This is a genomic window from Pseudomarimonas arenosa (assembly GCF_014841215.1).
GTDB classification, from domain to species: Bacteria; Pseudomonadota; Gammaproteobacteria; order Xanthomonadales; family Xanthomonadaceae; genus Pseudomarimonas; species Pseudomarimonas arenosa.
Genome location: NZ_JACYTR010000011.1, coordinates 57672 through 115342 on the forward strand (window position 1 = coordinate 57672; position 57671 = coordinate 115342).

Here is a 57671-nt window from a genome sequence, read left to right on the forward strand (position 1 = left end):
ACAGCTACGGCGAACCCTCGGTTCGACTGCGCTCGGTCGAAGGCCATGAATACCGCGGCCTGCCTGGACTGATGTCCACCCTGGTCCGGGTCAAGACCTCGCAGGATGCCCTGCCTCCAGGCTTCACCGCCTACTCCTATGGCTTTTCGCTGCCGGTGCAGTACCGGCGTGAGGTCGTCCAGCCGGACAACGATCGCTAAGAGCTGAATCGACCTAAGGGCTGAATCAAGCTAAGGGCTGAATCGAACCTGGGCCGCCGGCAGTCATCCGACTTGCCCGGCGGCCGCGGATCACCGACACTCGCCGACCGTCTCTTGAACCACCCCGGTCGATGTCCGAGACCGACGATCGTCTCTCCGATTTCCTGGCAGCCGGCCTCGGCGCCGATGACATTCCTGCCCTGTTCCCGCTGCTGCGCGGGCGCGACATGCTGCGCGCGTTCACCGCCCTGTTCCACGGCGGCGAAGCGGCTGTGCTGGTGCGGTTGCTGGTGTTGCGCAGTCTGGGGGCGCGTAGCGAGTCGCCGGACTGGAGCGCGCAGGAAATTCGCGAGCAGTTGGCCTTCGTTGATCCGATCAAGCTGGAAACCACGCTTGGCCGGCTGAAGGAGCATGACTTGCTGGCCTGGGATGGCGAGCGCCAGCTGTATCGGATCAGTCCGCTGGGGCGCAAGGCCCTGTCGGCCATTTCGGTGCTGCTGCAGTTCGACGCCGACGATGCCGATGGCCTGGGCTACCTCACGTCTCAGCTGGCCGCCGGCGAAGCGATGGGCAAGATCGGCGCCGAAGAGCTGGGCCATCTGCTGTCGCGCCTGGCCGAGCTGAAAGACGACTTCGATCGCGCCGTGCTGTCCGGCTCGGAGATCCGCATTCGTACCGCGGCCGAGACCCTGGACAAGGTCTGGGTGTGGATTGAGAAAGGCACCGAGCTGGTCAAGCGCATCGCCAACCATGAGGACCTTGACCCTCCGACGCATCGACTGGCGCAGGCGGTGGGGCGGGCGCAAAGTGCCCTGCTCCGGCAGGCGGGCATTTTCCAGCGCGCGCTGAATCAGCTCGATCGTGACCGGGTACACCTGGGCACTTCCGGACTGTCGTCGTCGGATCTGGTCGGTTGGCTGCGCGATCTGTCACAGGAACGGCTGGTGCAGTTCAGCGACGACTGCCTGCCGCTGCCGCTGCGCGGTCAGTTCGTGCAGGACGGCATCGCCCTCGACGTGGCCGAATTCGAGCTACTGGAGCGCGAACGGCAGGTGCACGAACACACCGCGATGCCGGGCGCCAGCGATGCACCGGCCACCGATGCGCTGCCGGTGGCGGAGGACGATTTCAGTCTGCTGGATACATGGCACGGTGAGCTCAGCCGGGTCGGCGAAGACACCGAACTTGAACATATCGTTCCCACTGAGAGCTATGCCGCCAGCGCCTATCGGCTGTCGCTGCTAGGCCTGATCGGCGACCCCGAGTCGGCCGCGCTGGACGGCCCGGCCGCCGACATCGCCCGGCTGACCTTGAGCCTCAGCATTGGCCTGCAGTTGCAGCCTCTCAATCACCCCGAAATCGCCGCAATCAGCAGCGGCCGGTTGCAGCGAAAGCGCCCGACGCGCACCGCCCGCAAGCCCCTAGCTGCTGAGCCCGCCCCAGTTCTGGAAGCCATTCCCAATGATCGATGACCCGATCGCCGACCTGATTGCTCGCCTGCTGGCGCAGCGCTGGCTGCCGCGCGAAGACGACGGTGTTCGCCGCGCCCTGCTCGACGAAGCGTTTCGCGAAGAGCTGGACCGCCGGCTGGCGGCTTGCGGCATGAGCCTGCGCGAGCACCCCTACGCCGCGCACGTCACGCTGGGCCTGGGCCGTGGCAGCGAGCGGGCGGTATTTGCCCAGGACCAGGGCTGGCTTTCCAACAACCTGCAGCTTGATCGCGATGCGATAGCCCTGCTGGTGATCCTGTGGGCGCTGATCATCCTGCCCAAGCGGCAGCGTCAACGCGAACGACAGGACGCCGACGCCGCGGCGGCCCAGCAGTCGCAGATGTTCGGCGAGGCCAAGCCGATTCCGCTGCAGGTCGGCGTGGCGCCGAGCATTGCCGAGCGCACCTTGCTGGCCGATTTCAGTGAGCGCCTGGGCGGCCGCATGCGAATCAATGTCAATCTCGGCGTGCTGGCCCGACATGGCTTTATCCAGCGCCGCGGCGGCGAAATCAGCGAGGGCCCCCTGCTCGATCTGGCCTTCGACTACGAGCGCACCTCGCGCCGCATCATGGACGGCGCACTGTCGGAACTGCTGGCTCAGCAGCCGACGAGCGATGCTGATTCTGAAACTCAGAGCAAGACCGTGGAGCCGACCGATGTTTGAGTTTCGCTCGCTGGAAGTCGTGCATTGGGACTACTGGGAACGTTTCGCCCTGCCGCTGGACGCCAATATCGTAACCGTGGTCGGGCCGAACGGCTCGGGCAAGACCACCTTGCTCGATGCGCTGCGCACGCTCTTAACCATCGACTGCGCTGGCAACCGTGATTTCAAGAGCTACCTGCGCCACAACGGCAAACCCTTCGCCTGGCTGCGCGCGGTGGTGGGCAACCCGCCCGGTCCAACCGGAGCGCGCCCGTTCTTTCCGATCATGGACAGCCAGGCCACCCTGGTCTGCCGCATCCAGAAGAAGGGTGGCGAGTGGCAGCGCCAGTACGCCGTGCTGGCCGGCGATATCGGCATCGAAGAGGTGGAACGTCGCGCCGAGTTCATCGGCCTACGCGAATACCGCGTGCGGCTGGAAGGCGCCGGCCTGTCACAGGCGATTCGCCGGGTACTGACCCTGGAACAGGGCGCCACCGACAAGCTCTGCCAGCTACCGCCGCGCGCCCTGCTCGACCTGGTGTTCGACGTATTCGGCGACAAGGCAGTGCTGGAAGACTATCAGCGCGCCCGTAACGAGCAGATCGAAGGCGAGAAGGAGCTGCTCAGCCTGAACCAGCAGCTCAGCCTGCTGGGCATCAGCCTGCAGGAAGCCGAAGCGCGGGTGCGTTCCTATCAGGAACGTCAGGGACTGGAGCAGGAACGCGTGCGTCTGGTGGCGGACATCTTGCCGGCCAGCGAATTGGCCGAACTCTCAGCCTCGATTCGTGGCGCGCGTGGGCCGCTGCAGACACAACGACGACGCTGGAACGAGTTGCTCAAGCGCGGCGACGACCTGCAGCAGCAGCTGACCGAGCTCGACGACAACGAGCTGCGTCACCGAGATCGCCAGCGCAGTCTGGAGACACGCGAGGATGAGGCGCAGCGCAGCCTGCTGCGCGCACGCACGGCACACGACGAGAACGCGGTGTTGATCAAGCAGGAGGCGCGCTTGCGCACCCTAGCCGAACAGCAGGGCCAGGCCGATCTGTCGGCACTGGCCGCGGACGCTCAAGGCTGGCGCCAACAAAGCCAATCGCTGGCGCTTGACGAGCAGAAGCTACGCGAGTCGATCGGCGGGCTGCAGGCGCAGATTGCCGCCTGGCGCAGCGGTCGGCGCTTTGTACCGGAGTTCGAATCGCGCTTCCGCAGCGCCCTCGATGAGGCCGGCATCGGCCACCAGATGCTCAGCGAGATCGTCGAAGTGGTCGACGCGCACTGGCAGCCAGCGCTGGAAGCCCTGCTGGCGGGCTATCGCCATGTCGTGTTGCTGACCGATCCGCGCGATCGTCAGCGCGCCTGGCAGCTCGGTGAAACCCTGCGTTACAAGCACTTCGTGGTGGCCGATCGCGGCCCACGCCCCAGCGCAACGTCGGGCTCAATGCTCGAGGTGGTGCGATTCAGCGCCGATCCACCGCAGTGGCTGGTGCAACAGCTCGATCGCGTGCAACGGGTGGAATCGGTTGACGCTGGCCGAGCGCTTGAGCGCGATCAGGAGTGGATCACGGCCCAAGGGTATTTCCGCGAACGTCGTGGCGGTCGCTTCCTCGGGGTCGACGACACCTGGTTCGGCCATGCATCGCTGGAACGGCAGCGCGAGCGCGGCGAGCGACAGCTGGCCGACTGGGAAGCCGAATTGGCGCAGATTCAAGCGCAGCGGCGCGAGCTGAGCCAGCGCATCAGCGATGCCGAGCTCGCTCTGCGCGGCAACGATGCACTCAGTCAGCTGACCCAGCGCAGCGAAGAATTTGCCGAGGCACAGGCCCAGCATGTCGCCCTGGAAGACGCCGTACAGCGCTTGGCTGCCAGTTATGCCGAACTGCATGCCGAGTTGAACAGCGTGCGCGAGGAGCGCTCGGCGAATGCGCGGCGCCGCGACGATGTGGCCCGCCGGATCGAAGATGCGCAGCGCCAGCACGGCGAGCTCGAGCGCGATCTGGCGCAGGCACGTCAAGCGCAGGCACAGCGGGTACTGAGCTGGCGCAAGAAGCGCCGCGGCCTGCCCTCACGCCTGCGCTCACGCGAGGCCCTGGCAGCTGTGCGCAGCGAGTGGGAAACCGCCCATGCGGTGCAGCGGGAAATTCAGCGCCTGGAGCTGCGCCTGTCCGATGGACATTTCGAAACCGATGAACAGGTGGTTGCACTGCGCGACAAACTGGCCGCCGATCACGCAGCACAGAAGGCTGATCTTGATCGCCGTGCCATGCATCTGGAACGCGGCAAGCGCAGCACCGACGAAGCGCGCGGCGCCTATCTCAACGTGCTGCGTGCCACCTTGCGAGCCTACACCCGCAATCTGAAGCATCTGGCCGAGCTGGCCGGCATCGGCGTCGAGGTCGAGCTGCCGGAACTGGCCAATGACGATCTCAGCCTGGCGCAGTCCGGCCTGATCGTGCGCTTTGAGTTCGATCAAAAGGGCTGGATCGGCCTCGACGACGGCGAAGCCTCGGGCGGTCAGCAGGTGATGAAATCGCTGCTGTTGCTGGTAGCCCTGATGCGTGATGAAAGCCGGCCTGGCGGCTTTGTCTTCATCGATGAGCCGTTCGCCCATCTCGATATCTTCAATATCGACAAGGTCAGCGCCTTCCTGAAGAGTACCCGCGCGCAGTACATCCTGACCACGCCGGTCACCCACAACGTCAACGTGTTCCAGCCGTCTGAATTGACCCTGGTGACCAGCAAACGCCGCCCGGGCAGTTCCTGGGCGCAGCCGGTGGCGGTGCTGCGGCGTCGACAAAGCGAAGCGGCCTGAGCCAAGTACAAGCGTCTTCACAAAGACTAGACGACACCTCAGGCGCGTTGACGGACACTGCATGGATAGCGTCAAGGCGCGCGTACCAAGGAACCAGAGGTATGCCAAGCGGGTCGATTCGTAATCATCCAGCCGGCGAAACCACTGAGCACATGCAAGATTCCTCAGATGGTCGATTCTCGCTCGCTGCCAGCCACCCAGCATGGGCCTGAAGCAGCCCCCCCAAGTCAGCCGCATTCGGCCTTGGCGTGATGGCCTGGTGGCGTTTGCCACGGTGGCCCTGGTCGCGGCGCTCGGCGTGTTTGCCACCTATCATGCCGCCTGGCAGGCGAAGTTCGATGCCATTCGAACTCAGCTCGAACAGCTGGCACGGGCGGCGGCGCCATTGATCGATGGCGATGGACACCGCCAGTTTGTCTCGGCCGATCAGATGGGCAGCCCGGAGCACCTGGCGGCGATCAAGGATCTGGTCGCCTTTCATCGCGCCGTGCGCGACATCTATTACGTCTACACCGCCATTGAGCGCGACGGCCGAGTCTACTTCGTGCTCGGTACCGACTACCTGTACCGGGTGGACGGCGACGCTCTGGAATACGACCCGATCATGACCGAGTATCGCGGACCCGATCCGTCAATTCGCATGGCACTGCGGGAACAGCGTGTTGTGGTGCAGAAGGAACCGGTGCAGGAACGGCATCGAACCTACCTCAGCGCCTATGCGCCGATCTTCGACTCAGCCGGCGAGTTTGTCGCCGTGGTCGGGCTTGATATGTGGATCAGCGATCTTGATGAGCAGATGTGGGCGGTCGAACGAGCCGCCTGGATGGGCGGAGCGGTATCGCTGGGCCTGGCCCTGCTGATCGGGCTGACCGTGTTTCAGCTGCGTCGAAGTCAGCGCGATTCGCTGCAGCAACTGGAATCGCACGAACAGATGTTGATGCATGCGCTGGCCGAGGCCGAGCATCAGGCCGTATACGCACAGGCTGCAAGCAAGGCCAAGACCGATTTTCTCGCCACCATCAGTCACGAAATCCGAACGCCGATGACCGTGGTGCTCGGCATGGCCGGACTGCTTCACGCCACCCCGCTCGACGCCACCCAGGCCAAGTATCTGGACAAACTGGAATGCCATGGGCGACGCCTGATCATCTTGTTGGAGGAGATGATCGATATCGTGCACATCGAGTCGGGCACCCTGCGACTGGACCGCGAACCCTCGGACTGGCGCGAGCCGGCGATTGGACTGTGCGACGAGTTTCAGCCCATTGCCGAGGAAAAAGGCATCGGTCTGGAGCGCAGCCTGCCGTCTGATCTGCCGGAATTCATTCGAACCGATGCCCGGCGGCTGGAGCAGGTGCTCAAGCACATGCTGGACAACGCTGTGAAGTTCACTGAGCGCGGCAAGGTCTGCCTCAGCGCCAGCCGCAGCGAAGATGGCATGCTGCGCCTCTGCGTGCGCGATACCGGTATTGGGCTGAGCCGTGATCAGCAGGCCAAGCTGTTCACCTGGTTCAGCCAGGTCGACAACTCGGCTACTCGTGCCTACGACGGCACCGGTATCGGGCTCACCTTGTCGAAACGATTGGTTGAGCTGCTCGGCGGCCGCTTCTCCCTGGAAAGCGAAGTGGGCAAGGGCACCTGCGTCTGCATCGACCTGCCGCTGGAATCGGGCGCCAGTACGGCGACCGCCGAGTCATCCGGCCTGTCTGAACATGCGTAGCGCTTGGTTGGTGGCCCGCCGAGTGAATACCAAGTCGCGTCGGCCGCAAGACCCGGCGTTACGCCGGGCCCTGCGTGCCTGTGTTCAGAACGAGGCGGTGGACTCGTTGGAGCAAGTTGAGGTTCCGGCAGCGCATACCTGATAGGTCAGGCTGCCACCGCCGCGGAAGTCGGTAACGTCAACAAAGCCGCCGCTATTGGCAACAGTCGCAATCTTGGCGCCCTCGCGATAAACGTCGATCTGGCTTGCTGAGCTGCCGCTCCAGGCAAGGTTACCAACCCACTTCCCCTTGTCCTTGCTGCCGCTCGCCGTCAAGCTGAAGCCCCCACCGGGCGGCGGTGGTTCGGAACCGCCAGTAAGATGTTGCTCGACCGATGAGAAGTAGTTGGCGAAGGCGCCATCGACGGTGCGATTGCTGCCAGCATCGCAGACATCATTCAAGTTGGAGCCGCAGGCTCCATACAGCTGGCCGACGATTTCACCCGCAGCGTTCATCACCGGCGAACCCGAGCTGCCGCCTTCGGTCGCGCCCAGCTGATCGGTGCTGTAAATGTAATTGCCGCGCGGCAGCGTGCCGCAGGTGCCAGCCGTCGTATTGACGGTCTGAATCGAAAAGGCCTGCGGCGCGCCCTGCGGATGACTGACCCGAAACAACTGAGTATTGCCAGCGTTGGCCACCGGCGTGCTGTTCCAGCCCATGGCAAACGCCCCCTGAGGAAGAGTGCTGTTAAGTTGAAGCAGGGTGAAGTCACCGCTGCGACCGCTGGCCAGAATCGCAGCGCCTACCTCGGTCGCACGACCCTGAACCTCCCACGCTCCTGCGCATTGGCGGGTGCCGCAGGAGGTGGTGTGGTTCCAGTACACCTCCAGGCTATTGGCTTCGTTGCCCTTGCTGATGCAATGGTTGGCGGTCAGAAACAAGGGGGCATTGGCGGCATTGGCAATCAGGCCACCGCTGCAGATGTAATAGCCGCCGCCGGAGCGAAACAACATGGCACCGACCGCATTGCGCGCATCCGACAATGCACCAAAGTCGTTGTTGTTGAAGCATTCGGCGTTCTCAACGCAACCGGCGTTATCAATTCCCTGAGTACAGTGCAGCTTGCCGGCCGAGTAAGTCGCGTTGAGCTGCCGTGCCAGTTCAAATCGCGCACTGATATGCCCCAGGTCATCGATGCGGAAACGCGGCGCGAACTCGCCCTTGGCCGGCGTGCGCATCACCAACTGCAAGAACAACTCATCGCCGCTCAGCATATTGGTCACCCACTGACCACTGCCCTTGGCGCCGCGGCCCACATAGGGGCCGAACGCTTCACCGCGCGAGTTGTAGACGTACAGTGCCGCATGCCTTGGCAGGTCAACCTCGCTCAGTGCGACACGCAGTCCGGCAGCGCCCGGCGAACTCAGTCGCAGCCGCCAAACCCAATCGCCACTGGCCAAGCGACGAAGCTGGCCGTCGGCCAAGGTCTTTTCGGCGTCGCGCTTCGCCCAGCTGATCTCGGCGAAGTCCACCCGGAGGTTGATCGGTTGAGCGATGCCCACCAGATGGCGTCGTTCATCGGCCTGCAGCGGGGCGCAATCATCGCAGTCGAGTCCCAGCATCTTTCGCTCGGTTCCACGCAAGGGCAGCTCGATACCACCGCCCTTTTCGATCCCGAGTGTCAAGCCGTTCAACCACGCATGCAGCTCACCCATGGTGGCGAAAGCTTGCTGTCGAGTCTTGGCTGCCGGCAATCGATAACCGGACATCTGTGCATGGGTACCGTCAGCGTCAGGCTTGGCACTCGATTCGCTGCCGGCCATGCTGGCGCTGCTCGAGAACGCAATCATTCCCGCCAGCACCATGCCGCGTGTGAACACTGATCTCATCGCTTCCCCTCCGGACGTTTCGCTGCCGAGTCGGGCGACTTCGCCTGACCGGCGAGCTGAGAGACGCTTTCGATGCCTCCTCATCGAAAACGAAGGTGACCGATTCGACTCGCGAATCGGACAGGTCCGCCGCTCGACCCTCAGTCCGGAGGTCCAGCATGACGTCCAGTCGCGTCTGCGTTCCCGGCCCCCACCGTAGTCCTACCAAGCGCAGGATTCAAGCGCTTCGGAGCCAGCGCTCTGTGCAGCGCGAGGCCGCCTCAATCCTGCGGAATCTGCAGCAACTCGGTCAGCGGCACTGGCTTCCCGACCAGGTATCCCTGTGCGTAGTCGAAGCCGATCTCTTTCACCAGCGCCAGAATCTCTTCATTCTCGACGTGCTCGGCAACGGTCATCTTGCCCAGCACATGGGCCACTTCATTGATGGACCGCGCCAGGGCCAGATCATCCTCGCTGCGCGCGATCTCGCGGATGAAGGCACCGTCCACTTTGACCACGTCGAACGGTAGACGGCGCAAATATTGATAGGACGACCAGCCAGAACCGAAGTCGTCGAGCACCATCGATAGACCGCTGGCACTGAGTCGACGCATGGCCAGGCTGGCATCGGCCAACTGCTGAATCGCCGCAGTTTCGGTCAGCTCCACGCAAAGCTGGCGCATTGGCCAGGGCTGCTCACCCAGCACGCGAACGATTTCATCTACGAACTCAGCGTCGGTGATATTGCGTGCCGATACATTGAAGGCGATGCGCAGCTTATCTTGCTGTTTCGCCAATCTTAGACAACGCACCAGATCGTTCAGAACGAAGCGATCAATGGCGGCGATCTGGCCATAGCGTTCGGCCGCCACGATAAAACTTTCCGGCGAGGCATAGCTGTCGCCATCGCGCATCCGCAGCAGCACTTCGAGATAGTCGCCCGCTTCCTGCGCTCGCGGACTGAGGGCCTTGGCCCGCTGTCCAAACAGCACCAGGGTATGCGACTCCAACGACTGCTCGACCTTGCCCACCCATTGAAAGGTTTCGCGCATCTGGGTCAGGCGGAAGTCGTCCACATGGTGCATATAGACGCGCGCACCGCCAGACTCCTTGGCGGCGCGAGCGGCGTGTTCAGCGTCGCGCAACAGAGACTCGGTCGACGAGCAATTCTGGTCGGCGATGCAGACGCCGATGCTGGCGCTGACCTGCAGACTCTGGCCGTTGAAGACCCAGTCGCCTTCTTCCAGTGTCTTCAGCACGTGGTTGGCGCGCTGCTCCGCCTTGCTGATATCGGCCTCGGGTAGCGCCAGTACAAATTCATCGCCGGCGATCCGGGCAGCCCAGGCTTCGGCCAGACAGTCATCGACCTCATCCTGGAGCATGCGGCCGATCTGGGTCAGCACATGGTCGCCCGCTTCCAGCCCGCGCGATTCATTGAGCAGTCGCATGTGGTCGACACCGATCCACAAGACGAGCAAGGGATCTCGCTGTTTGCCGCGCAGCCACAGCGCAAGGCGGCGCTCCAACTCCTTGCGATTGAGCAAGCCGGTAAGCGTATCGTGGGTTGCCTGCGCGGCCAGCTGGTCGTGCATCGACTCCATCATGCGCCGCCAGGCACGCTCGATCACGCTGGACTGGCCGTCTTCGAGAACCTTGACGTCGCCGACCCGCATCGCCTCCAGCAGCTGATCGCGCTCCATGTCGTCGGCCTTGTGGCCAAGCTGGCTGACGAATACGAATCGGGCATGGTCGGGCGCGTGCCAGGCCAGCTTCAGGGCACGCGGCCGGCCCTGTGCTGACTTGAAGGTCAGCCAGTCGCCGGGCTGCAACACATCAATCTGCTGCGACAGGTTGTCGAGGCGCGAATCGCCGGGCTTCGACTTGGGCTCGTTCAGCACATGCGCCAGCACGCTCTGATAGGCGTGCCATTCGACATCCTCGCCGTTCAGGGCGGCGGCCAACCCCTGCAGTGGGTCATTGCCCGCGCCAGCCGCGGCCTGGTTCTCATTCAGGAATGCCCGTGCCCAGGCCACCGGCTCGTCAGCATCACGGCTCAGCGCCCGGCCTTCGCGCAGGGCGACAAAGTCCTGCGCCAGCATGTCCATCTGCGTCTCAGCCGTCTGCCAATCGGCCGAATCTGGCCCCTGACGCAGCACGGTCAAGACCATCAGCGGCGCCAGGCGTTGCTCCAGCAGATGCAGCCAGGCCGAGGGCACGTCGATGCCGAGAAAGGCCGCGTTGAGCGAGGCGTCGACCACGCGTCGCGCATCGATCAGGCGCTGCTGGCCGATGCAGGCCTCAACCACCCGATCCTCAATCGCTGCCGCCGCCTTGCGATGGCGCTGCAGCAGCTTGTCCAGATCGCGGGTAGCGCCATCGATCAAGCCGGCATCCATCGCCGGCGCGGTGGCCAAGCGCTGCACCACGCGATCAACACCCTCCTGAATCTGCTGGCCGGCCTGATCCTTGCGTTCGGCCACCAGCACGCTACCGAATTCGATCAACTCGAACAGTTTGCGCACGCCGTCGCCGGTTTCGATCAGACCTTCGGGACGCATCTGCGCCCCGAACAGCGGCGCGATCAGCGGCCGACTCCAGCGATCAAACCCCTCTGGCACGATCTGGTCGCCGGCCAGGGCGGACTGCAAACGCGCCAGCAGGGCCAGAGCCTCGGTCTGGCGATCGGTGGTGGCGATATCCTGCTCGCTGTCGCCGCGGGCATGCTCGGCCACGGCGCGCATGAAGTCGGCGTAGTCCTGCGGCTGGGCGTCGGCCTGCGATAGCACTTGCCGGATGGCGTCCTGCAGGGCGTGGTCTTCGATCGCCGGGCGCTGCTCGTCTGCCGCCTGCAGGGGCAGGTCGGAGGGAATTGGGCCCAGATTCCACAGCCGGCGGGCCACACTCATCGCCTCCGGTGCGGCGACTGGTCCCCAGCCGTCTGCGGTACCGCCGACAGTCGGTGGCAGACTCCAGTTTCCGCCTGCGGCCGCCACCACCGTCTCGCCAGGACGGGCGGTCCCCGGATCGGTCGGCGCAGCTTCCTCGGCTGAGCTATCGTCATTCACGCGGCCGCGCGCCTGCACTGGCGCAGATCGCAGTACGGCGCGCGGCTGCGGCGCCTCGAATAACAGGCCGTTGCGCTGCAGGTCCTGGCGCAGCTCGACATAGAATGCCGCCAGATCAAACACATCGTGGCGCGCAAACATGTAGATCAGCATCTGCTGCAGCGCCACTTCGCAGTCCTGCGACTTCATCGCCTGCAGCCAGGCATCGGTCAGCGCCTCGCCGGTCAACGCCTCGAGGTCGCTGTCGGCCGACTCACCGAACAGCAAGGTCAAGGCCGGCTTGAGCTTGAACCAGGCGCCACGCGATTGCCGCTCGATGGCCCGCAGGGCCTCGGAACGCGCCAGCCAGACCGACATCTCATCGTCATCGACCAGACGCAATGCCGGGCGGCGGGCGGCCGGCGGCGGAGCATCGGCCTGACTGCCACGCCAGGGCTTCAGGGCATAAGCCAGGAACGCCTCGACCAGATCGGAGGCAATCTCAGCGAGGTACTGTCGCGCCTGCCGCGATGGCGAACCACGCCAGTGCAGCTCGGTCTGGGTACCCGGGCGCAGTTCGCTCTCGGCCTCGTCGATCAGCAATCGCAGCCGGCCGGCAACCGGCCCGTGCAGACGGCGTTCAATTAGCTCGAGCGTGCGCTCACGGGCATCGCTGGGGACTCCGCCTTCGCGTCCGTGCACCCGATTGCGGATCGCGCGCAGCTGCTGATCGTCCAAGGCACTCAGGCACAAGCGCAGCTTGCCGCCGCTGCTTTCCTCCACCGACGCCGGCGTTGCAAAGGCGGGATCGACCGCGGTGGCCGGAAAGATCAACTCTACCCGCGTTCCCGGCGGCAAGGCCTGCTTGCCATTGCCCTCAAGCGGACGCAATTCAATCGACTCGGCATCCAGGTCGCCGATCGCCCAGCGACTCTCCTGGCCATCCAGTCGCAGTCGAACCTGGCCCAGATCTGCCGACAATTCCGCGCTCCTGCCGCGCGCTGAATTCATGCGGCGCCTCCGCGCCGACTCAGCCGCGCCTGACGACGGCCGGAAAACGCCGGCAGCAGCTGTGACGGGTTCTGGCGTCCAGCAGCGTCAATCACGCTGCACGGCGCCGGGCGCCTTTCGACATGGGACGGCTGATTTGACATGCAAATCCACAGCGCGGCCGCAGGGCGGCCATGACAAGAAACAGAAAAGCCCATCGTGTGATCGTAGCGCGTGCAACGCCCCTTTGCGTAGGTAAAAAGTCCACCAAATCGGCCATTGCCAGGTTTGCAGCGACCGGGCCGGCAAGAATTACCGTGGGAAAGCCCGCTCATTCTCATTTGCGAAGTATCCGGGCCAGCCATCCCTGCGTAGTATGCTGAATCTCTCTGAACGGTCGGCATTGCACCGGCCACGCGAAGCGAGGTAGGCAAAGGGCATGAGCCAGATCCTGTTGGTAGAGGATGACCCGCAGATGGCTGACTTACTGAAGCTCTTGATCGAGGCTGCCGCGCCGGGCGCCCAGGTCGATTGGGTCAGCGACGTCGACTCGGCCGAACGTTCGTTTTCATCGCGCATTTTCGATCTGGTGCTGTGCGACTGGAATCTGCCGGGCCGCGCCGGCATTGCGCTGGTTGGCTATATGCGCAAGCGCGGCTCGAAGACGCCGATTGTGATGATCACTGGCCGCTCCGACCGCGCCAGCGTGCTGGCGGCGCGAAGTCAGGGCGTTGACGCCTTCATTGCCAAGCCGTTTCAAGCCGAGGCCGTGGTCGCCCGCTTGCGCAGCATGCTGGCCCCCGCCGCCGATCAAAGCGAGCCAGGCCACACTGCCGCGGCGCCGAACAAGCTGGTTGATTTCCTGGCGCAGCTCAACGACAGCGAGCTGGAGCTGCCGGTGATGCAGGGTGTGCGTCACGGCAGCGAGCTGCTGGCAGAGGATGATGGCCCCGACCTGGCGGACCTCAAGCGCGAATGGGAGCGAGACCCGGTGTTGAGCGCCCGCTTGATCGCCATGGCCAGCAGCTCCGCATTCAATACCCAGGGCCGCCCGTGCAGCAGCCTGGGCGAGGCCCTGCAGCGCCTGGGCTGGCGAACCGCAGTCAATGTCGCAACCGCCCTGGCGCTCAAGGAAGGCGTTAAGCTCGACGACGCCTTACTGCGGGCACAGGCCGAACGCCAGGTTGAGCTGGCTGAGCGAGTGGCCGAACAGGCGGTCGAATTGGCGCGGGCCAGCGGCATCGATTCGGCGCCCTGTCAAACCGCCGCCCTGCTGCATCGCATGGGCCACAGCTGCGTGGTCTATCAAGCACAGGAGTTTCTCAACCGCGGAGGCGGTGTGCTGGACGTCGCCGAGCTGGAACAGGCCCTACAGCGTTTCAGCGACAGCTTTCTCGAGCGCCTGCAAGCCCTCTGGCGGCTACCGGCGCGGCTGCGCGAAACCATTGCCTGCATACATTCCCTTCCCGCCGTGCAGAATCGACCCGAGAAATACGTCATGCGCATCGCCGGGGCACGCGTTTACGGCGACCTCGGCGCCGAGGAGACAGCGAAGCTGCAACGTCTGATTGAACGCTGAGGCGGTAAACGCAAGGCCGCAGAACGCCCGCTTCGAGTCGAACGCTTTCGGTCACTCGGTCTGCGGCTGCAGAAAGCCAGCGCTGCGAAAGGTGATCACCAGGGTGTCGCGCCAGCCGGGCGCATCAGCCAGTGGCTGCAGTGGCGTTGTTTCGTGGATGACGCGACGATCATCCAGCAGTAGAGCACTCCAAGGCTGCTGCATGGTGAATCGCAGGCCTGCCGGGCCACTCGCATCAAACACCCGGGTTTCACCGCCCTTGACCTGGTGGCGCTGAACCAGGATCACCACCACGAAATCCACGCCATCGCGATGCGCGCCTTCTGGCGTCGGACGACCGATGCCGCCTTCGGTGGTGATGCGAAACTGATGCAACTCCACATAACGTTGCGCCAGATCCGAAATTCGACTGAATAGCTGCGCCAAGCCGCTGACCAGTCGCTGCAACGACGGCGTCTGCAGTAGCGCCGGCTCAATCGGCTCGAACCACCGCTCGATGCCTCCATGCAGCGCGTTGTACTCGATCGGCTGCCAATGCGCGCGCCGTGGAGCCTCCTGCCAGGACTTCAGCTGCTCATCGAGCACGATCGAAGCATGTCGACGCTGGCGGTAGCGACCGCCGTCCAGCAAATGAGGGTCGTGCGGCAAGGCCTGCCAGCTGGCCGCGAGCCGCGCCAATTCCGCGGCCTGCGGCTGTTCGGGTAAGGTGGCCAGCTGCTCTGCGTCCAGCACGGCAAAGCCTTGCCGTTGGATCAAGGCGGCCGCATCGGCGCCGCCCAATTGCCATGGAGGAAAGGAGACTATCTGCATAGTCTCTATTGTCGAACGGGCCGGGAGTCAGCGAAAGCCCTGCCCGGCGCTGTGGACAGAACCGAATCGCATCTGTTCAGATCGACGCTCGACGTCTCGCTGTGACCCTCGCCACGCTGCGACAGGCTGACGACGCAGCGGCCGCACTTAGCCGAGCGCTTCAGCACCTATGTCCTGCGCTTTCTGAGACGTTCGAAGCCTGAGCGAATCGGGTGGCTGGGTATCGGCCAGCCCGGGGGCGTGGCCGGATGCGATCCCTACCATCACCCCGTATTCTGCACTCCCGCCGAAATACCATTGATGGTGGTGACCAGGGCATGGAACAGATCGTCTTCCTCACAACCCGCCTCGCGCCAGCGACGCAGCAGATCGACCTGTAGCAGGCTGATCGGGTCGACATAGGGATTGCGTAACCGAATCGAATGGCAAAGTCGACGATCCTTCTGCAACAGATCATCTTCACCGCGCAGCTCAAGTATCGCTTTTCGTGTACGACGAAACTCCTGGCGAATGCGCGGAAACAGTTCGCCGTGCAGCTCACCGGCCAGTTTCGAGTATTCCTCGAAGATGCCCATGTCACATTTGGCCAGGACCATCTCGATATCGTCGATGAAGGTGGCGAAGAACGGCCAGTCGCCGATCATCTCGACCATGGCTTCGCGACCGTATTCCCTGATTGCCCACTCCAGCGCGGTGCCGGCACCGTACCAGGCAGTTAAGCCCGAGCGGTTCTGCGACCAGGCGAACACCCAGGGAATCGCGCGCAGCGACTCGACCCCGCCTTGGCCGCCTGCGGCACGCTTGGCCGGGCGCGAGCCGAGTTTGAGCCGCTCAATCACATCGATCGGCGTGGCCGAGCGAAAATAAGGAATGAACGCCGGCGTGTGGTGCACCAGGCTGCGATAAGCGCGTCGGGCCTCGGCCGCAAAGGCATCCATGCGCTCACGCCAGACCGACTCCCGAGCTTCCGGAGGTCGCGGCCGCAGGCTGGCGCGCATCACCGCCGCCGCCATCTGCTCCAGGTTGCGCAATGCCAGGGCGCGGATACCGTACTTGCGATGGATGACCTCGCCCTGCTCGGTGAGGCGGAAATGGCTGTCGATCGAGCCGCGCGGTGCGGCAATGATGGCCCGCTCGGTCTTGCCGCCACCGCGGCTGGCCGAACCACCACGTCCATGAAAGAAGCGTAGTTTGACGCCGAACTCGCTGGCTATCTGACCGAGCAGGATCTGGCAGCGTTGAATCGCCCAGCGCGAGGCCGGCACACCGGCATCCTTGGCGCTGTCGGAGTAGCCGAGCATCACCACCTGACGCTCACCACGCCGCGCCACATGCGCCCGGTACTCAGGCTGGGTCAGCAGGTCGCGCAGCACGGCGGGCGCGGCTTGCAGATCGTCCACTGTTTCGAACAAGGGGGCGACATCGATAGGACTATGCCCCTGGCCATCGACATCGCCGCCACAGCGCGCCAAGGCCAGTACCGCCAGCGCATCGGCGGCGCTGCGACTCATGCTGACAATCATCGGCCCCAATGCCTGCTCGCCGAAGCGCTCGCGCATCTCACGTCGGGTGCGAAACACCTCCAAGGTCGAGCGCGCCGCCTCAGCCTTCGGTTTCAGCGGCGATTTCTCGCCGACCAGCAGGGCAACCAGATCCTGGCAGCGCTCGGCCACCGGCCGCTCGGGCCACTGCGGCTCATCAAGCAAGGCGGCCAGCGCTTCATCATGCACTCGCGAATCCTGGCGCAGATCCAGGGTCGCGAGATGAAAACCAAAGGTCTGCACACACTGGATCAGTCGCCGCACCTGGAAGGCGCCGGCATGCTCGCCGCGATGGCAGACCAGACTGTCGAAGATGGCCTCCAGGTCGTCGACCAGCTGATCCGGGTGTTCATAACCACTGCGTTCATCACGCCGCGTGGCCGACAGCCGGGCATTGATCAGACGCAGCAGCTGTCGATAGGGCATCAGTCGATGCCGAGCACTCAGCCGCGCAGCCACATCCGGGAAGCGCAGCGCGTAGTCGGCAATCAACTGATGCACACGGTCGGAGACCGCCACACGCCCTTCGGATTGGCTGAGCAAGGACGACAGCCGACGAATATCCTGCTTGTAGGCGCTCAAGACCAGAAACTGCTGTCGCGCCAGGGCGGCACGGATGGTATGCGCCCCGACATTCGGATTGCCATCCATGTCGCCACCCACCCAGGTGCCAAAGCGCAGCACGGCTGGAATCTTCTCCACCGACACCCCAGTCGACTCGGCCAGCGTGTGAACGAAGGCGGGAATGATTCGGTATAGAACTTCGGTGAGGTAGAAACCGACGTGTTCCAGCTCATCCAACACCGTGGGCCGCTCGGGCGCGCTTTCCGAGGTCTGCCAGGACGCGGTGAGAGCGGTACGAATCCGTGCCCAGCCCAGGGCACGTTCTCGCGGGGTCTGCTGCTGATCAAGATCCTCGACCAGACAACGGACCACATCGCGCTCCTTCTCCAGCAACACGCGGCGTACGGCTTCGGTGGGGTGTGCGGTGAACACCGGCTCGATGCGCAGCTGGCCGATCAATTGCTCGAACTCGTCTATTTCCACCCCTTCTGCCCGCAGGGTTGAACACACTGCCTCCAGCCCGCCTGGCTGCGCTGCCGCACCGGCCTTCTGGTAATCACGTCGGCGCCGAATCCGGTGCACTCGCTCGGCCAGATTGACCACGCCGAACCAGGTGGCGAAGGCGCGTACCAGGGCCTCGGCACGATCCAGCGGCAGTCCGGCCAACTCGGCGGCCAGTTCGCTGGCCTCGGCATCGGTCTCGCGACGCAGGATCGCGGCGCGTCGCAAGCGCTCAACTTCCTCGAAGAACTCGCTGCCATGCTGCTCGGCGATGATTTCGCCCACCAGTGCGCCCAGACGATTGACGTCGTTGCGCAGCGGTTGGTCGGTGGCCGGCAACTCGATATCGCGCAGACGGGCGCGAATCCGATCGGTTTGGATAGGCTGGGTCATCCGGCAAGCGTACACTGACCAATGTTGCAATGCCGCATTGCGCATTCGAATGCAGCTTGGCAAGGTCGCAGGCGACCGCATCGGTCACAGGCTGTGTACCGCGGCGTCAAGGGGACGGCGCAATCTTGGTTGGTAGGTTGAATTAAAGGGGAGATGCAATGAGCAACTCGGGCATACAGATCACCGATCTGTTTGGCAAACGGCGCGGCAACAAGCCGCCGTCAGCGGGCGACGCCAAGTCGTATTACTTTTTGGCCGTCATCGTGCTGGGCGTGGTCGGCCTGTGGCTGGTGCTGAGCATGTACTACACCGTGCAGCCGGAGGAGCGCGCTGTAGTGAAGCGATTCGGCGCAGTGATCAAGATCGCCGACCCTGGCCTGCACTTCAAGGCGCCATTCGGTATCGATGATGTCGAATTCGTCGCCACGGAACGTGTTCTGAAACAGGAGTTCGGTTTCCGCACCGCCGGCCTGGAGGGCGATCGCACCCAATACAACACTCAAGGCTTTCTGGACGAATCGCTGATGTTGTCGGGCGATCTCAATATGGTCGATGTCGAGTGGGTGGTGCAGTTCCGCATTGCCGATCCGATGAAGTTCCTTTACGGCATGCGAGAACCGATCCGGGCGCTGCGCGATATCAGCGAATCGGTGATGCGCCGCGCGGTCGGCAATCGTCTGGGCTCGGAAGTGCTGACCACGGCCCGCGTCGAGATTTCCAATATTGCCCGCGATGAAATTCAACAGGCGATGGAGCGCTACGACACCGGCATCCAGGTGGTGACGGTGGAACTGCAGGACGTGGTACCACCGGCCGCGGTGCAGCCGGCCTTCAATGAGGTCAACGAGGCACGCCAGGAACGCGAGCGAATGATCAATGAAGCCACCAAGCAGGCCAATCAGGTGATTCCGCGCGCCAAGGGTGAGGCCGCTCGCACCATCGCCGAAGCGGAAGGTTATGCCAACGAGCGGGTGAACGGCGCATTGGGCGAAACCGCCCGCTTCCGTTCCATTATTGCCGAGTATCGCCAGGCCCCCGAGGTCACTCGCACCCGCATGTTCCTCGAAACCATTGACCAGGTCATTCCCAAGGTCGGCTCGGTGGTGGTGGTCGAAAGCGGCGGCGGCTCACCACTGCCACTGCTGCGCCTGCGTGATGCGCAACCGAACAAGGAGAAGCAACAATGACCAAGCCCTTAATCATCGTGATCGCGGTCATTCTGCTGCTTGGCATCAGCAACTCCGCCTACGTGATCGACCAGGCCGAGCAAGGCATCATCGTGCAGTTCGGTGAACCGATTGGTGAAGTGGTGATCGAGCCCGGCCTGCACTGGAAGAAGCCCTTCATCCAGGAAGTGCGCCGCTTCGACAAGCGCCTGTTGGCCTGGGATGGCGACGTGTCGCAGATTCCCACCCTGGGTCGCGAGTTCGTCCTGGTCGACACCACGGCGCGCTGGAAGATTACCGACCCTCTGAAATTCCTGCGCTCGGTGCGGGATGAATTCGGGGCACGCAATCGGATGAACGACATCATCGATTCGGTGACCCGCGACATCGTCTCCGGAACCAACTTGGAGGAAATCGTCCGCTCGCGCGACTGGCAGGTCGACGCCAAGGCGCTGGAAGAAGAGGCCGTGCTGCCCGGCGATGTGGATCTGGACAAGCCGAAAAAGGGCCGCGAGAAGTTGGAACAGGAGATCCTCGCTGCCGCTGGCAAGCAGACTCCCGAGCTTGGCATCGAGCTGGTCGATGTTCGCATTCGGCGGATCAACTACATCGACAGCGTGCGCCGTCAGGTCGAGACTCGAATGATCTCCGAACGGCAATCGATCGCCGAACGTTTCCGCGCCGAAGGACAAGGCAAGAGTTCCGAGATTCTGGGCGCCATGGAACGCGAACTGCGCACCATCCGCTCCGAAGCCGAGCGCCAGGCCGCCGAAATCCGCGGCAAGGCCGACGCCGAAGCCACCAAGATTTACGGCGAGTCCTACGGTGCCGACCCCGAGTTCTACGCCTTCCTGCGCACCCTGGAGAGCTACCGCAACCTGGACGAAAACGCCACCTTGATGCTGGATGCCGATTCGGAGTACTTCCGCTATTTGCAGTCGACCCGCAAGCGGTAGTGTGTGAATGGCGGGCCCCGGGCCCGCCTTCTGGGCAAGACTGCAACATCTCGTTGCCAGCAGGCGGGGCGGGCCTTGACCCTCCGCTCGGCCTCTCGCAGCGGCAATGCGAGCCGTTTCGCGGGCGTGTGGGGCGGGTTGAAACCTGCCCTACGGCTCTTGGCAATGGCGGGCCAGGGCGCCAGGGTCCGCCCTACAGCTCCACTGGGCCGTGCCCGAGGCCAACATGCTCACGGCCGGCGCACAGATACGGCGCTTGATCAAGCCAGAGGCTAAGCAGGTCCGCCGGCATCGGCTTGCTGAGCAGATAACCCTGGGCGAGATCGCATCCAAAGCGCTTCAACCACTCCAGCGTGGTGTCGTCCTCAACACCTTCTGCGACCACAACCAGGTCAAGGTTGTGGGCCAGATCAATGGTACTGCGGACGATCACGGCATCGTCCGCCGAGCGCAGCACACCCATGACGAAACTCTTGTCGATCTTCAGTTCACCGACCGGAAGACGCTTCAGCTGCAGCATCGATGAATAGCCCGTGCCAAAGTCATCCACCGCAAGGTCAACCCCAAAGTCGCGCAGCTCGCGCAGCATCGGCAGGGCGCCCTCGGCATCCTGCATCACCGCCGATTCGGTGACTTCCAACAGCAGCGCATCGGCCGGCAAGCCGCGTTCACGAATCCAGCCTGATACGCGCTTGGCCAGCAATGGATCGAGCAAGTCGACGGTGGAAACGTTGATCGCCACTTTCAGTTGCAGTCCGTCGTCACGCCAGCGCTTTGCCCAGTCCAGTCCCTTGCGCAGCATCCAGTTGGTGAGCTGACGAATCGCGCCGGTTTGTTCAGCCAGCGGAATGAACTCGTCCGGCGGCACCATGCCGTACTGCGGGTGGTGCCAGCGCACCAGACATTCGACACCGACGATGCGCCAGCCAGCGATGTCCAGCTTGGGCTGCACGTACAAGCTGAGCTCATCGCGATCGATGGCGGCACGCAACTCGGCCATCAAGGTCAAGCGACGCAGGGTGTGGCCGTCCTGTTCGGGACTGTACACAACGATCCGCTGCTTCTGCTGCTTGGCCTGAAACAGCGCAATCTCCGATCGTTGCAGCAACATTCCCGGTGAATCGCCATGTTCAGGATAGACGGCCGCACCCAGAGATGCACGAACCTCGAGGCTAACCTTGTCGACTTGAAACGGCACATCAAAGATGGCTGCGATCTGACTGAGACCCTGCATCAACTCGGCCGGATGCACATTGATGATCAGCACGCCAAATTCGTCGGCCGATAGTCGCGCCACCTGCTGCCGTAGCGCGGCCACGCCGAGCAGGCGGGCGGCAACCTGCTTGAGGATGTTGTCGCCAGCGCCATGCCCCAAGGTATCGTTGATTTCGCGGAAACGCGCCAGATCGATCACCACCACGCACAGGCGCGAAATCTGCGCATCGCCCAGGCGTTCGGCCAACAAGGCAGCGAACCTGTGCCGATTGGCCAGGCCGGTGAGACTGTCATGAAACGCCAGGTGCCGAATCGATTCTTCACGTTTGGCCAGCGTCGACAGCATGAAGGCGAACTCGCGCGCCACCGCCGCCAATTCGCCGCGCACCGGCAAGGAAGGTGGCGCCACGCGCTCTTCGCCTGCCCCCACCCTGCGCATGTAGCGCGCCAAGGCCGCCATCGGACGACTGATCGAGCGATCGAGCCACAGGGCACCGCCGACTGAAAGCAGAAAGGCCAGCAATCCCAGCGCCAGCATCTGCCACTCACGCAGACTTGCCGCCATGGCATCGCTGCTGATCCATGACTGCTGCACCCACACCAGCTCATGATGCAAGAGCTGGAACGGCGTGAAGGCGAAACGGGCCGAGCCGGTCAGTACGGGCTCGGACAGACTCTCGGCACCGCCGATCTGTTGCAATTGCCGCCTGATCGAGTCTGCACTGAGATCCTCGTGCTGTGACCACAACGGACGCCACTGCTGATCCTGCCGGATCCACAGCGCACTCAGCGGCTCCCCCGCAGCGGACTCAACACCGAGGTCAATGCGGCGAAGGAAGCGCAGTCGCCGTGGCTCGGAGCCCGCTGTCAACAAGTGATCCTGCACTAGCCATAGCTGCTGCGCCTGCCAGATCGCAAACCACTGCCCGGTGGTCACGTGGGGCTCCAGCGCAGCAAGATCGGGCGCCTCAGAATCGCCGACGGCCAACGGTTCTGGCGTCAATTGTTCGATCCGACTGAAGGCGCCGCTGCGCAGCAGGTGGTGCAGGGTGTCATGGTTGACGCCATGCTCTGCCAGCCAGGGTAGCCAGAGCTGCGGTCCAACCTGATTCTCAATGCGGAATCTCAGTGTCTCGACCAGCCAGCGTCCACGATGCTGCAACTGCTGCACCTGCAACTGGGCGGCCTGCTCATCGGCCTGGCGCCACGCGAGTTGCTGCGACACCACCAGCAAGGCCACTGATAGTGCGAAAACGAAGAGGAAAATCCGGATGCGCAAGCGCCCCATCAGCCTACCCCTTGGCCTGGACCGATCGGCACCCGGCCGATCGACGATTGCCACTATAACCCGCAGCTACGCGGGGGACACCTGGCGCTCAGCGCACAACAAGTCTGCCACGTGCTCACCCAGGGCCAGTGATGAGGTCAGTCCGGGCGACTCAATGCCGAACAGCTGGATCAGCCCGGGCAGACCATGCTCGTGACCAGCACTGATCATGAAGTCCGGATTGGGCTGATCGGGCCCAACCAGCTTCGGTCGAATACCGACGAAATCAGGCAGCAGATCGTCATCCTGCAGGGCCGGCCACCACTGTCGAATCGCTTCTCCGAAGACATGGCGCTGACTGTCGTCGAAGCGGTAATCAAGCTCGCTCAGAAAACGCACATCCGGACCAAACCGCGCTTCACCGGCCAGATCGAAACCCAGGTGCACCCCCAGCCCATGCATGCCCGGCATCGGATAGACCAAGGACTTGAACGGCACCGGGCGACGACTGCGATAGTAGTGGCCGGCGGCGGGATAGAGGCGAGGCACCTGTTCCTGCGGATAGCCTTCGATCCGCCGGGCCAGCACCGTGGCGCCAAGACCGGCGGCATTTACCACGCGGCTGCACAGTACCGCGTTGCTCTCCGGCTCGCCGCGGAAGAACACCCGAAGCCCGTTGGACTCAGCGATGATCCGACTGACCTCGGCATGGCACAGCAGGTTGCCACCGGCTCGCTCGACATCGGCGCTCAAGGCCATCACCAGTTCGGCGACATCGACCACACCGCTTGCCGGCACCCACAACGCCGCATGCGCACGCAAGTCCGGCTCGACCTGGCGCAGACGCTCGGCCTCCCACCACTCGACCGGCCCAACCTGATTGTCGGCGCAGCGCCCATACAGGGCTTCGAGCCCGGCTCGCTCGCTCGCCTCGCAGGCCACCACCCACTTGCCAAGCCGGCGATGCGGCACGCCGCGCTGGGCGCAGTAGGCATACAGCAGATCCCGCCCTTGAACACATAACCTGGCTTTCAGTGAGCCGGGTGGATAATACAGGCCGGCGTGGATCACGCCCGAGTTGCGGCTGGAAACGCCTTCGCCAGCGCGAGCCTCACGCTCAACCACCACCACCTGTTGCCCGCGCAGCGCGAGACTGCGCGCCACTGCCAGACCCACCACACCCGCGCCAACTACCAAGCAGTCCAGCGCGTTGTCGTTCATGAGCTTCTGACTGATCGGTTAGTTAAGGCGACCCGGGCTGCCGCAGCAGCGCTTGAACGGTTGGCCGCTGCCGCAGGGACAGGGGTCATCTGGACTGGGAATTTCACTCGGGTGTTCACTCAGCTGCTCGAGCCGGTACTCGTTGAAGTTCTGCAGGATCACCGGCAACCCCGAAACGATGGCAATGCGATCGCCGAGACTGGGAACGTGCGCTGCTTCAAGACCCATTTCTTCAGCGTGGTCGGCATCCAGCAATCCGAGCTCGGCGATGGTCTGCAGGTCTTCGGCGACATGCCCGTCATTCTGCTCCCACACGCTCCAGGCTTCCGGACGCAATCCCACGCCGCGCATGAAACCAATCGCCCAGGCCGCGCCGACCGGATAATCCTCGGGCACGCCCGCCCAGGGATCTTCCGGGTCTTCGGCTTCCGGGATGGCCAGCAAGGGCATGGCGTCTTGCATCAGATCGGAGAAGCGATCGGGATCCTGCGCAGCCTGGTCTTCGTCCGGCAGCTCAACGTTGACCCGCCGTACGATGTCGTTCCACAGCGCCTGCACCAGGCGATGCGCTTCGGCCGCTTCAACGGCATTGGTCCATTCGCCCTCGGTGTTCCAGATCTGTGACCAATACTCCGATGGCATGACCAGATCCGGCCCGACAATCAGCGCCGACAGGAACCCATCCAACATTTCCAGTGACATCCCATCGGCCGGCACCGCATAACGCTCCAGCAAGGTATGCAGGGCATCGATATCCCTTTGCGCGATGCGTGCGCCTGGCGGCGCGTCGTGATTACTCATAGCTTCACTCCTTGAGACGCCGGCCGGGATGCAGGGCCGAGCGGTGCTGTGCGTTCAATTCCATGCCGATCGATCCGCCCTGCCCTACAGCTTGGCGTCGCGCAGCGCCTTCAGCGCACGCAGCACGTAGGGCATGGTGGCCATCAGGGCGATGCGTTCGCGGCCATCAGGGGCCGGATGGGCGTCGTCGCCCTGCAGGGTCACCAGGCGGAACAGATGACTCAGGCTGATCGCGACTTCATCGAACTTCTGCTCCAGGGTGGCCCAACTGGGCTGCTCCAGCTGCACCGCATGCAGGAATCCGCCGGCCCAGGCGGCCCCCAAGGGGAACTCGAACTGTGCCAGCGCTTCCTGAAAGCCCTCATCGTCATCCGGCAGGCCGGCGGGAAAGCTCAGCAGCGGCATGAAACTGCCTTCGCCGCCGTCCGGGTCGATCGCCAGACGTTGTTCGATCAGGCGCCACAGCCCGGACAGCAAGCGACTGACTTCTTCCAAGCTGGCCGCATCCGGCCAGGGCGCATCGCCGCAGACGCGCGGCAGGAACTTGCCCGGAGGCGAGGACTGCGGCGCCACCTGCAGAGCACTGAAGAAGCCGTCCACCATTTCCAGCGACATGCCGCCCTGCGGCACGGCGTGTTGTTCCAGCAGAGCCTTCAGGCGCTGCACCCCCGCCTCATCGATGCAGGCGCCGCTTGCTGCGGCAGGATCGAACTCAAGCTCCATCTGCAGGCATCCTCGTCCATCGCCAGCTTGCATCTTGACTCAATATGCGAATTCCCGAAACACGGGATCGATTGATCCACCCCAGGCGCCGTGGAACAGCTCCAGCTTGCGCTCAGCCGGCGTCTGTCCGGCATCGACGATTTCAATCAGCGGCTCGATATGGATGCGCTCGTCAACACCGCCGGAGTTCAGCACGCCGCGAGCGGCCAGGCCGTGGGCGGCGATCTTCAGGGTCTCGCGGGCCAGATCCAGCACTTTGCCGCTGCGGAACGGGAGCTGCAGCGCCTGCCTCGGCACACCGTCGCGCAGCGCGTGGCGCTCCTCCATGCTGAAATCCTTGACCAGATCCCAGGCCGCATCCAGCGCGCTGCCGTCGTATAGCAGGCCCACCCACAGCGCCGGCAGCGCGCAGACCCGGTTCCAGGGCCCGCCGTCGGCGCCGCGCATCTCAAGGAACTTCTTCAGACGCACTTCGGGGAATGCGGTGGTGCTGTGGTCGGCCCAGTCGCTCAAGGTGGGCGGCTGGCCAGGGTAAGCCGGCAACTTGCCGTGCAGAAAATCACGGAAGTTCTGGCCGCTGGCATCGAGATACCTGCCCTCGCGGTAGACGAAGTACATCGGCACATCGAGCAGGTAGTCGACATAGCGTTCGAAGCCGAAGCCGTCGGCGAAGACAAAATCCAGCATGCCAGTGCGGTCGGGGTCGGTATCGGTCCAGATCTGCGAGCGGTAGCTGAGGAAGCCATTGGGCTTGCCTTCGGTGAATGGCGAGTCGGCAAACAGGGCCGTTGCGATCGGCTGCAGAGCCAGCGCAACGCGAAACTTCTTCACCATGTCGGCTTCGCTGGCAAAGTCGAGGTTGACCTGCACGGTGCAGGTGCGGGTCATCATGTCTAGCCCAAGCTTGCCGCGCTTGGGCATGTACTCGCGCATGATCTTGTAGCGCCCTTTCGGCATCCAGGGCATCTCATCGCGCGACCACTTGGGCTGAAAGCCCATGCCGATGAAGCCAAGCCCGAGGCGCTCGGAGACCTGCTTGACCTCGCTCAGATGCGAGGCCGCCTCACAGCAGGTCTGGTGCAAGGTCTCCAGCGCCGCGCCGGAAAGCTCCAGCTGACCGGCCGGTTCCAGGGTGATCGATGCACCGGCTTTTTCCAGGGCGATCAGCTTGCCGTGCTCTTCGATTCGCTGCCAGCCGAACTCGGCCAGCCCGTTCAGCAGATCGCGAATGCCGCCCTCGTCCTCGTAGCTGGGTGGGCGCAGATCAGACCAGCGAAATCCGAACTTCTCATGCTCGGTGCCTATGCGGAATGCCGATCGCGGCTTGCAGCCGGTGGCGAAAAAATCGACCAACTGACTGCGTTGGGTAACGACGTCGCTGGCAACCTGACTCGGCCCTGACATGCTGTACGTGCTCCGCTGCGGATGGCGTGGGGCCCAACCGCGGGGGTTGAACCGTGGGATTGTTGCCGAGGGATGGGCGGGTCGAGCTGCAATCGACCATCCAGCTGCAAGATGGAGACGCCAAGGGTGCAATAAAAGGGGTTGAGAACGAAGACTCAGCATGCTGCTACGAGCCCGTATCAGACAATGCAGCCAAGCACTGCCCAGGGTTCCGAACCCGCTGCTCGTTTCCTGCACACTTGCTTGCTGGGTGGCGAACAGGTCAACCGAGCTGCTCACCGCGCGCCTTGCGAAACGTATTTCTGCGACAGGACGCTAGGATCAACGAGTTATAGGTAGTTTGATGAAAGGCTGCTGAAAAACCTCCATCCAGGAGGTTTTCGACGCGCGCCGTCCGTGGCGCGCAAAATCAGGCTGCTGAAATGAGTCTCAGCGGCCTGATAGGGAAGGTCTGAACAAGTCCATCCTGGACTTTTCAGACGCGCCGAGTTCGGCACAGGCCCGAACTCGTCTCACGCTGATCAACAACCTACGTTGTTGATCGCGGCGGTGCATCCGTGCACCACAGGAATCTCTGAACTTGTTCAGAGATTCCCTAGAGCGAGCAGTCAGCCCGCCGCGTGATCGGAAGGCAACAATGCCAGCCAACTCGCCAGCACAGCTCGTGCCTCCTCCACACCAAGCTTGCTGCTGGCCGAGAACAGCTGCAAGCCGACGCTGTCCGGCAGATCGCGACGCACTGCCTGCAAGGCCTTGGCCTGCTGCCCGCGCGGCAGTTTGTCGGCCTTGGTCAGCAGCACCTGCACGGCCAGGCCGCGGCTCTGGGCGTACTCCAGCATCAGCAGGTCGAAAGGCTTCAGCGGGTGGCGGATGTCCATTACGATCATCAGGGCGCGCAGGGTTTGCCGCGTGCGCAGGAAGCCGTCGATCAATCCGCGCCAGTGATCGCGCAGTGCGCCCGGCACTTCCGCATAGCCATATCCAGGCAAATCAACCAGATAGCGACCTGGCATGAGTTCGAAATAGACCAGCTGCTGAGTTCGACCTGGGGTCTTGCTGGTGCGCGCCAGCTTGTTCTGGGCACAGATGGCATTCAAGGCGCTGGACTTGCCAGCGTTCGATCGGCCGACCACGGCCACTTCGATTTCGGCGTCCTTGGGCAGCTGGTGAGGGTTGTGCACGCTGAGCAAATAGCGGGCTGGTTGCAACGGATTGGCGTTCGACATGATCCTGATTCGACTGTGGCGGCTTGCGGAAATCGGGTAGATTCGTTGACCCTAACCCTGGCGGACTGGAATAATTCCGCGCTTCCGGGAGTACACCGCCTAAGGTGGGCTCCCATCCCTGAGATTAGCGGAGCCAGTTTATGAGCTTTCGGCGCACTCTGGGTCTGGTCGGCACATTGTTTGCCGCATCGGCCCTGGCCCAATCCGAGTCCACGCCAGCCACCGTCACCGCGGCTGAAGAGCCGGCGGCGGCCGCTGTCACCGAGCTGACCGATGCTCACGGCCCCACTGTTCCCGGCAATGTCGAGGCCGGCCAGAGCAAGTCGGCCGTCTGCGCCGCCTGTCACGGCATGGATGGCAATGCCGCCGATCCGCAGTATCCCAAGCTGGCCGGTCAGCACGAACGCTACATCGCTCGCCATCTCGGCCTGTTCAAGAGCGGCGAGCGCAACAATGCCATCATGCTCGGCTTTGCGGCCACCCTCAGCCCGCAGGATATGCGCGACATCGGCGCCTTTTACGCCGGTCAGAACGCACTGCCGGGCATGGCCGATGACAGCCTGATCAGTGAAGGCGAGCATGCCGGCAAGAAGTTCTACCAGGTCGGCGAAACCCTGTATCGACAGGGCGATGCCAGCCGCAACATCCCGGCCTGCACTGGCTGCCACGGCATTGCCGGCTCCGGCAACCCGGGCCCGCCCTACCCGCGCTTGGCCGGTCAGCACGCACCCTACACCGTGGCACAGCTGACCGCATTCCGCGATGGCGCAGCGCATGGCAAGGGTGACAACGAAAATATCGTCATGGCTGGCGTCGCCAAGTATCTGACCGACCAGGAAATTGCGTCACTGGCCAGCTATATTGAAGGGCTGCACTTCCAGTCGGGAACTGCTGGCTCCAAATAAGGTCTGCAGCTTCAGCCGATGCACCGGGCGCCTCAGGGCGCCCGATGCGTTTCTAGCGCCGCAGCGTCAATCCGCCGCCGCCCCACTCTTGATCCCCTTTGCCTGCTACAGGCAGCCCCCACGGAGAGTCTCATGTTCAATCGCGTGCTTGCATTCGCCGCCCTGTTGGCCGCTACCGCCTGTTCCAATGCAGAAACCGCGGCACCGTCCGCCGCTGGCATCCAAGAAGGTCGCGACTACGTCGTCCTGCCAACTCCGCAGCCGACCTCGGCTCCGGGCAAGATCGAGGTGGTCGAGGTATTCGGCTACTGGTGCATACACTGCGCTCACCTCGATCCCACGGTGACCGAGTGGAAGAAGACTTCGCCCGACGATGTCGCATTCCGTTACATGCCGGCCGTGTTCAGCGGCGGCGTCGACGAATTCTTTGCCCGCGCCTTCTATACCGCTGAAACCATGGGCGTGCTGGACAAGACCCACAGCGACATGTTCAAGGCGGCGGCGGTCGATCGCAAGATCAAGAGCCCCGACGACATCGTCAACTTCTACGCCGAGCGCGGGGTCGATCGCGAGGCCTTTCAGGCCACGATGAACTCGTTTGCGGTCAATGCCAAGATCGCCCGCACCAAGCAGACGCTGCCGGGCTATGCACTTGAGGGTACCCCGGGCCTGATCGTCAACGGCAAGTACCGCGTGTTGAACTCGCAGGGCGGCTGGGACAAGACCATGGCCGTGGTCGATCAGCTGATCGAGATGGAGCGTCGTTCACAGAAAGGCGGCTGATCTCACCCGTCGTGGAGCAGGTCGAGGCCCGAACGGGCCTCGACTTGTTCTGGGCCTGCGCACGTTGAAGAATGGGCGCATGACGTCGCCCAACTCTGCCGCTAGCAACACGCTGAAGCTGCTCAGCGCGAATATCCAGGCCGGCGCTCGCACCGATCGCTACCACCACTACCTGACCCGCTCGCTGAATCACGTGCTGCCACACGCCAGCAAGCGCGACAATCTGTCGGCCATCGCCAGCACCGCCCGCGAGTTCGATCTGGTCGGTCTGCAGGAAAGCGACCCCGGCTCGCTGCGCTCGGGCTTCGTCAACCAGACCCATTATCTGGCTGAACTGGCCGGCTTCCCGTTCTGGAGTCATCAGGCCAACCGTCGCCTGGGTCGATTCGCCACCAGCGCCAACGCCCTGCTATGCCGGCATGAGCCGGCCGAGGTTCGCGACTACGCCCTGCCCGGCCGGGTGCCCGGACGCGGAGTGCTGTGGTCGCGTTTCGAGTTCGAGCAGGGCGATCTGATCGTGTTGGTCGCGCACCTGTCGCTGGGCGCCCAGTCACGTATCGGCCAGCTGAGCTTCATCGCCGAACTGGTGCACGATGCACACAACGCGGTATTGATGGGTGATCTGAACTGCGAAATCGAAACCCGCGAGCTTAGCCAGTTCTTCCAGCGCAGCGGAATGCAGCCGCCGCCGGACCGACTCCCCAGCTACCCGAGTTGGCAACCCAAGCGCGCCATCGACCATATTCTCACTACGCCGGGCGTAAAGGTGCACAAACGCTGGCTGTTGCCGACCCTGGCCTCCGATCACCTGGCCCTGGGCGCGGAGATCAGCTTGCAAGGCTGACGGCGGTGTTGGTGGTCTCTTTTCGGCCAGGAGCGGACCGTCAGGGCTGTTCCCTTCTCACTGTGGGAGAAGGGGACCGGGGCGGATGAGGGTACGAATACGGCGTGGGTGTGGTTGCAATCGAACGTTGGCGACCCCCGGCCCCTCTCCCACGGGGAGCGGGGGGCCGCTTCGGGTCGCCGCCACGCTGGCTGAGCTTGTCGAAGCCAGCCGACCCAGCATTGCAACCTCAATGCTCGCGTGGGTGCCTTCAGGGCTCGCTTCGGTGAGGCACCCTTCGACGGGCTCAGGGTGCGTCAAGGCGATTCCATCCGCCACGCTGGCTGAGCTTGTCGAAGCCAGCCGACCCAGCATTGCAACCTCAATGCTCGCGTGGGCACCTTGAGGGCTCGCTTCGATGAGGCACCCTTCGACGGGCTCAGGGTGCGTCAAGGCGATTCCATCCGCCACGCTGGCTGAGCTTGTCGAAGCCAGCCGACCCAGCATTGCAACCTCAAAGCTGGCGTGGGCACCTTCAGGGTTCGCTTCGGTGAGGCACCCTTCGACAAGCTCAGGGTGCGTCAAGGCGATTCCATCGCTACCGCCCTCGGACTCTTATCCGCCGTTCGGGCTGTCTCTCAGTGCGAACAGGGCAAGCCATCGACCGCTTTGGGTCGAACTCCAACGCTCGGCCTACGCCACTAGAAATTGACCTCAGCCCGCAGGTAGAACCAGCGTCCCGGCAGGTCATAAGTCGATGCGTCGTAGCCGTTGAGTGCGCAACTGAGGCAGGGAGGAGGCTGCTTGTTGCCGACATTATTGATGCCGAACAGCAGCGCGCTGCCGGCCAACCAGGAGGTCGACCATCGCAACTGAATATCGTGATAAGTGAGCGCCCCCATCTGGTGCCGATCGCTGCTCGGATCGGTGCAGATGGCAAACTCGATGGCCCGTCCGCAGCTCTCTTGCAGCCCGCTGAAGTGGCGCAGGGTCCAGGCCAGATCGAGATCCCCATAGGCCCAGTTCAGCCTTAGCATTGAACTCCACTTTGGAATGGCCACATCGTCAATCAGGCGCCCCTCCGCGATCGGCTGCCTGCCGCCCATACCGTCGAGCGCGCTGTAGTCGGTGACCCAGGTATTCCACCAGCGGGCACTGGGCTGACCGAGAGTGGTTTCGCTGCCCAGCCAGGCGAGATTGAGATCGAAACCTTCGGTATTGAGTCGGCCGAAATTCTGCAATCGATTGACGAAGCGGCTGATGGTGCCGGTATCGCTACGCTGGATGTCGTCGCAGAACGGCGAGGTCGGGCCGGCTGCTGCGCAGAGATCGAGCTGGGTCTGCGGGTCGATCGCCTGAATTGCATTATCGATGGCGTGTCGATACCAATTCAGCTCGATGTCCAGGCGATCGCTGAAGCCTTGGCGATTGGCGAACGCCGGCGAGTACACCATCCCCAGGGAATAACTGTCCGAGTGTTCAGGCCGCAAGGCAGGATTGCCGCCGGTGGTGACGGCCACCTGGGTGTTGCTCTGCAATGCCCCAGCCGGCACGCCAAACTGACTGCAGTCAACCGTCGGCGGTGCCCCGGAAGGCTGCACCAGACAAGGATCACGCAGGTCGGTATCAAACCGGGCCGCCGACCCGAACAACTCGCCAATCGAAGGGCCACGAAAACCCTCGGCCCAGTTGCCGCGCAGCAGAAGATTGTCGGCAAACTGCCAACGCAGGCCGGCGCGCGCAGTAGTCTCTTCCGAGGATGTCGAATAGTCCGAATAGCGTAGTGCAGTGTTAAGGTCGAGCTGCGACCCGGCACTGACCCAGAGCGGCAGATCGGCCTCCACAAAGGCCTCATTCACCTGATAACGTCCGCGCGTCGGCAACGATGGCACACCGTTGTAGTCGCCCGCCACGGTAATCGGATCGGGCTGATAGGCACCTTCGACCTCGCGCCGCTCGATCCCGGCAGCCAGTGCCAACGGGCCGGCCCAGGCCTGCCAGGCATCGCCAGTCAGGTTGGCCGAATACACACGCAGATCGTTGTGGCTGCGATCACGCAGGCGCGGCTGGATGTAAGCCAGCATGTCGGCACTGATCGAGCCTGGCGCACCGAACAGATTCAGCGGCGTGCAGCCCGGCGTCGATGCACAGACCTGCAGTGGCCCCAGCGCGGTGGCGATATTGCGCAGATTGTAGCTGCCCAGATTGATCTGCTCGGCCCGATTGCGGCTGTCGGCAAAGTTGACATCCCAGTACCAGGGACCCAGCTCAGCCTCAAACTGACCTTCGACTCCCAAGGCGACATAGCGGGTGCGCACGTCCTGCGAAAATACCCGCGGCCCACCCTCGACCGGCCGCCGCGCCAGCAGCAACAGATTGGCGTCGCTGCCAGTGGAGCGCAAATCGACGCCGAAGGGGTTGAACGGGTTGTCGGCCGAAATGGTGATCTGATCGGCCAGCGGGTTGCCGGTACCGGCGCTGGCACCGAGAAAGATCGGCTCGGCGGCGGCCCGGTTCTCCGATTGTCGGCGATTGTAGAGACCACGCAGGTAGGCGCTCAGTTGCGGGCTGAGTTCGTAGCGCAGACTGAGGAAGGCGGCATCACGCTCAGACGGCGTCTGTGCCAGATTCTCGGCGGCGAAGTTGTAGCGATCACCATTGGAAAATGGAACGTACTGTTCAGGACTGAAGGTTGCCGCGTCGGCACGGTCCGGCGCGATCAGGTCGCTGACATCACCGCTGACCGGATCGCGCAGGATCAGATGCGTGCGTGGCGTGGCCGCCGAACCGAGCAGACTACCGGTACCTGGCACCGGAAACCGCGATATTTCCCGGTCACCCGATCGCACAGCCTGCTGTTCCAGCGAGCTCAAGGACCAGAACATCGACAGCGAATCCCAGCGTTGACCACCACTGACCGCTGCCGAATAGACCTGACCATCGCCCTGTTCATGACTGCCAGCGAACAGGCTGACGCGTTGGCCACTGACTTCGCGTCGCGTGATGATATTGATCACGCCAGCCACCGCATCGGAGCCGTAGATCGATGAGGCGCCGTCCTCGTAGATATCGATGCGCTCGACGATGGCTAAGGGAATGGTGTTGAGATCACTGCAGGAGGAAACACCGGACGCTGACGACTCTGCCACCCAGCGCAGGCCATCGACCAGCACCAGCACCCGCTTGCAACCCAGGTGACGCAGATCCACCGTGGTGGCGCCTGCCCCCACTCCGCCGCTATCCGGCGGGAAGCCAAAGTTGCCGCTGGAGTTGAAGCGCGTGTTAAGCGCGGAACCAGACGTAGTGAGGCGTTGCAGGATGTCACCCAACGAGCTGAGGCCACTGCGGTGAATATCTGCACGCCCCAGACTATGCGACACCGCCACCCCGGCCAGCATCGCTTTGTGGATGCGCGAACCGGTTACCTGCACGCGACGCATTTCCGGCGCCATGACATCGAGTTGCTCAGGCTGAATTTCGCTGGCCAAGGGCGCACCCTGACCCGACAGCAACAAGCCACCGGCAACAAGGCAGTTCAGCAGATGGCAGCGGCGCGGAGTGTTGCAGTTCAAGGGCATGGACGTTGCGGAATGTTGGGACCACCGGCGACGCCGGCGAGCCGCTACTGTCCCATCGCGGCGAGCCAGGATCAACCGGCGGCCGCTTGGTTACCAAAGCAACTCAACGCAGGAACACCAGTTGCCAGGCGACCAGCAGCAGCAGCGCGGCAAACACCCGCTGCAGCTGTGCGCCGGGCAGGCGATGGGCCAGAGATACTCCGTGCGGCGCGGCAAATACCGACGCCATGGCAATCAGCAAGGTGGCAGGCAGATAGATGTAGCCGAGCGACCCGCTCGGCATCGCCAGATCCGCCGGCGCGCTCCAGCCGTAGCTCAGCGCCGAGGCCAGACCAATCACCACACCACAGGCCGCCGAGGTACCCACGGCCCGCACTGGTGTTGCGCCCAGGGCGATCAGCAAGGGTACGGTCATACTGCCGCCGCCAATCCCAACCAAGGCCGAGATCAGACCGATCAGCAACCCGGCTGGCCACAGCCAGGCAGTCAACGGTTCACGCCGAGCGTCGCTCACCTTTGGCCCACCCAGCAACAATTGCAATGCTGCACCGACGCAGAACGCCGCCACCCCATAGCGCAGCCAATCGCCATCCAGACGCGCAGCCACCTGACCGCCCAGCAGGCCCCCCAGCACCACGCCGGGAATCAGCCGCCCGCCGCTGCGCCACAGGATGCTGCCGCGCTTCCAATGCGCCCGCGCCGACGACAGGCCGGTGAAAACGATACTGGCCAGTGAAGTGGCCAAGGCCACGTGCATCACCGCCGACTCAGGCACGCCCTGCTGCGGCAGCACCCAGACCAGGGCGGCGACCAGGATCAGCCCGCCGCCAATGCCGAGCAGGCCGGCCAGAAACCCGGCCAGCGCTCCCATCAACAGATAGGCCGGCAGCAGGCTCAACACGTCGCGCGGAATCGCTGACGGCCGTCGGCGGCGACGAACCGATACACTAGAGGCATGTCGAAACGCATCCGTCTGTCGTTGTTGCCTTGGGTTCTGGCCTGTACCGTCGTGTTCAACGCGCAGGCCGAGGATTTGTCCAGTCGCCGCCAGGAATTCCGTTCGTTACTGGAACACGTCGAACAAGGCGCGGCAGTCAATCCCGCCGCCTGGCGCAAGCAGCAGGACCATCCGCTGTTTGCCTACCTGGAGTATGCCCAATTGCGGCGCCATCTGGCACGCGCCAAGAGCGCCGAGGTCGAGCGCTTTCTGCGTCGCTATGAGGCGGTACCGATCAGCCAGCAGCTGCGCCAGGAATGGCTGGCGGTGCTGGCCAAGCAGGAACGCTGGGCTGAATTTGCCCAGGCCTATCAGGCCAGCAGCAGCGAAACGCTGCGCTGTCAGGCGGCTCGCGCCTGGCTGCAGCACAGCGCCAGCGCCGATAAGGGGTTGCGAGAAGCAGAATCGCTGTGGCTTAGCGGCCGCTCGGTCAGCGATGCCTGCAATCCAGCATTTGCCAAGCTCGCAGTGGCCGGCCGCATCACGCCGGCGCTGCGCTGGCAGCGCTTTGGCTTGGCACTGGACGCCGGCAACCCCGGCATTGCGCGCTTCGCCGCACGTGGCCTGCCGGAGGCCGAGCGTAGTACCGCGCTGAGCCTGGCCGACTGGCTGCAGGAACCTGGCAAGGGAGTGCAACTAGGCAAGCCGCACCCACAACGCGCTGACATGGCCGCCCGGGTGCTGGCCAGGATCGCCCAGCGCGACCCGGATCTGGCCGAGACACAGCTGGCTGCCGTGCAGCAAGCCGAGTCCTTGAGCGCGGATCAGGTCGGCGCGGTGCGCTATCAGATCGCCTTGTGGAGTGCTGCCTCGTACCTGCCGCACAGCGCTCGCCGCATGGCTGCAGTCAGCGACGCCTATTTCGATGCCCGGTTGCGCGAGTGGCAGGCGCGTGAAGCCTTGGCCCGGCAGGATTGGCCGGCGGTGGAAGCCGCGCTGCAGAAGATGCAGCAGGCGCAACGCGAAGACTCGCGTTGGGCTTATCTGGCCGCGCGAATGGCCGAGATCGGCGGGCGCCAGGACGAAGCGCGAGCTGCCTTCCAAGCCTTGGCCCAGCAAGCCAACTTCCATGGCTTCATGGCCGCCGACCGCATCAACGCCGAATACGCACTCTGCCCGATGGAGGCACCGGATCAGGCCACGTTGCGCCGCCAGGTACTCGAAGTGCCCGGCGTGCAGCGCGCGCTGGAGCTGTTTCAGCTCGGTCATCGCCACTGGGCCAGTCGCGAATGGGCCGCGGCCACGCCGGCACTGAGTGATGACGAACGGCGGGCCGCGGTTGCCATGGCCCTGGATATCGGCTGGACCGATCGCGCCGTATTCGGTATCGAACCGGCCAAGGACAGCCAGTTCTATCGCCTGCGCTTCCCGATCGCGCACTCACGGGAACTGAACCGCGAAGCCAAGCGCCATCAGCTCGATCCCGCCTGGGTCGCCGGCCTGATTCGCGCCGAGAGCGCCTGGCAGCACGATGCCCGTTCACACGCCAACGCGCGAGGGCTGATGCAGCTGCTGCCCAGTACCGCCGCGCCGCTGGCAGGACAGCTGGGGATCGGTTGGCGCTCAGCCAGCACGCTGTATGACCCGATCAGCAATATCAAGCTCGGAACGGCCCATCTGGCCAACGAGCTGGCACAGTTCAACGGCCAGGCTTTTTTGGCCACCGCAGCGTACAATGCCGGCCCCTCGCCGGTGAATCGCTGGATGCAACAGCGCGACACCGACCCGGTCGATCTCTGGATCGAGACGATCCCCTACAAGGAAACCCGCGAATACGTCGCCAGAGTCATGGCCTTCGCGGTGATCTACGACTGGCGCCTGGGGCGTGATCCCGTGCCGCTCAGCGCCCGACTGAAGGGCGATGCATCGAGCACCGCCCGACGCAGTTTCCAGTGTCCTCATTCTTCCACCTCACTCGCCCAACAACCATGAACAAACCGCTTGTTGTCGTGTTGGGAGGCTCCGGCTTCCTCGGTCGTCACCTTGCCCAGATGCTGGTTCAGGCCGGCTATCGAGTGCGCATCCCCAGTCGTAATCGCAATGTGGCGATGAAGGCGGCAGCCATTCCCGGGGCCGACCTGATCAGTGCCAACGTGCATGACCCAGATCAGCTGGCCAAGCTGCTCCGTGGTGCATCGGTTGCCATCAATCTGGTCGGCATTCTCAACGAAAACGGTGACAACGGCCGCGGCTTTCAGACCGCTCATGTCGAATTGGTCGAGAAGCTGATCGGCGCCTGCAAGAAGGCCGGCGTCAAGCGACTGCTGCAGATGAGCTCGCTGAATGCCGGGCGCGGCAGCAGCTACTACCTGAAGTCACGCGGCGAAGCCGAGCAGAAGGTCAAGGACTCCGGGCTGGATTGGACCATCTTTCAGCCTTCGGTGATCTTCGGCCGCGGTGACAGCCTGTTCAATCGCTTTGCCGCCCTGCTGAAGATCGCGCCGATCATGCCGCTGGCCAAGGCCGGCTCCAAGTTCGCTCCGGTCTACGTTGGCGATGTGGCACGCGCCATGGTGCTCGCCCTGGGCGATAAGTCGAGCATCGGCCAAAGCTACGAGCTGTATGGCGATCGCACCATGACACTGGAAGAGATCGTGCGCTACACCGCCGAGCAGCTCGGCCTGAAGCGCTTGATCTGGCGCCTGCCCGATGCACTCGGCCGATTGCAGGCCCTGGCCATGGACTTCGTTCCGGGTAAACCTTTCTCCAGCGACAACTATCGCTCGCTGAGCCTCGACTCGGTCGGCGGCGTTGACGGCCTATTCAAGCTAGGCGTTAAGAAGACACCGGTGGAAGCGATCGTGCCCTTGATGCTGGGCAGCTGCGGCCGCCAGGCGCTGCTTGACCGTGGCCGTCAGGTGCGTTGACCGAGCACAGAGCTGAGCATGCAGCGCTATCTGGTCGGTGGTTCAGTCCGCGATCGGCTGCTGGGTCGGCCACACAGTGATCACGACTGGGTGGTGGTGGGTAGCACGCCTGACGCCATGCTGGCGGCGGGCTACAAGCCAGTCGGCAAGGATTTCCCGGTATTTCTACATCCGAGAACCGGCGAAGAGCACGCCCTGGCGCGCACCGAGCGAAAGTCCGGCCACGGCTACCACGGCTTCGTGGTGCACGCCGCGGCCGACGTGACCCTGGAACAAGATCTTGAGCGCCGCGACTTCACCATTAATGCGATGGCCGAGGACGAGCACGGCCATCTGATCGATCCGTTCGGCGGTCAACGTGATCTCGACCAGCGCGTGCTGCGCCATGTGTCGCCGGCCTTCGCCGAAGACCCGGTGCGGATCCTGCGCGCGGCGCGGTTTCTGGCCCGTTTCGCCCCGCTCGGCTTTCGCCTGGCTGACGAGACCCTGGCCTTGATGAAACAAATGGTTCAGGACGGCGAGGTCGACTTTCTGGTTGCCGAGCGCACCTGGCAGGAATTGCAGCGCGGGCTGACCGAGCCGCAGCCCTCGGCCATGCTGCGCTGCCTGCGCGCCTCCGGTGCACTGGCGCGCATCCTGCCCGAGGTCGATGCCCTGTACGGGGTGGAACAGCGCGCTGAGTACCATCCGGAGATCGATACCGGCATCCATACCGAAATGGTGTTGGACATCTGCGCCCGACTGGCGCCGGGTGACGCACTGGTCGGCTTCTGTGGCTTGACCCATGACCTGGGCAAGGCGCTGACGCCGATTGATGTGCGGCCCAAGCACCCCGGTCACGAGAACAACGGCCTGCACCCGCTGCGCGAACTTGCCAGACGCTTGAAGGTGCCGGCCGAGTATCTGGCCCAGGCTGAAATCTGCTGCCGCGAGCATCTCAACGTGCATCGCCTTGACGAGCTGCGCAACGACACCGTACTCAAGCTGATCGAGCGCAGCGACGGGCTAAGAAAGCCTGAACGCATCGCCCGACTCGGCCTGGTCTGCGAGGCCGACAAGCGCGGTCGCCTGGGCTTGAGCGAGTCCGACTATCCACCACGCGCCGAGCTTGATCGCCTGCATGCGGCCGCACGAAAAGTACAGGCGCGCGATCTGCAGCTGCCCGCCGACATCGACGGCCATGAAATCGGTCGCCGGCTGCGCCGGGCGAGGCTGGCGGCGATTGCCGCAGCTCGCGGACAAGACGACTGAGGTCTGGTCACTCAGACCCGGCCAACCGCAAGGCCTCGGTGTTCAGTACCTGTCGCTACAGGCGCCCGCTCAGGTCACCGAAAGCAAACAGCGCCGAGGCATCCACGCCGCGCTCCAGGCCGATCACCCGAAAGCGCTCACCCATCTCGCCCGGCAACACCAGCTTGCGAGCCTCCTCATTGCGGGCTCGCTGTTCGCGCTCATCGGCGGCCGGTGCCGCCAGTTCCTGCTCCAGGCCATTGCCAAGCAGGAAGGAGGCCTGCGAGCAAAACCCAGCCAGTTCCAGCCCGGCCGCCAGGCCAGCTTCCGCCACGGCAGTGAAGTCGACGAAGCTGGAGATGTCGTTCAAGCCGGGCCAGATGAATGGATCGGCATGGGCGCGGTGACGGTAGTGGCAGACCAGGGTGCCCTGGCTGCGCTCGTCGAGGTAATACTCGCGACGTGTATAGCCGTAGTCGATGAACAGGGCGAGACCGCGCTGCAGGCTGCCAGTAACCGCCTGCAGCCACCACGGCAGTTGCACCAGCAGTTCCGACACATAGCCGTCGGGCAGGCTGCGCCCCAGGGTCTGCTCGACTTTCTGCAGCGCAGCGATCAGCATGCTGTCAGCAGCACGCTCCGTGAGCCGCAACTGCTGCTCGCGCACTTCAACATAGAGTTCCATCACCTCGCCTTGGCGCTTGACGAAGCGGGTGACCGGCAGTGCATCCAGCACCTCGTTGGCAAATAGCAGACCTGACCAGCCCTGCTCGGGCAGCTGGTCCAACCACTCCACACGCGCGAACAGATCGGCAGTGAGCCGTTCGCGCAATCGTTGCTGCTGCCGCTGGCGAAGATCGGCGCTGGGCTCCAAGATCATATAGCGCCCGGGCCGCCAATCGAGTTCGGCCAGATGTGTGAGCATACCTTCGGCAAAGGCCCCGGAGCCGCCCCCCAGCTCCAGCACATCGGCCTCGCCCAGCGGCCTCAGCAGCCGAATTGCCGCGTTGGCAACGGTGCGGGCAAACAGGCTGCCCAGTTCCGGCGCAGTAATGAAATCACCGGAGGCGCCGAACTTGGTGGCGCCAGCGCTGTAATAGCCAAAGCCCGGCGCATACAGTGCCAGCTCCATATAGCGCGAGAACGGGATGGCTCCGCCTTCTGCCGCAATCACTGCGCGCAACTGCTCAACGAATCGCTCGCTGTGCGCGCGCGCTTCGACCGCAGGTTCGGGCAGATTCATCGGCAACATGGCAGGGCGAACTCCGTTCAAAGCGCGCAGGGTATCAGGCTGAGCAGGCGCCGTCAGTCGATCGGCCCAGGCCTCGCAAGTCGGTATGCTGTGCGCTCATCCCTTGTTTCCCAGGCCCGACCGATGAGCCGTCCCGTTGCATTGATCACCGGCGCCGCGCGCCGCGTAGGCGCGGTAATCGCCCGCCAACTGCATGCCGCTGGCTATGACCTGGCATTGCATCACCGGCAGTCCGAGGACGCGATGCATACACTTCACGGCGAGCTGGAAGCGCGTCGCGCAAACAGCGTGCTCAGCTTGCGGGCCGAGCTGGCTGAGTTCGACCGACTACCCGAGTTGGTCGCCGCCACCCTCGGCCGGTTTGGGCGACTGGATGCGCTGATCAACAACGCCTCCGCCTTCTACCCGACGCCGATTGGTGAGATTCAGCCGCGTCATTGGCAGGAGCTGTTCGCCTCGAATGCCTGGGCGCCGCTGTTCCTCAGTCAGGCCGCGGCACCACACCTGATTCAGCAGCAGGGCGCCATCGTCAACCTGATCGACATCTACGCCGAGCGGCCGCTGAAGCAGCACACGGTGTACTGCATGGCCAAGGCCGCGCTGTGGAGCCTGACGCAGAGCCTGGCGATCGAACTGGGCCCCAAGGTGCGTGTGAATGCGGTAGCCCCCGGTGCGGTGCTGTGGCCGGAAGCAGGCAAGGCGTATACAGACCAGCAGGCGCTGGTCGAGGCCACCGCACTGAAACGCAGCGGCAGCCCGGAAGAAGTGGCCGAGGCGGTACGCTGGCTGCTGCAGGATGCGAGCTACTGCAGCGGCCAGCTGATCCGGGTCGACGGCGGCCGTTCGCTGAGCTGGTAGTTCAGCCCTTGTGAGCGAAGGCGCCCTGCAGCAGCGTGCGGTCGAAGCCCTGTGACTCGCCACCGTCGGCATAGCGATACAGCGCCGCCGAGTAGATGCCGCTCAATGCCGCCTGGATCAGGCCCATCAGCAGAGCGGCGACTACCGTCAATGCGCCCAGGGTAATCGCCAGTCCGGGCAGTTGATTGACGCCTGCTGCCACCGTCAGCGCAGCGCCGAACAACAAGACCAGGGCAGTCAGAAATCCGCCGACTAGGCCGATACCGCCATTGCCGATCAGATTCTCACCCCAACTCTGCTTCAGCATCATGGCGCTGCGCTTGACCGCTTCGATCGGCCCAATGTTCTGGCTGACCAGGATCGGCACCACCAGGAACGAGGCCACGGTCCAGGCGGCGCCGAACAATCCGGCGATCCAGCTGCCGATGAAACCAGCGCGCTGCTCGATCGCGCGCAGGATCATGCCAACGGTGGCGGCGATCATGGCGTAACCGAAGATAACCCCGACCTTGGACCAGGCGATCCGCAGGCCATCGCTCAAGGTCGGGTCGCCGCCCTGCAGGCGGATCATCGCCGCGCCGACCAGGGCGCTGTTGAAGAAGAAGATGATGAAGTACTGGCAAAGATAGAAGCCGAAGAACCATAGCAAGTACAGCAGACTGAACCCCTTTTCGCTCAATTCCTGCGCCTGGGGCTCCTGCAAGACGAACAAGGGCGCGACAAAGCTGGCCACCACCATCAGGGTGGCAATCGAGCTCAGCAAGGGGAACACCAGCAGTTCGGTGTCCGACCTGAGTACGCCGGCACTGGCCTTGATCAAGGCCCAACTCCGCGCAAAACGCCCCATGATGTTTCTCCCCCGCTTTCAGCCAGTGGCAGATGCTACGCCGAATTCGCGCACTGCGGCAGCACGGTTTCGAACGCCGGGTGCTGCTGCCACATCGCCGCCAGCGTCAGGCGGCGTTCGGGATCGACAAAATCCGGCGCAATCTCGGCTAAGGGCGCCAGTACAAAGGCATGGCGCACATCTTCACGCGGGATCTGCAGGTTATGCGGGCCGCTGAGCACCTGATCGCCGTAATAGACGATGTCGATATCGAGGGTACGGGAGGAAAAACGCGGCCCGTCGCGGCGCCGGCCGTGGCGATCTTCCAGTGCGTGCAACCAGGCATTGAGCTGCAGCGCCGGCATCTCGGTGTCGATGGCGACGGCGGCGTTGAGAAAATCCTCACCATCAAAACCAACCGCAACGGTGCGGTAGTAACCCGATACGCGGAGGCCAGGAAACTGTTGCCGCAGCTCTGCCACGGCAAGATCCAGATGTCGCTTCGGTTCAATATTCGAACCCAAGGACAGCAGCACTTCGGTCATTGGCGGCGCCCGGTCAAGGCTTGCCGCAGGTCGGCACCGCCCGGCTCCTGAAACACCCGCAGATCGAACTCATCCAGGATCGCCAGCAGGTGATCAAAGATGTCCGACTGCACCCCCTCATATTCGGCCCAGGCGGTGGTATTGGTGAAGCAATACAACTCGATCGGAATGCCGGTCGGCCCCGGCGCCAACTGTCGCACCAGCAAGGTCATGTTCTGATGGATCTTCGGGTGGGTGCGCAGGTAGGCCTCAACATAGGCGCGAAAGGTGCCCAGATTGGTCAGCCGGCGCGTGTTGACCGGCTCCAGCGCGGCGTCACGCAACGATTCATTCCAGCGCTCCAACTCGCCTTTCTTGCGTACCAGGTAGTCCTCGATCAAGGCAAACCGGGATAGACGACCGCGCTCGTCATCGCGCAGGAAACGCACCGAGCGCTGGTCGATCAACACGGCGCGCTTGATGCGTCGCCCACCCGACTCGCTCATGCCACGCCAGTTGCGAAACGGCTCAGCAATCAGGCGATAGGTGGGAATCGTGGTGATGGTCTTGTCCCAGTTCTGCACCTTGACCGTGTGCAGCGCAATGTCGATCACGTCGCCATCGGCTTCCAGGGCCGGCATCTGAATCCAGTCGCCGACGCGCAGCATGTCGTGGCTGGTCAGCTGGATGCTGGCGACCAGCGACATCAGGGTGTCCTTGAACACCAATAGCAGCACCGCGGTCATGGCACCCAGGCCCGACAGCAGCAGCAAGGGCGAGCGCTCGATCAGTACCGCGACGATGACGATGCCGCTTAACAGGTAGATCAATAGCTGGGCGACCTGAACGTAGCCCTTGATCGGTCGCGCCTTGGCGCGCAGCGTATCGCGCGCTTCGTACAAAGAATTGACCGTGCCGAGCAGCTTGGCCGCGCCCAGTGCGAGGGTCAGCACGATGTAACTCAACGCCACATTGCGCAGCACACGCACCCAGTCGTCGCTGATCGCGCTGACCAGATCGACCCCCCAATAGATCACCAGGGCCGGCACCACATGCGAGACCCGATCGATCACCCCGCGGTCCAGCAGGGCATCGTCCCACTTGACCGTAGTCACTCGAACGATGCGTTTCACCAGCCGCAGCAGAATACGCTTGGTGACCAGATCGGCCAGCCAGGCGGCGAGGATCAAGCCAGCCAACGACACCATGGTGGCCAGCCACGGATTGGCCTCGATTTCGCTACTCACAGCCTGCAGGATCGATTCCATCAGTCGCCCCGTCGGCGCTCGATGCGCACGCCGACATTGCGCGCGCCGCGCACGGCTCCAGGTTTGCTCAGCTTGAGCCGCACCCACTCAACATCGAATTCCGCCATGATGATTTCGCAGCAGCGCTCGGCCAGGGTTTCGACCAAGCCGAAGTCGGAAGCCTTGACATAGCCAACCAATCGCTTGCTGACTGCCTTGTAGTCCAAGGTATCCTCGATCCTGTCGCTGGCTGCCGGCTTTCGATTGTCGAAGCCCATTTCGATATCGAATACCAAGGGCTGCTTGATGCGGCGCTCCCAGTCATAGATGCCGATCGTCGTTTCGATCTCCAACCCTTCGATAAACACTGTATCCATTGACTGTATCCTTGCGAATTGCGATGCCCGTTGCGTGCTTGCTTTCCGAGCGCGCCGTCCTCGGCGCGCGATACCAGGCTGCTGCAATCGGCCTCAGCCGCCTGGTGATCAGGGCGCGCCGGCACCTTCCAGCGGCGCCAATCGGGCCATATCCCAGCGCGGCTGCACCTGGATGGCCGACGACTCGGCCTGCCCGGCAGCCAGCCGCAGGGCACCGGCAAAGGCAATCATGGCGCCGTTGTCGGTGCAGAATTCCGGCCGCGGAAAGCATACTCGCCATCCCGCTGCCAGACCTGCCTGCTGCAGCCGTGCACGCAGATCGCGATTGGCTCCGACGCCACCGGCCACCACCAGACACCTCGCGCCGGTTTCCCGCATAGCGCGCTCACACTTGATTGTCAGTGTATCGACCACCGCCTGTTGAAAGGCGCAGGCGATGTCGGCGCGAGTCTGCTCGCCCTGATCACTTTGCTGCCAGGCCAGCAGCACCTGAGTCTTCAGGCCGGAAAAGCTGAAATCGAAGCCCGGCCGATCGATCATCGGGCGCGCAAACTTGAACATACCGTTTCGCCCCTGCTCGGCCAGACGGGACAGCACCGGGCCACCCGGATAGGGCAAGCCCATCAGCTTGGCGGTCTTGTCGAAGGCCTCGCCCGCAGCGTCGTCCAAGGTCTCGCCCAGGACCTGGTAGCGACCGATGGCTTCCACTTCAACCAACTGGGTGTGACCGCCGGAGACCAGCAAGGCCACAAACGGCGCCGCCGGCGGATCGTCCTCCATCAGCGGCGCCAGCAAATGACCTTCCATATGATGCACGCCCACCGCCGGCACCCCCAGCGACCAAGCCAAGCCACGCGCACCGGCCGCCCCCACCAATAAGGCGCCAACCAAGCCGGGCCCGGCGGTGTAGGCCACGCCACCGATCTGAGCGCGCGACACGCCAGCCTCGTCCAGGCAGTGCTGCAACAGCGGCCACAGCTTGCGCACGTGATCACGGCTGGCCAGTTCGGGCACCACGCCGCCGTACTCGGCATGCAGATCCACCTGACTGTACAGCGCGTGGGCCAACAGGCCGCGATCGGTCTGGTACAGCGCCAGCCCGGTTTCGTCACAGGAGGTTTCGATGCCGACAACGATCATTTTGGAAAGCCGTGATTGGTGATCGGTGATTCGCCCTGACCCACCGAGGGCGGTTGAGTGGTTGGCATGGTGATGGCGTACAGCTGGGGCTCGCCCAAATTCGCTCTTGGCAAATCAGCAATCACCCATCACGAATCACCGTTTGAACCATTATGCGCACCTTGTGATTCTAGCGGGCTTGCGCTATAGTGCGCGGCTCCCCGGTTAGCGGGGACGATGAATTGAGTCCGGAGATCCCATGCCCAGCGTTAAAGTCCGCGAGAACGAGCCTTTCGAGTTTGCCCTGCGTCGCTTCAAGCGTACCTGTGAGAAGGCCGGTGTGTTGGCCGAAACCCGCAAGCGCGAGTTCTACGAGAAGCCGACCCAGGAGCGCAAGCGTAAGGCCGCCGCCGCGGTGAAGCGCCATCTGCGCCGAGTGTCGCGCGACGCCACCAAGCGCCGCCGCCTCTACTGATCTCCGCATCGGGCAGCAGCAAGCCGGCCGCGCTTCGCGCCGCCGGCTTTTTGCGTTTGTATTCCTCGAAGCGTTGCCAGTCCCCACTGAATGGAGTCCCATCATGAGCCTGCGTCAGCAACTCACCGATGACATGAAAGCCGCGATGAAAGGCGGTGACAAAGAACGCCTGGGCGTGATTCGCCTGATCAATGCCGCGATCAAGCAGCGCGAAGTCGACGAGCGCATCGAGATCACCGATGCAATCGTGCTGGCGGTGCTGGAGAAGATGACCAAGCAGCGCAAGGACTCGATCAGCCAGTACGAAGCCGCCGGTCGCGATGACCTGGCCGCCGTCGAGCGCATGGAAATGGGCATCATCCAGACCTACCTGCCGGCACAGATGAGCGATGCCGAGTTGCAGGCCGCGGTCGACGCCGCGGTGGCCGAAGTCGGCGCCTCCAGCCCGGCCGATATGGGCAAGGTGATGGCGGTGCTGAAACCGCGCATCGCCGGCAAGGCCGACATGGGTCAGGCCTCGGCCAAGGTCAAGGCAGCGCTGACACCGTAGCCCGTTCGATCCAAACCGTGCAAACCCCAAACGCCGAGCCCTGCTCGGCGTTGTTGTTTGCGCTGCTCGGTCTACGGCCTCTAACAGCCGTCAGAACGCCCTGCGGCGTACCGCTGTCGTTGAACAAACAGGCGCAGACTGATATCGCGTGCCATGGACGGCGCGCGCGGAAGTCAAACCTTCCTGCATAGGTGGCGCGGCTTTGCCGCGCCCGGCTTGCCGTGAGCCTGCCGAACGGTTGCGCTGGAAACCTCCGTGACTTCTGGCTCAGGCGAATGTAGAGTTATGATATAACATTCTACATTTGACCGGCGTGCGCCGGACTGACGCAAGGAACCTCACGATGCGACGTCACCCACTCGCCCTCGCCGTACACGGCACGCTGGGACTGGCCCTCTGCAGCAGCGCTCTGGCGCAACAGCCTGCACACCACGAAGAACGCGCCGAGCAGCTCGACGCCGTCGTAGTCACGGCAACCCCGCTCAAGCAAACGGCCGAAGAGCTGACCCGGCCAGTCAGCGTGCTGGCCGGCCCTGAACTCGATGACCGCCGCGGCGCCACCCTGGGCGATACCGTCTCGTCGATTCCTGGCGTCCACAGCGCCGACTTCGGGCCGGGCGTCGGCCGGCCAGTGATTCGCGGCCTGGACGGTGCCCGCGTGCAGACGCTGAGCAGCGGCCTGTCCAGCCTGGATGCCTCGACCGTCAGCGCCGACCATGCGGTCGCCATCGAGCCGTTTCTTGCCGAGCAGATTGAAGTGCTGAAAGGCCCGTCCACCCTGCTCTACGGCAGTGGCGCAATCGGCGGCGCGGTGAATGTGGTCGATGGTCGAATCGCCGAATACGGGATGTCAGACGAGCAGCCGCCACGTGGGCGTTTCGAGCTGCGGGGCGACACCGCCGCCGATCAACGCAACGCCATGTTCAAGGTGCAAGCGGGCAACGAAGGCTTCGTGCTCAGCGCCGATGGCCTGCATCGCGAAACCGATGACCTTGAGATTCCCGGCTTCGCCGAAAGCGCGGCTTTGCTGGCCGAGGAGGGCGAGACGCCAGACGCTGACGAATTCGGTCTGCTGCCCAACTCCTCCACCCGCACCTCGGCCGGCGGTCTGGGCGCTAGCTGGATCGGCGAGCGCGGCTTCATCGGCATCGCTTTCAGCGGCCTCGACACCCTGTATGGCATCCCCGGCCATGCACACGAGCACGAAGAGGAAGAGGACGAAGAAGAGGGCGAAGGCCACAATCACGACGAAGGCGAGTCAGTGCGGATCGATATGGAACAGCGCCGCTATGAGGCCAAAGGCGCTCTGTTGCAACCGTTTGGCGGCCACGACTCGATCAGCCTGCGGGTCGCCCGGACCGACTACCAACATGTCGAGCTGGAAGGCGAAGAAATCGGCACCCGATTCGACAATCAGGGCACTGAAGCGCGCTTGGAAGCGGTGCATGCCGAAACTGCCGGCTGGCGCGGTGCCTGGGGCCTGCAGTACGGCCGGCGCGACTTCAAAGCGGTTGGAGAAGAAGCCTTCGTGCCGCCCTCACTCAGCCGCGATCTCGGTCTGTTTCTGATTGAGCAGCGCAAACTCAACCAGGACCTGGCTCTGGAACTCGGCCTGCGTGTTGATGACGCCGAGATCGACCCAGACAACGCCGCCAGCGCAGACTTCACCTCAATCAGCGGATCGGCCAGCCTGCGCTGGGGCATTAGCGATGATTTCCACCTCAGTGCTGGCCTGGATCATGCCGAGCGCGCGCCGACGGCCGAAGAGCTGTTCTCAGACGGCCCGCACATCGCCACCCAGAGCTATGAAGTTGGCGATCCTGAACTCGACACCGAAACCGCTAATCGTCTTGAGTTCGGCGCGCACTGGCATAGTGAACGCACCAGCGTAAAGGCGGCGCTCTACACCACTCGCTTCGACCGCTTTATCTATCTCGCCGACACTGGTTTGGAAGAAGACGAGCTGCCGCTGCGGCCATGGCGGCAGGGCGATGCCAAGTTCAATGGCTTTGAGCTCGAGGTCGAGCAGAATCTGGGCGAATGGCAACACGGCCGCTGGGATCTTCGCTTCAGCGCCGATGCGGTACGTGCCCGACTCGACAGCGGCGAGGACCTGCCGCGAATTCCAGCCGCACGCTTCGCCGCGCAGTTGCGCTGGGAGAAAGACGGCTGGCGCGCTCGGCTCGGCGCAGTGCGCTACTCAGATCAAGACCGGGTCGCCAGCTTCGAACGGCCCAGCGACGGCTATACCCTGCTCGACGCCCACCTCGCCTACCACTTCGACTACAACGATGTCGGCTGGGAGCTGTTCCTGGATGGCAAGAATCTGAGCGACCGCGAAGCGCGCCCGCATACCTCCTTCCTCAAGGATCTGGCGCCCCTGCCCGGCCGCAACATCCAGTTTGGTGTGAGGGCGTTGTTCTAGCCTCTGGCTGATAGAGCTCGCCAGCATTCGCCGCTTGTTGATTGTCGCTTCCCCTGCAGCGCTATACGCCGCAGGGGAAGCTCGCGCGTTCTAAGCCAGGCTTTAGCCAGCTTCGAAACGAATCTGGGTGTTCACTGCGCTGAAAGCCTCAATGCCTTGATCGCTGCAGAAAGATCGGGGTCACGGCCTCGGCGCAGGTCGCTCTCAGTCCAATTAACCGTGATGGTGGGCTGCACGCCCTCGCCGACAAAGCTGCCGCCATCGGGGTACTCGTCGCGTTTAATGCAGATGCGCGCCACACCTCCGCCGGGAAGATCGAACAACAGCGGCTGCCCCGAACTGCCGCCACTGGCACGACCCACGATCGGACCGCGTTTCATCAAGGCGAACGACGCCGCAGTATCTTCGCCAGCAGAGAAGGTTCCGGCATCAATCAGCACCGCCACGGGACCGTCGAAGTGCTGATCGCGCGCTGCTGTGTGTGTAGGCGTTGCGCTCCCTGGATCCAACGACCGCCAGCGCAGATTAGCCTGCCCACCTCGGGCCCGCCCCAATGCATCGGGTTCTCGGACATAGCTGCGCGTGGTGGGAATGGGCTGCTCACTAACATAGGTCAACAGATCCCATCCGTGATTGCTGCTGCCCCCTCCGTTGCCGCGCAAATCCAGAATCAGACCACGCGCCGTGGCGATCTGGTTCCAGTGTGTTTGCATCAGTCTCAGGGCCGCGTCATCTCCAAACTGCTTAGCCACTAGTATCGCTACACCGTCTTCGCGCAGCGTAAACGACTCGGTGTCCCCAGGCTGAATGTCTGAGTAGCCGCTGCGAGCAACTTCGATCCGGTGTTTGCGGCCACGCTGGTCCAGCAGGGTCAAGGTAACCGACTTGTTGGCATCGCCCTGCAACAGTTGGTAACCATAGGCGCGCAACTCCCGATCCTGCGGCGTCGATGCGCTCACCTGCGGCAGGATGCGCTCGGTGACGTAGTCTTCGACCGCCACGCCATCGATCTGAACTATTTCGTCGCCTGGTGTGATCGGCAGCTTGGCAAGTGTCGGCGAGTTGATCTTGACGATCCGCGCTGCCCCATCGATTCGACGCACAATCAAAGGTGGACGAGCATAGAGTCGCTGGCGCAATGACTCAGGCGGGTACACATTGCTATGGCCATCTTGCAGTTTGGCCACCAGACCCTGCAAGACACGGTAGTAGTCTTCAATGCTGTGCGCGTCGATCACGCGAGGAATTGCGTCGTGGTAGGCGGCATCCCAGTCGAGCTCTGGCACCTGATCGAACCAGACGAAGTGTTCTCGCGCCACTGACCAGAGCGTCGACAGTCCACTGATTCTTTCGGCAACGCTGGGTGGATCGCTGCCTTCGCTTCGAGAATAGGCAGGCAAGGCGCCCAGCCGTCGTGCCAAGTCTTCGCGCATTGCAGCCGAAGACGCAGCCGGAACACCGCGCAAGCGCATCAAGTCTGGGTCGTTCTCGTCGTTCAGCGGAAACCAGTCGATACGCTGCATTGCCCGCCAATCGGCCAGCGCAGCTGCGTCGTCTCCGAGACGCGCATGCAAACGGCGCAGATCGTTCAACAGGTTGTAGCGGCGGTAGCGAAGGTATGGGTTGCCTTCAGCCAGATCCAGCGCCTCTGGGCCATCCAGACGCTGGAGACTTTGACCTACCTCCTCAATGATCTGCCTCAGTTCGTCCTCGCTGGCCTCTGCACGGTCGAAGATCACCGAGCTGTGCCTTTCACGCACTGCGCTGACCTCAGCGTACAGTTTCGAAGCGGGCCCAGGGCTCGCGGCGAGACAACAGGACGCGGCACAGCTCAACAGCAGCAGGGAAAAGCGCATCGACATCTCCGGCATTCGGGCCGCCGCATCTTACAATGCGCCATGGCCGGCCGGATCCCAGACGCTTTTATCGATGACCTGTTAGCTCGCACCGACATCGTCGATGTGATCCAGACCCGCGTGCCTTTGAAAAAGCAGGGCCGCGAGTATTCGGCGCGTTGCCCGTTTCATGACGAGCGCAGTCCGAGTTTTACCGTCAGCCCGACCAAGCAGTTCTATCACTGTTTTGGCTGCGGCGCGCATGGCAGCGCGATCAAATTCCTGATGGAGTACGACCGCCTCGAGTTTCTCGACGCGGTCGAGGAGTTGGCCAAGCGCGTTGGCATCGAGGTGCCACGCGAGACCCGCACTCAGCATCAGCGTGGCGATTTCGAGGAGTTGTACCAGGTCTGCGAACAAGCGGGACGCTTCTTCCAGTCGCAGCTCCAGCTCAGCGATCGTGCCCTGCGCTATACCGAAAAGCGCGGACTCAGCGCGGAAACGCTGCAGCGCTTCGCCATCGGCTACGCCCCCGATGCCTGGGAAGCGCTGAAGAATCAGCTGGGTGCCGAAGGTAAGCGACTTAACCTGCTCGACCGCGCCGGCCTTCTGTCGCGCAACGAGCAGGGCCGCGTATACGACAAGTTTCGCGATCGACTGATCTTCCCGATTCACGATCGCCGTGGTCGAGTGATCGCTTTTGGCGGTCGCGTACTGGAAAAAGACGATGGGCCGAAGTACCTCAACTCCCCCGAAACACCGTTGTTCCACAAGGGGAGGGAGTTGTACGGTCTGTGGCAGGTGCGACAGGCCAACGCCAAAGTCGAGAAACTGATCGTGGTCGAGGGCTACATGGATGTCGTGGCCCTGTTTCAATATGGCATCAGTACGGCGGTGGCCACGCTGGGCACCGCCACCACGCCCGATCACGCTGAATTGCTGTTCCGCAATGCGACCGATGTGTATTTCTGCTTCGATGGCGATCGTGCTGGCCGCAGCGCCGCCTGGAAAGCCCTGGAGTCGGTGCTGCCCCGCTTGCGCGACGGTCGCCAGGCCTACTTCCTGTTTCTGCCTGAAGGCGAAGACCCCGATTCTTTGCTGCGTGCCGGAGGCGCCGCGGCCTTCGATCGTCAACTCGAACAGGCTGTTCCACTGAGCGAGTTCTTCTTCGCCCAGATGAGCGAGGACATCAAGCTGGGAACATTGGACGGCAAGGCGCGGCTGGCCGAACGCTGTCGTCCGATGATCGGCAAGATGCCGGACGGGGCATTCCGCGATCTGATGGAGCAGCGCCTGCTGGAACTGAGTGGCGTCGGGCTTGCAGCGCCCACCTCGTCGGTCGCGGCTGCGCAGGCTGAGTCAAGGCCGCGTCGCCCGGTCGGGACGCACAAGCGCAGCCTGGTGAGAACGGTGATCACCCTGCTCCTGCAGCAACCCAGCCTGGCGCGGGAGTTGAACGCCGAGTTACCGTTCGCCGATCTCGATCAACCTGGGGTGCCGCTGTTGCTGGAAATCATCGCCACCTGCCAGCAGCGTGATCTGACCTCGGCAGCGTCGTTGCTGCAGTGCTTTGCCGAGCGCGAGGAAGCCGAGGCGCTGCGCAAACTGGCCCTGACCGAGCTGCCCGGTGATGTCGAGATCTGGCGCCGCGAGCTGCTCGATGCAGTCGAACAACTCGCCCGCCAACGCAATGCACAACGCCGCGATGGCTTGATTCGTCTGCAAGCCAATGGCGGGTTAAGCACTGAACAAAAGGAGGAGCTGCGCAGCTTGCTACGGCTGCACGGCGGATACTCAACGGCAGACGCCGATTAAGACCTTGGCCTTGTCGATGGCGCCTGCGCAGTCGCCTGATCAGCCCTCGTTGACCGGCGTTTCCAGGGGAAAACTCGGCGTGCCGGTTTGCCGCTCATGCGGCCTGGATCGCTTGTATTTCTCGATCACCACCACGCTGTCGTAGAAATGCATTGAGTTGGCAGTCTGGGTAAACACGCCCGGCGCGAGGCTGTTGGGGTCGCGACTGTGCCACGCGTTCAACTCGTCGACGAGGTGCTTGGCAAACTGCATGAAGCTGTATTGGGCACGCAGTCCGCCGCCATATTCGCGCCAGTAGCTGGTGTGAGTGTCTTCGACCAGGATCAGCCCGTCATCCGCAACCGACCCATACAGTTCTTCAACCGTCGCGATCTGCTGATGCATCATGTGACCGCCATCGTCGATCAGGATATCGATCTTGCCGGTCTTGCTGGCCAGCTCACGCAGAAAACGACGATCGCCCTGATCACCGATGATGATCTCGATACCCGGTTCGCTGATCTCGCTGAGACGCGGATTGACATCGACACCGATGATTCGCGCCTGCTCACCGAAGTACTTCCGCCACATCTGCAGTGAGCCGCCGTGATACACACCGATTTCCACCACAGTGATCGGGCGGCCGCGAAATCGCTGGAAATGCCGGTGATAGATATCGAAGTAGTGCAACCATTTCGACATCAGTCGACCCGGGTTGTTCTCAAAGTACTCGAGCAGCGGGTTGGCTTCGTTGGTCATCGGATGAATTCTCTGCTTAGGACCGGCAGCAACATCCACTGCCATCAATGGTCGGTTGAATGAACAGCAGCTCGCTTCGCTAGCCCGCGTCGGGCGCCCACTGCAGATTGCCTACCGTGGTCGGTGCTGGCAGCAGGTAGTGGTCTAGCAGCAGGAAAGCGAACAAAGCCATCAGATAGATGATCGAGTAGTTGAACACGTCCATGGCGAAACGCTCACTGGGCGGTTTGAGCAAACGAATGGCGTAATAAAGGAAGCCAGCACCGAGAATCACCGCGCCGCCCAGATAGAACACACCGCTCATGCCGGTGAGCCAGGGCAACAAGGTGACGATCTGCAGCAAAATGGTGTAGGCCAGCACATGCCAGCGGGTGAATTCGACCCCGTGGGTGACCGGCAACATCGGTACCTGAGCGCGTGAGTAGTCCTCGCGTCGATAGATCGCCAGCGCCCAGAAATGCGGTGGTGTCCAGACGAAGATGATCAAGACCAGCAGCAGAGCGTGCGGATGCAGCTCACCGGTGATGGCCGTCCAGCCCAGGGCTGGCGGCGCAGCGCCGGCCAGACCGCCGATTACGATGTTCTGCGGCGTGGCGCGCTTCAGAAAGCCGGTATAGATCACGGCATAGCCGATCAGCGAGGCGAAAGTCAGCAGCGCGGTCAGCAGGTTGACCCAGACCCCGAGCAGCAGCATCGACGTGGCACCGAGGGCGACGGCAAACAGCAGCACCTGCCATGGACGCAGCTGACCGGTAGGCAGCGGGCGATGCTGGGTACGCGCCATCAGCGCATCGATACGTTGATCGATCAGATGATTGATCGCCGCAGCCGATGCCGCTGCCAACCAGATACCCAGGCTACCCAGCAGGGCCGGCCACAGCGGCGGCACACCCGGCACCGCCAGCAACATGCCGACGATGGCGGTAAATACGATCAGCGCCACCACACGTGGTTTGGTCAAGGCCCAGTACTGGCTGGCCAGGCTGCTCATGCCGGCTTCGCTCTGCTCAAGAAGACGCGCATTATGCCTCGCGCGGGGGCCGAAGTCGGGCGATCAAGGTCACCAGGATGAACAACAGCAGGGCGGCCCCGGCCAGATGCGCTGTGGCCACAGCCAATGGCAGGCCGTAGATCACATTGCTGATGCCTAGGGCCATTTGCAGCCCCAGAGCCAGGCCCAGGGCCCAGCCCCAGGCCCCGACGCCGACCGAACGGCGCAAGCGCAAAGCCAGAAACAGCAGATGACCGAACACCAGCAGGGAGAACAGGCGGTGACTCAAATGAATGGCGGTGCGCGCCGGTCCATCCAGCACGCCCCCCTCGTAGTCCACCCCGATGCCACGCCAAAGCACGAAGCCCTCTTCGAAATCGGTGGCGGGCCACCATTGGCCTGAACAGGTCGGAAAGTCCGAGCCACAAGCCAGCGCGGCGTAATTCGAACTCGTCCATCCACCCAGGGCAATCTGCACCGTCACCAGCGCAATGCCTACCGCCACTAGTCGCTTCAGCTTGCTGGCATGCCCGGTCACCAGATTGGCGCGCGCCGGGGTACTGCGCCAGGCCGTCCAGATCAACAGGGAAAAGGTCAGCAGGCCACCCAGCAAGTGGGCCATCACTACGATCGGCTTTAGCAGCCAGCTCACCGTCCACAAACCGAGCGTGGCTTGAAACACGATCACCATCAACAGCAAGACGCTGATGCGGGAAAAGTCCTGATTGCTCCAGCGCAGGGCCTGAATCAGCAGAATCAACTCACCGGCCACGGTAAGCACAGCCGACCACGCGTAGTGTCCGCTCATATAGAGTGGAATGGCCGGCGCAATCAACGCCACCGCGGCCATTACCGAAGCCCGTCCCCAGGGTCGATGACGGGCGGCCAGCATGGCCAGGCCCAGCACCATCAGGCCCAGGGTGGCGGCCAAATGACGATGCACCTGCTCACGCCAGGCTTTGCCCACCTCCACCGCACGCTGAGGGAACGCCTCGTTGGCATGGTCAACTTCGTGATCATGCACCGGCCAGGTGGCCTTGCCATAACAGGTTGGCCAATCCGGGCAGGACAATCCGGCATGGGAGAGCCGGACAAAGCCGCCAAAGACGATGACAACCAGGGCCAGCAGGCTGGCCGCCCAGGCCAGTCGATGGAAATGTCGGTGTGGGCTGATCATCAGATTGGCCTCAGCGAATCAATCGGGAAAGGTCTTTTCGCAGTCCGCTTGGATCAAATCCAACGGCATAGTGCATCACCAGATAACCATGCGGATCGACCAACCAGACCTCGGCGCCCTGAGCGGGGCGCGCTTGCAGCTGGGTCGGCGACCGACTCAGCTGCAATCGGGGCAGCTCGGTGGTGTGGGCGACATCCTGCAGGCGAAACATGTGCAGGCGCCCGGCATGACGCCCCAAGGCCTTTCTGACGTTAGGCAGGATATCGAACACTGCGCGACAGTCGGCGCCACAGGATTCGGCACTGCTGACCAACAGACTCCATTGGTGTTCCTGATTGACGAACACCCACTCGCGGGCATTGTCCAGTTCTGCGCGGCTACCTTCCATGCTGAGCGGTGGACTCAACAACTCACCGAAGTTGCGCGTCTGCCCAGGTTGCCAGCCGCCAAAGCGCAGCCACACGGCACTGGCGAATGGCAGCATGAACAGCACCAGCACCAGCAACAAGGGCCAGGATGAACGCTCTTTCTCACTCACTTGCGACGACTCCTCAATTGCAGCAACAGCGCGATCACCAGCACCGTGAAGGCAAAACCCGCCCATTGCAGGGCATAACCGTAATGTTGTTCAGGGCTCAGCGTGTTGGGTAAGGCGATCTGCTCACGATCCAGCCCATCGAGCCCGGCCTCATCCCCTGTCAACCGCAAGACTCCATGAACAAGCGACATGTTAAGTTTGCCAGCGATCTGCTGATGGTCGAGATTGACCAGCAAGACCGGCGCCTCGCCGTCGGGCCAGTGGTCCTCGGCCAACACGATGCCCTGACCCGGCCAAGGCATCAGCAGGCCCTGCGCATGCAGCGTCAACGGTGGCGGCGGCAGCGCGGGTATCTGGCGCCCATGCGGCGTCGGCATCCAACCGAAATCAACCAGAAGCGCCGCATCTGTCGGCCCAGCATAGGCCGCAAACGCTCGCCATCCCGGCCGTCCTTCGCGCAACTGGTTGTCGAGCAACAGCCAGCGCGGCTGCTGACGTCGCAGTGCGGCGTCGACGCGCGTTGGCACCGTGACCGGGCGCGCCAGATCCAGCGTTGCCAATGGCTCAGCAGGCGCAGTCAGCGCAGCTTCCCAGTCGGCCAGATACTGCGTCTTCCACTGCGCACGCTCGTACTGCCACAGAGCCGCCCGACTGCAAAGCGCGGCGACCAACAGTGCTGCTGCCCACAGCCACCAACGTTCAGCGCGCAGTTGCATCAGCCTTCACGGCGAGCTGCCTGTTTGAGGCCGGCAAAACCGCCATAATGGGCCTTGGACCTCATTGGCATCGAGATGAAAACTGCCCTCATCATCGCCTTCCTGCTGCTGATTCTTTACAACCTGGGAGCAGGGCTTTACTACATGCTCACCGACAAGGGCCAGAGCGACCGTACCGTGAATGCCCTGACCCGGCGTATCGCGCTGTCAGTCGCGCTGATCATCCTGGTGATCATCGGCATTGCCACTGGCGTGATTCAGCCTCACGGCATTCAGCCTTAGGGGCTGAGCGCGCAGTGTGATTCAACTGCCCTGAAAACACAGGCGGGCCGGAAAGCCGGCCCGGTGTGAGGATACGTTGGCTGCGGTCTAGACCACGTAGACGAACATGAACAGGCCGAGCCAGACCACGTCGACGAAGTGCCAGTACCAGGCCACCGCTTCAAAAGCGAAATGGTTGTCCTTGCTGAAGTGGCCCTTGGCGCAGCGGAACCAGATCACCGTCAGCATGATGGCACCGAGGGTAACGTGCATGCCGTGGAAACCGGTCAGCATGAAGAAGGTGGAGCCGTAGATGCCAGAGCCCAGGGTCAGATTCAGATCGCCGTAGGCGTGCATGTACTCGTAAGCCTGGTAGTACAGGAACACGGCGCCAAGCACCACGGTGGCACCGAGCCAGAACAGCAGGCTGCCACGCTTGCCGGCGCGCAGTGCATGGTGCGCGATGGTGATGGTGACGCCCGAGCTAAGTAGCAACAGGGTGTTAAGCAGCGGAATGCCCCAGGCCGGAATGGTCTGGAATTCACCGCCGACATTACCCGGTCCATTGGTCGGCCAGGCGCCATCGAATCCGCTCCACAGCAGTGCGTGGGTTGCAGCGCCATCACCTTCGCCACCCAGCCACGGCACCGACA

44 protein-coding genes and 1 pseudogene (2 of these 45 cut by a window edge) are annotated in these 57671 nt (G+C 63.3%); 20 read left to right on the forward strand and 25 right to left on the reverse strand.

All coding sequences use genetic code 11. The features are described 5' to 3' along the window. The 5 genes from IFO71_RS07965 to IFO71_RS07985 form a co-directional block, all read left to right on the forward strand. Positions 1-200 carry the end of a hypothetical protein gene (locus tag IFO71_RS07965; RefSeq protein ID WP_192029021.1) on the forward strand. It extends 1219 nt beyond the left edge of the window, so only the last 200 of its 1419 coding nucleotides appear in the window; its start codon lies off the left edge, out of view; the stop codon is at positions 198-200. Positions 201-331: 131 nt separating this feature from the next. After that, on the forward strand, positions 332-1672 hold the full coding sequence (locus IFO71_RS07970; RefSeq protein WP_192029022.1) for a hypothetical protein: 1341 nt from the start codon (positions 332-334) through the stop codon (positions 1670-1672). Then, positions 1662-2354 carry a hypothetical protein gene (locus IFO71_RS07975; protein ID WP_192029023.1) on the forward strand — a complete coding sequence of 231 codons (693 nt, stop codon included), beginning with the start codon at positions 1662-1664 and terminating at the stop codon, positions 2352-2354. The genes IFO71_RS07970 and IFO71_RS07975 overlap by 11 nt, the downstream gene beginning before the upstream one ends. After that, positions 2347-5142, forward strand: a complete 2796-nt coding sequence (locus tag IFO71_RS07980; protein WP_192029024.1) for an AAA family ATPase — start codon at positions 2347-2349, stop codon at positions 5140-5142. The genes IFO71_RS07975 and IFO71_RS07980 overlap by 8 nt, the downstream gene beginning before the upstream one ends. Positions 5143-5344: 202 nt before the next feature. Further along, the gene (locus tag IFO71_RS07985; protein WP_192029025.1) at positions 5345-6862 is read left to right on the forward strand and encodes a sensor histidine kinase; all 1518 of its coding nucleotides are present in this window, start codon (positions 5345-5347) and stop codon (positions 6860-6862) included. 84 nt (positions 6863-6946) lie between these two features. Here the strand turns inward: IFO71_RS07985 and IFO71_RS07990 are convergent, their stop codons facing one another. Both IFO71_RS07990 and IFO71_RS07995 read right to left on the reverse strand, forming a co-directional pair. Beyond that, a complete protein-coding gene (locus IFO71_RS07990) occupies positions 6947-8731 on the reverse strand; it encodes a trypsin-like serine peptidase (protein WP_192029026.1) in 1785 nt (594 codons plus the stop codon). 260 nt (positions 8732-8991) lie between these two features. Beyond that, positions 8992-12765: a DUF1631 family protein gene (locus IFO71_RS07995; RefSeq protein WP_192029027.1), complete on the reverse strand. Its 3774-nt coding sequence runs from the start codon at positions 12763-12765 to the stop codon at positions 8992-8994. A 418-nt stretch (positions 12766-13183) separates the two neighbouring features. Between IFO71_RS07995 and IFO71_RS08000 the strand changes: the two genes are divergently transcribed. After that, a complete protein-coding gene (locus IFO71_RS08000) occupies positions 13184-14323 on the forward strand; it encodes a response regulator (protein ID WP_192029028.1) in 1140 nt (379 codons plus the stop codon). A gap of 51 nt (positions 14324-14374) precedes the next feature. On the opposite strand, the gene IFO71_RS08005 is transcribed toward IFO71_RS08000, so the two are convergent. Both IFO71_RS08005 and ppc read right to left on the reverse strand, forming a co-directional pair. Further along, positions 14375-15133, reverse strand: a complete 759-nt coding sequence (locus tag IFO71_RS08005) for a 2OG-Fe dioxygenase family protein (protein WP_192029029.1) — start codon at positions 15131-15133, stop codon at positions 14375-14377. Between the two features lie 263 nt (positions 15134-15396). Continuing rightward, positions 15397-18132 (reverse strand): phosphoenolpyruvate carboxylase, encoded by a 2736-nt coding sequence (gene ppc / locus IFO71_RS08010; RefSeq protein WP_192029030.1) that lies wholly within the window; start codon positions 18130-18132, stop codon positions 15397-15399. 158 nt (positions 18133-18290) lie between these two features. Between ppc and hflK the strand changes: the two genes are divergently transcribed. Both hflK and hflC read left to right on the forward strand, forming a co-directional pair. After that, positions 18291-19319, forward strand: a complete 1029-nt coding sequence (gene hflK, locus IFO71_RS08015) for an FtsH protease activity modulator HflK (protein WP_192029031.1) — start codon at positions 18291-18293, stop codon at positions 19317-19319. Further along, a complete protein-coding gene (gene hflC / locus IFO71_RS08020) occupies positions 19316-20254 on the forward strand; it encodes a protease modulator HflC (protein WP_192029032.1) in 939 nt (312 codons plus the stop codon). The genes hflK and hflC overlap by 4 nt, the downstream gene beginning before the upstream one ends. A gap of 193 nt (positions 20255-20447) precedes the next feature. On the opposite strand, the gene IFO71_RS08025 is transcribed toward hflC, so the two are convergent. The 6 genes from IFO71_RS08025 to yihA form a co-directional block, all read right to left on the reverse strand. Beyond that, positions 20448-22757 (reverse strand): putative bifunctional diguanylate cyclase/phosphodiesterase, encoded by a 2310-nt coding sequence (locus IFO71_RS08025; protein WP_192029033.1) that lies wholly within the window; start codon positions 22755-22757, stop codon positions 20448-20450. Positions 22758-22823: 66 nt separating this feature from the next. Further along, positions 22824-23957 carry an NAD(P)/FAD-dependent oxidoreductase gene (locus IFO71_RS08030; protein WP_192029034.1) on the reverse strand — a complete coding sequence of 378 codons (1134 nt, stop codon included), beginning with the start codon at positions 23955-23957 and terminating at the stop codon, positions 22824-22826. Between the two features lie 18 nt (positions 23958-23975). After that, positions 23976-24758 (reverse strand): UPF0149 family protein, encoded by a 783-nt coding sequence (locus IFO71_RS08035; protein ID WP_192029035.1) that lies wholly within the window; start codon positions 24756-24758, stop codon positions 23976-23978. An 84-nt stretch (positions 24759-24842) separates the two neighbouring features. Then, entirely contained in the window at positions 24843-25514 is a 672-nt protein-coding gene (locus IFO71_RS08040) for a UPF0149 family protein (RefSeq protein WP_192029036.1), read from the reverse strand. A gap of 6 nt (positions 25515-25520) precedes the next feature. Further along, the gene (locus IFO71_RS08045) at positions 25521-26885 is read right to left on the reverse strand and encodes a glutamate--cysteine ligase (protein ID WP_192029037.1); all 1365 of its coding nucleotides are present in this window, start codon (positions 26883-26885) and stop codon (positions 25521-25523) included. A 608-nt stretch (positions 26886-27493) separates the two neighbouring features. After that, positions 27494-28111, reverse strand: coding sequence for a ribosome biogenesis GTP-binding protein YihA/YsxC (yihA, locus tag IFO71_RS08050; protein WP_192029038.1), 618 nt, complete (start codon positions 28109-28111; stop codon positions 27494-27496). A gap of 140 nt (positions 28112-28251) precedes the next feature. On the opposite strand from yihA, the gene IFO71_RS08055 reads away from it, so the two are divergent. From IFO71_RS08055 to IFO71_RS08065, 3 genes are all read left to right on the forward strand, one after another. Further along, on the forward strand, positions 28252-29016 hold the full coding sequence (locus IFO71_RS08055) for a c-type cytochrome (protein WP_192029039.1): 765 nt from the start codon (positions 28252-28254) through the stop codon (positions 29014-29016). Positions 29017-29148: 132 nt separating this feature from the next. Then, positions 29149-29799: a thiol:disulfide interchange protein DsbA/DsbL gene (locus tag IFO71_RS08060; protein ID WP_192029040.1), complete on the forward strand. Its 651-nt coding sequence runs from the start codon at positions 29149-29151 to the stop codon at positions 29797-29799. A gap of 79 nt (positions 29800-29878) precedes the next feature. After that, positions 29879-30643, forward strand: a complete 765-nt coding sequence (locus tag IFO71_RS08065; protein ID WP_192029041.1) for an endonuclease/exonuclease/phosphatase family protein — start codon at positions 29879-29881, stop codon at positions 30641-30643. A 680-nt stretch (positions 30644-31323) separates the two neighbouring features. Here IFO71_RS08065 and IFO71_RS08070 read toward each other — a convergent pair. Then, positions 31324-34200 carry a TonB-dependent receptor domain-containing protein gene (locus IFO71_RS08070; protein ID WP_192029042.1) on the reverse strand — a complete coding sequence of 959 codons (2877 nt, stop codon included), beginning with the start codon at positions 34198-34200 and terminating at the stop codon, positions 31324-31326. 103 nt (positions 34201-34303) lie between these two features. Continuing rightward, positions 34304-35101 carry a sulfite exporter TauE/SafE family protein gene (locus IFO71_RS08075; protein ID WP_332309345.1) on the reverse strand — a complete coding sequence of 266 codons (798 nt, stop codon included), beginning with the start codon at positions 35099-35101 and terminating at the stop codon, positions 34304-34306. Between the two features lie 54 nt (positions 35102-35155). Between IFO71_RS08075 and IFO71_RS08080 the strand changes: the two genes are divergently transcribed. The 3 genes from IFO71_RS08080 to IFO71_RS08090 are packed head-to-tail and all read left to right on the forward strand — an operon-like array spanning position 35156 to position 39315. Continuing rightward, positions 35156-37129, forward strand: coding sequence for a lytic transglycosylase domain-containing protein (locus IFO71_RS08080; protein WP_192029043.1), 1974 nt, complete (start codon positions 35156-35158; stop codon positions 37127-37129). Then, positions 37126-38064, forward strand: a complete 939-nt coding sequence (locus IFO71_RS08085; protein ID WP_192029044.1) for a complex I NDUFA9 subunit family protein — start codon at positions 37126-37128, stop codon at positions 38062-38064. Before IFO71_RS08080 ends, IFO71_RS08085 begins: the two co-directional genes overlap by 4 nt. Before the next feature lie 18 nt (positions 38065-38082). Then, positions 38083-39315 carry a multifunctional CCA addition/repair protein gene (locus tag IFO71_RS08090; protein ID WP_192029045.1) on the forward strand — a complete coding sequence of 411 codons (1233 nt, stop codon included), beginning with the start codon at positions 38083-38085 and terminating at the stop codon, positions 39313-39315. A 55-nt stretch (positions 39316-39370) separates the two neighbouring features. Here the strand turns inward: IFO71_RS08090 and IFO71_RS08095 are convergent, their stop codons facing one another. Continuing rightward, the gene (locus tag IFO71_RS08095) at positions 39371-40543 is read right to left on the reverse strand and encodes a class I SAM-dependent methyltransferase (RefSeq protein ID WP_425502882.1); all 1173 of its coding nucleotides are present in this window, start codon (positions 40541-40543) and stop codon (positions 39371-39373) included. Positions 40544-40669: 126 nt separating this feature from the next. Between IFO71_RS08095 and IFO71_RS08100 the strand changes: the two genes are divergently transcribed. Then, positions 40670-41404, forward strand: coding sequence for a pteridine reductase (locus IFO71_RS08100; protein ID WP_192029047.1), 735 nt, complete (start codon positions 40670-40672; stop codon positions 41402-41404). Between the two features lies 1 nt (position 41405). Here IFO71_RS08100 and IFO71_RS08105 read toward each other — a convergent pair whose 3' ends face one another. The 5 genes from IFO71_RS08105 to tsaD form a co-directional block, all read right to left on the reverse strand. Then, complete coding sequence (locus IFO71_RS08105) at positions 41406-42251, reverse strand: DUF6159 family protein (RefSeq protein ID WP_225444484.1); 846 nt, start codon at positions 42249-42251, stop codon at positions 41406-41408. Positions 42252-42286: 35 nt separating this feature from the next. Further along, positions 42287-42775, reverse strand: coding sequence for a 2-amino-4-hydroxy-6-hydroxymethyldihydropteridine diphosphokinase (folK, locus tag IFO71_RS08110; protein WP_192029048.1), 489 nt, complete (start codon positions 42773-42775; stop codon positions 42287-42289). Then, positions 42772-44022 (reverse strand): mechanosensitive ion channel family protein, encoded by a 1251-nt coding sequence (locus IFO71_RS08115; RefSeq protein ID WP_192029049.1) that lies wholly within the window; start codon positions 44020-44022, stop codon positions 42772-42774. Before IFO71_RS08115 ends, folK begins: the two co-directional genes overlap by 4 nt. Then, entirely contained in the window at positions 44022-44378 is a 357-nt protein-coding gene (gene folB / locus IFO71_RS08120; RefSeq protein WP_192029050.1) for a dihydroneopterin aldolase, read from the reverse strand. Before folB ends, IFO71_RS08115 begins: the two co-directional genes overlap by 1 nt. Before the next feature lie 108 nt (positions 44379-44486). After that, positions 44487-45518: a tRNA (adenosine(37)-N6)-threonylcarbamoyltransferase complex transferase subunit TsaD gene (gene tsaD, locus IFO71_RS08125; RefSeq protein WP_192029051.1), complete on the reverse strand. Its 1032-nt coding sequence runs from the start codon at positions 45516-45518 to the stop codon at positions 44487-44489. Between the two features lie 238 nt (positions 45519-45756). Here tsaD and rpsU point away from each other — a divergent pair, with 238 nt between their 5' ends. The 3 genes from rpsU to IFO71_RS08140 all read left to right on the forward strand — a co-directional run bounded on the left by rpsU (position 45757) and on the right by IFO71_RS08140 (position 48947). Continuing rightward, entirely contained in the window at positions 45757-45972 is a 216-nt protein-coding gene (gene rpsU, locus IFO71_RS08130) for a 30S ribosomal protein S21 (RefSeq protein WP_192029052.1), read from the forward strand. Between the two features lie 103 nt (positions 45973-46075). Further along, entirely contained in the window at positions 46076-46522 is a 447-nt protein-coding gene (locus IFO71_RS08135; RefSeq protein WP_192029053.1) for a GatB/YqeY domain-containing protein, read from the forward strand. A 343-nt stretch (positions 46523-46865) separates the two neighbouring features. Next, positions 46866-48947 (forward strand): TonB-dependent receptor domain-containing protein, encoded by a 2082-nt coding sequence (locus tag IFO71_RS08140; protein ID WP_192029054.1) that lies wholly within the window; start codon positions 46866-46868, stop codon positions 48945-48947. A 131-nt stretch (positions 48948-49078) separates the two neighbouring features. On the opposite strand, the gene IFO71_RS08145 is transcribed toward IFO71_RS08140, so the two are convergent. Further along, entirely contained in the window at positions 49079-50803 is a 1725-nt protein-coding gene (locus IFO71_RS08145; RefSeq protein WP_192029055.1) for a S41 family peptidase, read from the reverse strand. A gap of 42 nt (positions 50804-50845) precedes the next feature. On the opposite strand from IFO71_RS08145, the gene dnaG reads away from it, so the two are divergent. Beyond that, the gene (gene dnaG, locus IFO71_RS08150) at positions 50846-52597 is read left to right on the forward strand and encodes a DNA primase (RefSeq protein WP_192029056.1); all 1752 of its coding nucleotides are present in this window, start codon (positions 50846-50848) and stop codon (positions 52595-52597) included. 39 nt (positions 52598-52636) lie between these two features. On the opposite strand, the gene IFO71_RS08155 is transcribed toward dnaG, so the two are convergent. The 5 genes and pseudogenes from IFO71_RS08155 to IFO71_RS08175 all read right to left on the reverse strand — a co-directional run bounded on the left by IFO71_RS08155 (position 52637) and on the right by IFO71_RS08175 (position 56757). Then, positions 52637-53335 (reverse strand): class I SAM-dependent methyltransferase, encoded by a 699-nt coding sequence (locus IFO71_RS08155; RefSeq protein ID WP_192029057.1) that lies wholly within the window; start codon positions 53333-53335, stop codon positions 52637-52639. Between the two features lie 79 nt (positions 53336-53414). Then, positions 53415-54332, reverse strand: a pseudogene (cyoE, locus tag IFO71_RS08160) (heme o synthase); the annotation flags it as partial. 25 nt (positions 54333-54357) lie between these two features. Continuing rightward, on the reverse strand, positions 54358-55503 hold the full coding sequence (locus IFO71_RS08165; protein ID WP_192029059.1) for a COX15/CtaA family protein: 1146 nt from the start codon (positions 55501-55503) through the stop codon (positions 54358-54360). A gap of 10 nt (positions 55504-55513) precedes the next feature. Beyond that, on the reverse strand, positions 55514-56041 hold the full coding sequence (locus tag IFO71_RS08170) for a hypothetical protein (protein WP_192029060.1): 528 nt from the start codon (positions 56039-56041) through the stop codon (positions 55514-55516). Beyond that, positions 56038-56757, reverse strand: a complete 720-nt coding sequence (locus IFO71_RS08175) for an SURF1 family protein (RefSeq protein WP_192029061.1) — start codon at positions 56755-56757, stop codon at positions 56038-56040. Before IFO71_RS08175 ends, IFO71_RS08170 begins: the two co-directional genes overlap by 4 nt. Before the next feature lie 75 nt (positions 56758-56832). Here IFO71_RS08175 and IFO71_RS08180 point away from each other — a divergent pair, with 75 nt between their 5' ends. Then, entirely contained in the window at positions 56833-57039 is a 207-nt protein-coding gene (locus IFO71_RS08180; RefSeq protein WP_225444485.1) for a twin transmembrane helix small protein, read from the forward strand. Between the two features lie 87 nt (positions 57040-57126). On the opposite strand, the gene IFO71_RS08185 is transcribed toward IFO71_RS08180, so the two are convergent. Continuing rightward, on the reverse strand, positions 57127-57671 hold the 3' portion of the coding sequence (locus tag IFO71_RS08185; RefSeq protein WP_192029062.1) for a cytochrome c oxidase subunit 3. Its footprint extends 328 nt past the window's final position; only the last 545 of its 873 coding nucleotides appear in the window; the start codon falls outside the window, past its right edge; it ends in the stop codon at positions 57127-57129.

What these genes read in the sequence shown, in the direction of transcription:
- IFO71_RS08105 (WP_225444484.1), bottom strand. Translation starts at nt 42,251, where the DNA reads ATGGGGCGTTTTGCGCGGAGTTGGGCCTTGATCAAGGCCAGTGCCGGC.
- IFO71_RS08155 (WP_192029057.1), bottom strand. Translation starts at nt 53,335, where the DNA reads ATGACCAACGAAGCCAACCCGCTGCTCGAGTACTTTGAGAACAACCCG.
- IFO71_RS08180 (WP_225444485.1), top strand. Translation starts at nt 56,833, where the DNA reads ATGAAAACTGCCCTCATCATCGCCTTCCTGCTGCTGATTCTTTACAAC.
- IFO71_RS08070 (WP_192029042.1), bottom strand. Translation starts at nt 34,200, where the DNA reads ATGCCCTTGAACTGCAACACTCCGCGCCGCTGCCATCTGCTGAACTGC.
- IFO71_RS08135 (WP_192029053.1), top strand. Translation starts at nt 46,076, where the DNA reads ATGAGCCTGCGTCAGCAACTCACCGATGACATGAAAGCCGCGATGAAA.
- IFO71_RS08100 (WP_192029047.1), top strand. Translation starts at nt 40,670, where the DNA reads ATGAGCCGTCCCGTTGCATTGATCACCGGCGCCGCGCGCCGCGTAGGC.
- IFO71_RS07995 (WP_192029027.1), bottom strand. Translation starts at nt 12,765, where the DNA reads ATGAATTCAGCGCGCGGCAGGAGCGCGGAATTGTCGGCAGATCTGGGC.
- folB (WP_192029050.1), bottom strand. Translation starts at nt 44,378, where the DNA reads ATGGATACAGTGTTTATCGAAGGGTTGGAGATCGAAACGACGATCGGC.
- IFO71_RS07985 (WP_192029025.1), top strand. Translation starts at nt 5,345, where the DNA reads ATGGGCCTGAAGCAGCCCCCCCAAGTCAGCCGCATTCGGCCTTGGCGT.
- IFO71_RS08140 (WP_192029054.1), top strand. Translation starts at nt 46,866, where the DNA reads ATGCGACGTCACCCACTCGCCCTCGCCGTACACGGCACGCTGGGACTG.
- IFO71_RS08060 (WP_192029040.1), top strand. Translation starts at nt 29,149, where the DNA reads ATGTTCAATCGCGTGCTTGCATTCGCCGCCCTGTTGGCCGCTACCGCC.
- ppc (WP_192029030.1), bottom strand. Translation starts at nt 18,132, where the DNA reads ATGACCCAGCCTATCCAAACCGATCGGATTCGCGCCCGTCTGCGCGAT.
- yihA (WP_192029038.1), bottom strand. Translation starts at nt 28,111, where the DNA reads ATGTCGAACGCCAATCCGTTGCAACCAGCCCGCTATTTGCTCAGCGTG.
- IFO71_RS08035 (WP_192029035.1), bottom strand. Translation starts at nt 24,758, where the DNA reads ATGAGTAATCACGACGCGCCGCCAGGCGCACGCATCGCGCAAAGGGAT.
- IFO71_RS08065 (WP_192029041.1), top strand. Translation starts at nt 29,879, where the DNA reads ATGACGTCGCCCAACTCTGCCGCTAGCAACACGCTGAAGCTGCTCAGC.
- dnaG (WP_192029056.1), top strand. Translation starts at nt 50,846, where the DNA reads ATGGCCGGCCGGATCCCAGACGCTTTTATCGATGACCTGTTAGCTCGC.
- tsaD (WP_192029051.1), bottom strand. Translation starts at nt 45,518, where the DNA reads ATGATCGTTGTCGGCATCGAAACCTCCTGTGACGAAACCGGGCTGGCG.
- IFO71_RS08115 (WP_192029049.1), bottom strand. Translation starts at nt 44,022, where the DNA reads ATGGAATCGATCCTGCAGGCTGTGAGTAGCGAAATCGAGGCCAATCCG.
- IFO71_RS08165 (WP_192029059.1), bottom strand. Translation starts at nt 55,503, where the DNA reads ATGATCAGCCCACACCGACATTTCCATCGACTGGCCTGGGCGGCCAGC.
- IFO71_RS08085 (WP_192029044.1), top strand. Translation starts at nt 37,126, where the DNA reads ATGAACAAACCGCTTGTTGTCGTGTTGGGAGGCTCCGGCTTCCTCGGT.
- rpsU (WP_192029052.1), top strand. Translation starts at nt 45,757, where the DNA reads ATGCCCAGCGTTAAAGTCCGCGAGAACGAGCCTTTCGAGTTTGCCCTG.
- IFO71_RS08030 (WP_192029034.1), bottom strand. Translation starts at nt 23,957, where the DNA reads ATGAACGACAACGCGCTGGACTGCTTGGTAGTTGGCGCGGGTGTGGTG.
- IFO71_RS08025 (WP_192029033.1), bottom strand. Translation starts at nt 22,757, where the DNA reads ATGGGGCGCTTGCGCATCCGGATTTTCCTCTTCGTTTTCGCACTATCA.
- IFO71_RS08145 (WP_192029055.1), bottom strand. Translation starts at nt 50,803, where the DNA reads ATGCGCTTTTCCCTGCTGCTGTTGAGCTGTGCCGCGTCCTGTTGTCTC.
- IFO71_RS07990 (WP_192029026.1), bottom strand. Translation starts at nt 8,731, where the DNA reads ATGAGATCAGTGTTCACACGCGGCATGGTGCTGGCGGGAATGATTGCG.
- IFO71_RS08175 (WP_192029061.1), bottom strand. Translation starts at nt 56,757, where the DNA reads ATGCAACTGCGCGCTGAACGTTGGTGGCTGTGGGCAGCAGCACTGTTG.
- IFO71_RS08005 (WP_192029029.1), bottom strand. Translation starts at nt 15,133, where the DNA reads ATGCAGATAGTCTCCTTTCCTCCATGGCAATTGGGCGGCGCCGATGCG.
- IFO71_RS07970 (WP_192029022.1), top strand. Translation starts at nt 332, where the DNA reads ATGTCCGAGACCGACGATCGTCTCTCCGATTTCCTGGCAGCCGGCCTC.
- hflC (WP_192029032.1), top strand. Translation starts at nt 19,316, where the DNA reads ATGACCAAGCCCTTAATCATCGTGATCGCGGTCATTCTGCTGCTTGGC.
- IFO71_RS07975 (WP_192029023.1), top strand. Translation starts at nt 1,662, where the DNA reads ATGATCGATGACCCGATCGCCGACCTGATTGCTCGCCTGCTGGCGCAG.
- IFO71_RS08000 (WP_192029028.1), top strand. Translation starts at nt 13,184, where the DNA reads ATGAGCCAGATCCTGTTGGTAGAGGATGACCCGCAGATGGCTGACTTA.
- IFO71_RS08055 (WP_192029039.1), top strand. Translation starts at nt 28,252, where the DNA reads ATGAGCTTTCGGCGCACTCTGGGTCTGGTCGGCACATTGTTTGCCGCA.
- IFO71_RS07980 (WP_192029024.1), top strand. Translation starts at nt 2,347, where the DNA reads ATGTTTGAGTTTCGCTCGCTGGAAGTCGTGCATTGGGACTACTGGGAA.
- IFO71_RS08080 (WP_192029043.1), top strand. Translation starts at nt 35,156, where the DNA reads ATGTCGAAACGCATCCGTCTGTCGTTGTTGCCTTGGGTTCTGGCCTGT.
- IFO71_RS08040 (WP_192029036.1), bottom strand. Translation starts at nt 25,514, where the DNA reads ATGCAAGCTGGCGATGGACGAGGATGCCTGCAGATGGAGCTTGAGTTC.
- folK (WP_192029048.1), bottom strand. Translation starts at nt 42,775, where the DNA reads ATGACCGAAGTGCTGCTGTCCTTGGGTTCGAATATTGAACCGAAGCGA.
- IFO71_RS08045 (WP_192029037.1), bottom strand. Translation starts at nt 26,885, where the DNA reads ATGTCAGGGCCGAGTCAGGTTGCCAGCGACGTCGTTACCCAACGCAGT.
- hflK (WP_192029031.1), top strand. Translation starts at nt 18,291, where the DNA reads ATGAGCAACTCGGGCATACAGATCACCGATCTGTTTGGCAAACGGCGC.
- IFO71_RS08090 (WP_192029045.1), top strand. Translation starts at nt 38,083, where the DNA reads ATGCAGCGCTATCTGGTCGGTGGTTCAGTCCGCGATCGGCTGCTGGGT.